Below are 55,614 nucleotides of genomic sequence, written 5' to 3'. Positions count from 1 at the left end.
GTGCCACGCAGCTGCGCGCCTGGCTCGACGAGCTCGGGCTCGAGGCCGAGGGCAACCACGGCTCGATCCCGTCGACCATCACGGACACGACGATCGCGCAGTTCGACGCGGCCTGCGAGATCGCCAACATCCTCGGCATGGGCCACGTCGGCACCGGGTCCGACCCGACCGGCTCGGCCTACGTCGCCGACTGGGAGGCCGCGGCCGCGCGCTGGAACTTCTTCGGGGAGAGGGCCGCCCAGCACGGACTCAAGCTCTACACGCACAACCACGACATCGCGTACAGCTTCCTGCTCGACAGCGGGCCGCTCGACGCACAGGGCCGCCCGACGCGCTCGTCCGGCATCCGCCGCCTCGAGCACTTCCTGGCCAACACGGACCCGAAGGCCGTCTACCTCGAGATGGACATCTACTGGGCCCACGTCGCGCAGTACAAGCACACGACGTACACCGCCCCGGACGGCTCGGTCGTGACCTCGATCTTCGACCCGGCCGCGGTCGTCGCCGCCCAGACGTCACGCTTCCCGCTCTTCCACGCCAAGGACGGCAAGATCGACACGACGCAGTCCAACGGCTACGTCATGGCCCCCTTCGGCCAGGGCGACATCGACTACTCGACGTTCCTGCGCCGGGTCGGTGCCAAGGGCTCGCACAACCCGATGTGGGAGATGGACACCGCACCGGGCAACGCCACGACGGCTCCGAACCAGTCGATGGAGCTCTCGAAGGTCAGCTACGACGCGATGGCCGCCCTTCGCGGCTGAGCCCCCTGCACACGCAGGCCGACCGCCCTCCGGGGGCGGCCGGCATACCGGAAAACACCGGGCCCCGGGGAGTGCAGAAGCCGTTGCAGCGGCGCACTCCCCGGGAACCGGCTTCGCCCGTCTCTGTCAAGAAGGACGTACCGATGAATGCTACTTCGCGATCCAGGGCGAGGAGGCTGGTTGCCACAACTGCGGCAGCCGTCCTCGCCTGCACGGCGCTCGGCGCCGTGGCCACCCTCCCGGCCCAGGCGCACGACGGGGTCGACCACGGCTCCGAGCCGGCGCTCGACTGGTCGAACTACGAGAAGATCACCCTCACCAAGGACACCGGTGAGCCGATCGACATGGCCGTGCTCCCCGACCGCCGCGTGCTGACGACCGCCCGCAACGGCGACGTCCGCCTCGTCGACCCCGACAGCGGCGTCACCAAGGTGATCAACACCCTGCCCGTCTACAACAACTCGGAGGACGGGCTCCAGACCGTCACCCTCGACCCCGACTTCCAGACGAACCAGTGGGTCTACCTCTACTACGCGCCGCGCACCATGACCGCGCCGTACGTGACGACGACCCCGACCGGGTCGGCGCCGAACAGCCTGCCCGCCGGCGCGGACGCCTCCTACTGGGACCAGTGGAAGGGCTACAACCAGCTCAGCCGCTTCAGGTGGGACGACGCCGCCGACAAGCTCGACCTCGCGAGCGAGCAGGTCATCCTCAAGGTGGAGACGCAGCGCGGCCAGTGCTGCCACGTCGCCGGTGACGTCGACTTCGACGCCGACGGCAACCTCTACCTCTCGACCGGCGACAACACGCCGGCGAGCGCGCCGGGGGCCAACGGCTTCGCGCCGAACAACAACGCGCCCGGCTTCAACCCCGGCTTCGACTCGCGTCGCGGCGCCGGCAACACCAACGACCTGCGCGGCAAGATCCTGCGCGTCCACCCCGAGGCCGACGGGTCCTACACGATCCCGGCGGGCAACCTCTTCGCACCGGGCACCGCCAAGACCCGTCCCGAGATCTTCGTCATGGGCGTGCGCAACCCGTTCCGCATGGACGTCGACCCGATCACGAACTCCGTCTCGTGGGGCGACTACGGCCCCGACGCCGGCGCGCCCGACGCCCAGCGCGGCCCGATGGGCTACGTCGAGTGGCAGACCACGGCCATCACCAAGCCGATCAACGGCGGGTGGCCCTACTGCCACGGGCCGAACGCGAACTACAACGAGTGGAACTTCGCCACGGCGACGCCCGGACCGTGGTTCGACTGCAACGCCGGCGCCACGAACAACTCGACGTGGAACACCGGGCTCGCCCAGGTGCCCCCGGCCACCGCGCCGACGCTCTACTACGGCGACAACAACACGCACCAGCCGTGGCCCGAGCTGACCGACTTCGACCCGCAGGGTGGTCAGGGCCCGATGGGCGGTCCCGTCTACCACTACGACGCGACCAACGCGTCGACGACGAAGTTCCCGGCGTACTGGGACAAGAAGGCGTTCTTCGCCGAGTTCTCGCAGGACTACCTCGCGGTGTTCGACGTGCAGTGGCCCAACGGACCCGTCAACCACATCCAGCACTTCCTGCCCAACCGCGACCTCGAGACGAACGGCCAGCCGATCACCGACAGCCCGATCGACATCGAGTTCGGCCCGGACGGGTCGCTCTACGTCCTCGACTACGGTGACGGCTTCTTCCGGGCCAACCCCGACGCCGGCCTCTACCGGATCGACTACGCGCCCGGGAACAAGGCGCCGCAGGCGAAGATCGCGGCGAACCCGATCAGCAGCAGCAGCGCCCCGCTGACGGTCCAGTTCGACGCGTCCGGCTCGGTCGACCCCGAGGGTGGGGCCCTGACCTACGAGTGGGACTTCGACGGCAACGGCACGTTCGACGCGACCGGCGCCACGGCAAGCTTCACCTACACCGAGCTCGGGAAGTACACGGCGCGCCTGCGCGTCACCGACCCGGAGGGCCGTCGCGGCCTGACGAGCACGTCGATCAGCGTCGGCAACGTCGCCCCGACGGTCACCGTCGCGACGCCTCCCAACGGCGGCTTCTTCGACTGGGGCCAGGCCGTGCCCTTCAACGTCACGACCTCCGACGCAGAGGACGGCACCGCAACGGTGTGCTCGCGCGTGACCTGGACCTTCGGGCTGGGGCACGACGCGCACGCCCACCCGCTGAGCCAGGGCACGGGCTGCCAGTTCGCGATCCCGACCCCGGCCGACGCGACCCAGCACGGCGAGACGGAGAACATCTTCGGCGTCGTCGTCATCACGTACACCGACAACGGGGCCAACGGTCTCCCCGGTGCGACCACCACCGAGCAGCTGATCCTCAACCCGAAGAAGCAGGAGGCCGAGTGGGCCGACGCGACACAGGGTGTCGAGATCACGAACGACGACGCGGCGAGCGGCCTGCGCAAGGTCACCTCGTTCGACGCCGGTGACTGGCTGGCCTGGGACCCGGCGAACCTCGTCGGCGTCACGGGCGTGACGGCCCGCGCCTCCGGCAGCGGCACCCTGTCGCTCCGGTGGAACTCGCCGACGGCGGCCCCCTTCGGCACCGTCGCGGTGAGCGGCTCCGGCTGGACCGACGCGGCAGCGAGCCTGTCGTCGAAGCCCACCGGCACCGGACGCCTCTACGTCACCTCCTCCGGCGGGGTCGTGCTCGACTCCCTGACGTTCGTGGGCAACGGCGTCGCCGACGTCACGCCCCCCGTCGTCTCGGCCACGCTGAACCCGGCGACGCCGAACGGCGCGATCGGCTGGTACACGAGCAACGTGACCGTCACGGTCAACGCGACCGACAACGGCACCGTCGCCTCGCGCCAGCGCTCCACCGACGGTGGGACCACGTGGGTCAACGCCAACACGGCGCTGACGATCTCGACCGAGGGCACGACGACCGTGCTCTACCGCGCCACCGACAACGGCGGCAACGTCTCGCAGGTCGGCTCCGTCACGGTCAAGCTCGACAAGACCCAGCCCGCGGTCGCGGTGTCCGGGGTGACCGACGGCGCCACCGTCGGCAACTCCGGCGACGTGACGTGGACGGCGACGGACGCGACGAGCGGCATCGACACCGTGACCGCCACGGTCGACGGCACGGCGGTCGCGGCCGCCACGCCGCTGGCCCTGTGGAAGCTCTCGCTGGGCAGCCACACCCTGGTCGTCACGGCGGTCGACAAGGCAGGCCTGGTGCGCACCACGACGGTGACGTTCACGACCCGCACGTCGCTGCTGACGCTCACCGCCCTGACGGAGCGACTGGCCCGCGAGGGTCTCGTCACCCCGGCGGGCGAGAAGGAGCTCGAGAAGCGTCTCCAGCAGGCCGAGAGGCACGTCGCCGCGGGTCGCACCGCGGCCGCGATCTCGCAGCTGCAGGGCTTCGTCGACGCTGCGACGTCGAGCACCAACGTCCGCGACGCGGCGGCCTCGGCCGCCCTGCAGCGTGACGCCAACGCGGTCATCGCCTCGCTGCGCTGACCCATCCCGGTGGCCCGGCGGCGGGCACACGCCCCCGCCGGCGGGCCACCGGCCCCACACCCGGCCCCCACCTCTCGAGGAGTAACGACCATGACGGACGAACGAACCGGGCTCTGGCTCGTCGGCGCACGCGGCTCGGTCGCGACGACCGTCGCCACCGGCCTTGCGCTCATCACCGCCGGCGGTGCCGGGCCCGACGGCCTCGTCACCGAGCAGCCCGACCTGGCCGCTGCCGGCCTCGTCCCGCTCGACCACCTCGTCGTCGGTGGCCACGACGTCACGGACGTGCCGCTCGTCAAGCGGGCGGCGCAGCTGGCCGACGCCGGGGTCATCCCGCACACGGCCCTGGCGCTCGTCGCCGACGAGCTCGACCGGACGTGCCGGCGGATCCGCCACGGCCACCGGGACGCCGAGGAGCGCCAGGTCGACGCCGTCGAGCGGCTGGCCGCCGACATCCGCGCCTTCGCGGAGACCGAGTCCCTGTCGCGGGTGGTCGTCGTCAACGTCAGCTCCACCGAGCCGGTCGTCACCGACGACCCGGCCCACGCATCCCTCGACGTCCTCGAGCAGGCCTGGGGCGCAGGCGAGTCCCCGCTGCCGCCGAGTGCCGTCTACGCAGCGGCCGCCTTCACGGCCGGCGCCGCGTTCATCGACTTCACGCCCTCGACCGGCGCGCGCCTGCCCGCGCTCGAGGAGCTCGCCGAGCGCCAGGGGGTTCCGTGGGGCGGCAGCGACGGCAAGACGGGCGAGACCCTCGTCAAGTCGGTCCTCGCACCGATGTTCGCCGCGCGGTCGCTCCGCGTCCGGTCGTGGGCCGGCACGAACCTGCTCGGCGGCGGGGACGGCGCCACGCTCGCCGACCCCGACGCGATGGAGAGCAAGGCGCGGAGCAAGGCCCGTGGCCTCGAGGCGATGCTCGGCCACCCCGTCGACGGCCCGGTCCACATCGACAACATCGCCGACCTCGGCGACTGGAAGACGGCGTGGGACCACCTGACCTTCTCCGGCTTCCTCGGCACGCGGATGTCGATGCAGTTCACGTGGCAGGGCTGCGACTCGAGCCTCGCCGCCCCGCTCGTCATCGACCTGGCGCGCCTCGCCGACCTGGCGCTGCGCCGCGGGGAGGTCGGCCCGCTGCCGGCCCTGGGCTTCTTCTTCAAGGACCCCGTCGGCTCGGACGAGCACCGCCTCTTCGAGCAGCACCGGGTGCTGACCGCGTGGGCGAACGAGCCGGCGACGGAGCAGGCGACGGCGTCGTGACGACCCTGCGCGACCTCGTCGAGCTGGTGCGGGCGCCGGCCGCCCTCACCGTGCCCGGCGACACCCTCGCGGGGGCGGCGAGCGCGGGCTGGCCGGCCGGTGCGCGCTCAGCGGCGCTGCCGGTCGCGTCGACGTGCCTCTACTGGGCGGGCATGGCGCTCAACGACTGGGCCGACCGCCGCACGGACGCGGTCGAGCGACCGGAGCGCCCGATCCCGTCCGGTCGTGTGCCGGCCCGGACGGCGCTCGCCGTCGCCACCGGCCTCACCGCCGCCGGCATCGCCGTCGCGGCGGCCGCCGGTGGGCGCCGCTCGGCCGCCACCGCCGCCGTGCTCGCCGCGGCGGTCTGGGCCTACGACCTGTCCCCCAAGCAGGGACCGCTGAGCGTGGCGACGATGGCCTCCACACGCGGTCTCGACGTGCTCCTCGGGGCGAGCGCGGGCGGCGTGCCCGGCCTGCGCGCCGCCGCCGTCCCGGCCACGCTCGTCGCCGTCCACACGGCAGGCGTCACGGCCCTCAGCCGCGGTGAGGTGCACGGCGGCTCGACCGGCATGGCCCGGGCGTGCATCGCCGCGACCACCCTCGTCGCCACAGCGTCGGCGCTGCGCACGGTCCCCACTGCCGGACGCGGACGTGCCGGCGGAGCGCTCGGCGCTGCCGTCTCCGTCGCCCTCACGGGGTCGTATGCCGTGAGCGTCCTCCGCGCCCAGCTGGCCGCCGCGCGCACGCCCGATGCCGGCACGGTCCGGAGGGCCACGGGCGCCGGCATCCGGGGCCTCGTGCCCCTCCAGGGCGCGGCGCTCGCGGCGACCGGCCACCACGCGGCCGCGCTGGGTCTCGCCGCCTCCGCGCCGGTCGGTGCGGCTGCCATGAGGCGGGTGTCGGCGACGTGAGCCTCCGCTTCGGCTACGGCCTCAACGGCTTCACCGACCACCGGCTCGAGGACGGGCTCGCGCTCCTCGCCGACCTCGGCTACGACGGGGTCGCCCTGACGCTCGACCACGCGCACCTCGACCCCTTCGCGCCCGACCTGGCCGGCCGGGCGGCCCGAGTCGGCGGCCTGCTGGCCCGGCACGGGCTCGGGGTCGTCGTCGAGACGGGCGCCCGCTACGTGCTCGACCCGCGCCGCAAGCACGAGCCCACCCTCGTGTCCGACTCCGGCCGTGAGCGCCGGATCGACCTGCTGGAGAGGGCGATCCGCGTCGCGGCAGAGGTCGGGTCGCCGGTGGTCTCGTGCTGGAGCGGCATCGCCCCGCGTGGTGCGAGCAGCGACGAGCTGTGGTCGCGCGTCGAGGCCGCCGTCGCAGCACTCCTGCCGGTGGCCGAGGCGCACGGCGTCGACCTCGCCCTCGAGCCGGAGCCCGGCATGTTCGTCGAACGCATCGCCGACGTGCTCGAGCTGCGCCGGCGCCTCGGCTCGCCCGATCGACTGCGCCTGACGATCGACGTCGGCCACCTGCGCTGCACCGAGGACGCCGACCCGGCGGCCTGCGTGCTCGGCGCCGGCGAGCTGCTCGCCAACGTGCAGATCGACGACATGCGCCGTGGCGTCCACGAGCACCTGCCGCTCGGCGAGGGCGAGGTGGACTTCCCACCCGTGCTCGCGGCACTCGAGGCCGTCGAGTTCACCGGACTCGTCGCCGTCGAGCTGCCCCGCCACTCCCACGCCGCGCCGTCGCTCGCGGCCTCGAGCCTCGAGTTCCTCCGCACCGCCGCACGACGACCCCAGGAGGTGGGCCGATGACCCCCACGAACCCCACGACCAGCACGGACGCGCTCGCCGAGGTCGCGAGCGACCCCGACACCATCGACCGGCACTTCCCTGCGGCGGCGCGCACCGCGGCCCGCGAGGGCCGTGACGGGGACGCCGCACGCGAGGCTCTGCTGCTCGCGGTCCCCGGCCCGGCGGCATACGTCGTCGACGTCGTGCGTCGCGTCTACGACCACGGGGACGCAGCCGAGCGCCGGGCGGTCCTGCTCGCGCTCCCGGCGCTCGACGACCCCGACCGCCCCGACCCCATCGGCGACACCGCCCTCCCGATCGTCCGAGATGCCCTGCGCACCAACGACACCCGCCTCGTGGCCGCTGCCCTGGGACCGTATGCCGCCGCGCACCTCGACGACGACGCCTGGCGCCAGGCGGTGCTCAAGGTGCTCTTCACCGGCATCCCGGTGGAGCAGGTCGCCGGCCTGGGCGACCGCGCCGACGACGAGCTGGCCCGCATGGTCCGCGACTACGCCGCCGAGCGCGAGGCCGCCGGCCGTGACGTGCCACCGGACGCCCGAACCGTCCTCGCCCTTGCCCACCGAGCCGACTGAGGAGCCACCGTGCGCATCTTCGACCCCCACATCCACATGACGTCCCGCACGACGGACGACTACCAGCGCATGCACGCCGCCGGCGTCCGCGCCGTCGTCGAGCCGTCGTTCTGGCTCGGCCAGCCGCGTACGAGCGTCGGCTCCTTCTGCGACTACTTCGACGCGCTCCTCGGCTGGGAGCCGTTCCGCGCGTCGCAGTACGGCATCGCCCACCACGCGACGATCGGCCTCAATCCCAAGGAGGCGAACGACGCCCGCTGCCGCGAGGTCCTCGACGTGCTGCCGCGCTACCTCGCCAAGGACCGCGTCGTGGCCGTGGGCGAGCTCGGCTACGACTCGATGACGCCCGAGGAGGACGACGTCTTCGCCGCGCAGCTCGCGCTCGCCGCCGAGCACGAGCTGCCCGCCCTCGTGCACACCCCGCACCGCGACAAGCTCGCGGGCACGAGGCGCACCCTCGACGTCGTGCGCGAGTCGGCGCTCGAACCCGGCGCCGTCCTCGTCGACCACCTCAACGAGATGACGGTGGACGTCGTGGCCGAGTCCGGTTGCTGGATGGGCTTCTCCGTCTACCCGGACACGAAGATGGACGAGCACCGGATGGTCGAGATCCTGCGCGGCCACGGCCTCGACCGGATGATCGTCAACTCGGCCGCCGACTGGGGCAACAGCGACCCCCTCAAGACGCGCCGCGTCGCCGAGACGATGCTCGCCGCGGGCTACACGCCCGACGACGTCGACCGGGTGCTGTGGCGCAACCCCGTCGAGTTCTACGGACAGAGCGGGCGGCTCGAGCTCCCCGAGACGCAGGCGCCGGAGGCGTCCGAGGGTGAGCTCGTCGCAGCCGGCGCCACGTTCATGGGCAACTCCGTGCTCCGCGGCGCGAGGGAGTGAGCCGTGCGCCTGCTCCACGCCGACGGCCAGACCGTCCACGTCGCGTACTGCACCAACGTCCACCCGGGCGAGGACCTCGACACGATCATCGGGCAGCTCGACCGCTTCGCACTGCCCGTACGCCGTCACCTCGGCAGCGATGTCCTCGGCCTCGGTCTGTGGCTGAGCGCTCCCGTCGCCCGCGGCCTCGCCGGTGACCCGCGACAGACCGACCGCCTCCGCGCCGCGCTCGACGGGCGCGGCCTCGAGGTCGTCACCCTCAACGGGTTCCCCTACCGCGGCTTCCAGGACGATGTGGTCAAGCACCGCGTCTACCACCCCGACTGGACCGAGCCGGCCCGCCTGGCCTACACGACCGACCTCACCGAGGTGCTGGCCCGGCTGCTGCCCGACGACGCCGCCCGCGGCAGCATCTCCACCCTCCCGCTGGGGTGGCGGCACCCGTGGTTCGGCGACCGGCAGGTTCTCGCCGCCGAGCAGTTCGACCGGCTCGCCGACCACCTGCACGCCCTGCGGGAGCGCACCGGCCGCGAGATCCGGGTCGGCCTCGAGCCCGAGCCCGGCTGCGTCATCGAGACGACGACCGAGCTCGTCGACCGGATGGCGGGCTGGGACGAGGACGTCCTGGGCGTCTGCCTCGACCTGTGCCATCTCGCCGTCGGCTTCGAGGACGCCGCCGTCGCGGTCCCGCGGCTCTCCGCCGCCGGTCGGCGGGTCGTCAAGGCCCAGGTGTCGGCCGCGCTGCACGTCGAGCACCCCGGCGACCCGGCCACCCGCGCGGCGCTCGCGGCCTTCGACGAGGACCGCTTCCTCCACCAGACCCGGGCCCGTGGCGACGCCGGCCAGCTGCGGGCGCGCGACGACCTCGGCGACGCCCTCGGGGGCACGCGACCCCTCGACCCGTGCCCCGGTGGGGTCGAGCAGCCGTGGCGGGTCCACTTCCACGTGCCGCTCGACCACGCCCCCGAGCCGCCGCTCGCCGCCACGACCGCAGACCTGCGGCACTCGCTCGACGTCCTCGTCGGCGGAGACACCGCCCTGACCGACCATCTCGAGGTCGAGACCTACACGTGGACGGTCGTCCCGCAGGCGGTGCGCCCGACCGACGACGCGGCCCTGGCCGTGAGCATCGCCGGCGAGCTCGCCTGGCTGCGCGACACCCTCATCGACCTCGGCCTCAAGGAGCCCGCATGAACACCCCGAGCACCCGGCCCACGAAGGTCCTGCTCCTCGATGTCGTCGGCCTGACGCCGCGCGCCCTCGCCGACATGCCACGGCTGCGCCACCTCGCCGAGTCGGGCTGGCAGGCGCCGCTCGAGACCGTGCTGCCGGCCGTCACGTGCTCGGTGCAGTCGACGATGCTCACCGGGCGACCGGTCGCCGAGCACGGCGCGGTGGGCAACGGGTGGTACTTCCGCGACCTCGGCGAGGTCTTCCTGTGGCGCCAGCACAACGCGCTCGTCGCGGGGGAGAAGGTCTGGGACGCCCTGCGCCGCAGTCACCCCGGAGCCCGCGTGGCCAACGTGTGCTGGTGGTACGCGATGGGCATGGACGTCGACTCGATCGTCACGCCGCGCCCGGTCTACCACGCCGACGGCCGCAAGTCGCCTGACTGCTACACGCGCCCGGCGGCGCTGCACGACCGGCTCACCGAGCGGCTCGGGGCCTTCCCGCTCTTCCACTACTGGGGGCCCACCGCGTCCATCGCGTCGTCGCGCTGGATCATCGAGGCGACCCGCATCCTGCTCCCGGAGCACGACCTGACGCTCTCCTACGTGCCGCACCTCGACTACGACCTCCAGCGCTTCGGCCCGGAGTCGCCCGAGGCCCGGGCCGCCGCCCGAGAGCTCGACGCGGCCCTCGCGCCCCTGCTCGACGACGCCGAGCGCCTCGGCGTCAGTGTCGTCGTCGTCAGCGAGTACGGCATCACGGCCGTCGACGAGCCCGTCGACGTCAACCGGGTGCTGCGCCGGGCGGGCCTGCTCGACGTGCACACGCAGGCCGGGATGGAGTACCTCGACCCGTGGGCGTCGGAGGCGTTCGCCGTCGCCGACCACCAGGTCGCCCACGTCTACGTCCGCGACGAGGCCCGTCTCGACGAGGTGCGGGCCCTGCTCGCCGCCACCCCGGGCGTCGACCACGTGCTCGACCGGGCCGGCCAGGCGGCCTACGGCCTCGACCACGAGCGCAGCGGCGACCTCGTCCTCGTCGCGGAGCCGCGCGCGTGGTTCACGTACTACTACTGGCTCGACGACGAGCGGGCGCCCGACTTCGCGCGCGGCGTCGAGATCCACCGCAAGCCCGGCTACGACCCCGCCGAGCTCTTCTTCGACCCCGCCGACCGCTCCGCCAGGGCCCGCGCCGGGCTCGGGCTCGTGCGCAAGAAGCTCGGCCTCCGGTATGCCATGAAGGTCGTCCCGCTCGACCCGCGGTGGGTGCGGGGCAGCCACGGACGGCTGCCCGACGACCCCACGGACGGACCCGTCGTCATCACCTCCGACGCGGCCCTGCGCCGTGAGACGGTGGCGGCAGCGGACGTCCACGACCTCGTCCTCGAGGCCGCGGGCGCCACCGTCGCCGCACCGAGCTCCCACTGACCCGTCACCCAGCAACCCACATCAGCAACAAGGAGATCCACGATGGCCCGACCGATCACCCTCTTCACCGGACAGTGGGCCGACCTGCCCTTCGAGGAGGTGTGCCGCCTCGCGGGGGAGTGGGGCTACGACGGCCTCGAGATCGCCTGCTGGGGCGACCACTTCGAGGTCGACCGGGCCCTGTCTGAGGACAGCTACATCGAGTCCCGGCGCGAGATCCTCGAGCGGCACGGCCTCAAGGTCTGGGCCATCTCGAACCACCTCGTCGGACAGGCCGTCTGCGACGACCCCATCGACCAGCGCCACCGGGACATCCTTCCCGCCGCCCTGTGGGGCGACGGCGACCCCGAGGGGGTGCGGCAGCGCGCGGCCGAGCGGATGGCCGACACGGCCCGCGCCGCGGCGAGGCTCGGCGTCGACACCGTCATCGGCTTCACCGGGTCGGCGATCTGGAAGTACGTCGCGATGTTCCCGCCGGTCGGGGACGACGTCATCCAGGAGGGCTACGCCGACTTCGCCCGCCGCTGGCACCCGATCCTCGACGTCTTCGACGAGGTGGGGGTGCGGTTCGCGCACGAGGTCCACCCGAGCGAGATCGCCTACGACTACTGGAGCACCGTCGCGACGCTCGAGGCGATCGGCCACCGCGAGGCGTTCGGCCTCAACTGGGACCCGAGCCACATGGTGTGGCAGGACCTCGACCCGGCCGGCTTCATCTGGGACTTCAAGGACCGGATCTACCACGTCGACTGCAAGGACACCCGCAAGCGGATCGGCAACGGCCGCAACGGTCGTCTCGGCTCGCACCTGCCGTGGGGCGACCCGCGGCGCGGCTGGGACTTCGTCTCGACCGGCCACGGGGACGTGCCGTGGGAGGACTGCTTCCGCACGCTGAACGCCATCGGCTACGACGGCCCGATCTCGATCGAGTGGGAGGACGCCGGCATGGACCGCCTCGTCGGTGCCCCGGGCGCGCTCGAGTACGTCCGCGCCCTCAACTTCGAGCGACCCACCGCCTCGTTCGACGCCGCCTTCAGCAGCAGCAAGGACTGACGCCCGTCGCCCCGGCGGTCTACCGTCGGGGCATGGGACTCGTCCAGATCGCCCAGCACGCCGACGACCTCGAGCGGGCCACCGCCTTCTACCGTCGCCTGCTCGGCGCCGAACCGCTCGCGACGTACGTCCCGCCGGGTCTCGTCTTCTTCGACCTCGGCGGCGTGCGGCTGCTGCTCGACCGGGGCGCGCCGACCGCCCTGCACTACCTGCGGGTCGACGACATCGACGCCACGGTCGAGCGGCTGCGCTCCGCCGGTGTCGAGGTGCGCAGCGAGCCGCACGTCATCTTCGGCCACGACGACGACACGCTGGGGCCGGCCGGGACCGACGAGTGGATGGCGTTCGTCGTCGACTCCGAGGGCAACCTCGTCGGGCTCGTCGAGCAGCGACCGCGTGGCTGAGCCGCGCGATCTGTCGATTCCGCGGGACGGCGTTCGTGTAGAGGGTGCAGGGCGCACACCAGGGGCGCCCCGGACCCGCCGGCAGCGCCGGTAGGAGGAGTTCACCGTGAAGACCTACCTCATCAGCCTCTTCTCGCCCGACGGCCCGCCGCCGGAGGACCTCGACCTGACGAAGGTCATGGCCGACCTCGAGCTCGTCAACGCCGACATCCGCGCAGCCGGTGGCTGGGTCTTCGCGGGTGGCCTCGCCGACCAGGGGAGTGCGACGACGATCCGCCGCCCGCGCGACGCCGTCGCCGACGCCGTGCTCACCGACGGGCCCTTCGCCGAGGCCAAGGAGCATCTCGGGGGCCTGACGATCCTGCGTTCCGACGACTACGACGTCGTGCTCGGCTGGGCCGAGCGGATCGCCGGAGCGACCGGCCTGCCCGTCGAGGTCCGCCCGTTCCAGGGCGAGGGCGACCCCGGCCAGGCACCGACCGACCGGTGACGGCTCGGGCGACATGACGGTCTCAGGCGCGGACATCGCGCGGGTCTTCCGGGCCGAGCACGGCCGCGCGGTGTCGGTGCTCATCCGGGCGCTGGGCGACATCGACCTCGCCGAGGAGGCCGTGCAGGACGCCTTCACCGTCGCCGTCGAGCGCTGGCCCCGAGAGGGTATGCCGCCGAGTCCCGCCGGCTGGATCATCACGACCGCGCGCCGCCGGGCCATCGACCGGCTGCGCCGGGAGTCGACGCGGGAGGCCCGCCAGGCGGAGGCGGTCGCGCTGCACGCGCCGGACGAGGGCTCCGGACTCCCGGAGGAGGGACCCGTGAGGGACGAACGACTGCGGCTCGTCTTCACCTGCTGCCACCCGGCGCTCTCGCGGGAGGCGCAGGTCGCGCTGACGCTCCGGCTGCTGGGGGGCCTGACCACGCCGGAGATCGCGCACGCCTTCCTCGTGCCCGAGGCGACGATGGCGCAGCGGATCGTGCGGGCCAAGAGCAAGATCCGCTCGGCCGGTATCCCCTACCGGGTGCCACGCGACGAGGACCTCCCGGCCCGGCTCGCCTCCGTGCTCGCCGTGCTCTACCTCGTGTACACCGAGGGGCACACCGCCACGGCCGGCGACGACCTCGGCCGACCCGACCTCGCCGCCGAGGCGATCCGGCTCGGGCGCGTGCTCGTCGAGCTGATGCCCGACGAGCCGGAGGCCATGGGACTGCTGGCCCTCATGCTGCTGACGGAGGCCCGGCGCCCGGCGCGCACCGACGCCGCGGGGGACCTCGTCCTGCTCGCCGACCAGGACCGCTCGCTCTGGGACGCCGCCCTCGTCGCCGAGGGCCACGCGCTCGTACGCCGGTGCCTGCGCCGGGGCGCCCCCGGCCCCTACCAGCTGCAGGCCGCGGTCAACGCCGTGCACACGAGCGCGGCGACCGCCGCCGACACCGACTGGTCGCAGGTCGTCGCGCTCTACGACCACCAGCTGCGCATCGCCCCGACCGACGTCGTCCGGCTCAACCGGGCCGTCGCCGTGGCCGAGCTCGACGGACCACAGGCTGCCCTCGCCCTGCTCGACGGCATCGACCTCGAGGGCTACGTCGCCTTCCACGTCGTGCGGGCCGAGCTGCTCGGCCGCCTGGAGCGGTGGCCCGAGTCGGCCGCCGAGTGGGAACGCGCCGCCGGGCTCAGCGACAACGCCCCCGAGTCGCGGCACCTGCGGGCCCGTGCCGCCGGAGCTGCCGCGCGGGCAGGTGACCGGCGGTAACCTGCGGTCATGACGACCCCGCCGTCCACCGCACCGACCGACATCGCGTCCCCCTGGGGAGGGGTCGGTCGCACCCTCGACCTCGACGGCCCCGTGCACTGGGTCGACTTCGGCGGTCCGGACACCGAGACGGGCGCGACCGAGCCGGCCCCGGTCGCCCTCGTGCACGGCCTCGGCGGTTCGCACCTCAACTGGGTCGGCATCGCACCGGCGCTCGCTGCACGTCGCCGGGTCGTCGCGATCGACCTGCCCGGCTTCGGGCTGACCCCGGCCCTCGGACGCGCGACGAGCGTCAACCACAACGCCGCCCTGCTCAGCCGATTCATCCACGAGGTGCTCGGGCGCCCGGTCGTCCTCGTCGGCAACTCGATGGGCGGCATGGTGAGCCTCCTGCTCGCCGACCGCCGCCCCGAGCAGGTCGCGGGCCTCGCCCTCGTCGACCCCGCGCTGCCCAACCCCGGCGCGCGGCCCGACCCCCAGGTCGCCGCGACCTTCGCGATGTATGCCGTGCCGCGGGTCGGCGAGCTCGTGCTGACCCGCTACAACAAGAGCGTCTCGGACCGCCAGCGCGTGCTCGGCACCGTGGCGCTCTGCTTCGCCGACCCGTCCCGCGCCGACGTCGACGTCGTCGAGGCCGGCGTGGAGCTCGCAGCCTGGCGCCGGTCGCTCCCGGACCCCGAGGGCGAGTTCCTCGGTGCCGCGCGGTCGCTGCTGCGTGTGCTCCGCGGACGGCGCGAGTACGACCGGATCATGCGGGACCTCGACCGGCCGGTGCTGCTCATCCACGGGACCCGGGACCGCCTCGTGCCCGTCTCGGCCGCCCGCCGCGCGGCGCGGCTCAACCCGGCGTGGCGCACGGCCTACCTCGAAGGGATGGGGCACACGCCGCAGCTCGAGTCGCCGGAGGACGTGCTCGGGCACCTCGAGCCGTGGCTGGAGTCGCTCGACTGAGCGAGCCCCCGCGTCAGGCGACGCCGTGGCTGACCCGGGAAGCCAGCTCCGCGCCCCACGCGTGCGCCCGTTCGAGCTCGCCGGCCTCGACGGGGCCCGGCGTGCCCTCCACCCAGAAGGTCTCGCCGCGCTCGGCGCGGTCGAACCCGTGGTGGCGCAGGGCCTTTGCGGCCGCGCTCGCCGCCGAGCCGGGCAGCATCTTGACGTGCACCCGGGTGTCGAAGGTGACGACGGGCAGCCCGGGCCGCGGCGTCACGGCCTGGATCCACTCGCGCACACCCTCGCGGGCCGGCGTGGCGCCCTTCGTCGTCGCGTCCTCACGCGTCTTGGGCCGGGACATGCCGAGCGCGTGCGTGGGGCCGCCGACGAGGAGCAGGTCGACGTCGTCCGGGATGACCGTCGGGGCGTCGTCGACGTGGACGAGACGCACGTCGCCGTCGCCGGGTGATCTGCCCTGGCGCAACCCGTCGGCGATGGCGGAGGCGATCTCGTGAGTGTTGCCGAACATGGACTCGTGGACGATGAGGACGTTCATGATGCTGCCTTTCCACCGTCCACGCTACGCGCGGGCCGTGGCCAGGCGTCCGATTCGTGACGCACGAGACGTGCCGGGCCACAATGGGATTCGCGACGTCGAACACGGCGCCGACGACGACGAGGAGAGACATCGTGGACGCCAAGGCCTGGGACGAGCGGTATGCCGCCCACGAGCTCGTGTGGTCGGTCGAGCCGAACCGCTTCGTCGCCGAGATCATCGGCCCGCTGACGCCGGGTCATGCCGTCGACCTCGCGGCGGGCGAAGGGCGCAACGCCATCTGGATGGTCGAGCAGGGCTGGGTCGTCACCGCCTCGGACTACTCCCAGGTCGCCGTGGAGCGGATGCGGTCCCTGGCGGCCGACCGCCTCGGCGACGACCTGAGCCGGTTGACCGCGGTCGTCGCCGACGCCACGCAGACGACGCCCGGCGGGCCCGCGGCGTACGACCTCGCGCTACTCTGCTACCTCCAGCTGCCCGCCGACGAGTGGCGCCGGGCGCTGCGGTCGGCCGTCGAGGCGGTGCGGCCGGGCGGGCTCGTCGTCGTCATCGGTCACGCCGGCCGCAACCTCGCCGAGGGCTGGGGCGGCCCGAGCGAGCGCGACGTGCTCTACGACCCCGAGGAGGTGCTCGACCGGGCCGACGGGCTGCCGGTCACCACGCTGCAGTCGGGCATCCGGGAGCGGCCCGTCCCCACCGACGACGGTGAGCGCGTCGCGCTCGACACGGTGGTCGTGCTGCGCCGCGAGGGCTGAGAGCCGCCCGACTAGCGGCGGCCGTACCTCTTGTGGACGGCCTGCCGGGTGACGCCGAGCTGCTCGGCGATCTCGGCCCAGGGGAGGCCCTGGTTGCGCGCCCGGCGCACGACGGCGGCCTCGGTGCGGTCGGCTGCACGCCGCAGCTCGCGGGCCGCCGCGAGCGCTGCGCGTGGGTCGTCGTCACCGGTGGCCAGTGCCAGCTCGCGCATGTCGTCGACCTCCTTCGTCATCGCGGTCACCTCTCGTGCCGTGTCAACCTGCGTTGACAGGGTATGCCGACCGGCGGCGTTCGTCAACCGAGGTTGACACTGCGGGTGGGTCGGGAGCAAGACGGTCCGCAATGCAGTGGCCCGGCCTCGCCCGGGCCCAGCAGGATGTCCCCATGGCACTGGAGCTCTCGCACACGACCGTCAACGCCCTCGACGCCCACGCGCAGTCCGTCTGGTGGGCCGACCTGCTCGGCTACCACGAGGACCCGGACGACACGAACGAGCCGGGGCACGAGGAGTGCATGATCTTCTCCCCTGACGAGTCGCACCGGCTGCTCTTCATCGAGGTCGAGGATGCCAAGCAGCTGCGCAACCGCGTGCACCTCGACCTGCGCCCCACCGACCGCCCGCGCGACGAGGAGGTCGAGCGCGTCACGGGCCTGGGCGCGACCGTCGTGCAGGACTGCCGCACGGAGGACGGCCGCGGCTGGGTCGTCATGGGCGACCCGGAGGGCAACGAGTTCTGCATCCTGCGCAGCGACGACGAGCGGCGCGCGGCCGGGGACATCTGAGCGTGACCGTCACCCGCTCGATCCTGCTCTTCGTGCTCGCCGCCCTCGCCGAGATCGGTGGCGCCTGGCTCATCTGGCAAGGGGTGCGCGAGCAGCGCGGCTGGGTGTGGGCCGGGGCGGGGGTCGTCGCGCTCGGACTCTACGGCTTCGTCGCCACGCTCCAGCCCGACGCGAGCTTCGGCCGCATCCTCGCCGCCTACGGTGGCGTGTTCGTCGCGGGCTCGCTCGTGTGGGGCATGGTGGCCGACGGCTTCCGGCCCGACCGGTGGGACGTCGCGGGCGCGCTCGTCTGCCTCGTCGGCGTCGCGCTCATCATGTACGCGCCCCGCTCGGGCTGAGGGCCGCCCCTCGAAGGCTCCGGAAGGCATACGGCCGGGGGTATCATGGGGCGTTCCCGCAACGACCTCAGGAGGATGCCGTGGAGCTCGACCTCGACGAGATGCAGGCGGTCATCCGTCGCCTCAACCGCGCGCGCGGCCAGATCGGCGGCATCGTCAAGATGATCGAGGAGGGGCGCGACTGCCAGGACATCGTCACGCAGCTCGCCGCCGTCTCCAAGGCGCTCGACCGCGCCGGCTTCGCCGTCATCGCGACCGGCCTGCGCGCGTGCATCGCCAACCCGGACGGCGAGACGATGGACGTCGCCCAGATGGAGAAGCTCTTCCTGTCGCTGGCCTGAGACGGGGGTGGGTCAGCCGGCCGGCGGATCAGCGGGTCAGCGCCGGCTCGCGGATGCTCGTGCCGGCGAGCCACGTGCGGTAGCCGCCGTCGAGGTTGCGCACCTCGCGCCCGGCGTGGGCCAGCACCTGCGCCGCCGTGTGGCCGCGCTGCCCGACCGCGCAGTGCACGACGACCGGGCCGGGCGGGATCTCGTCCAGGCGCCGGCGCAGCTCGTCGACCGGGACGAGCAGGGCGCCGGGGATCGCGCCCTCGTCGTGCTCCCGCTGCGTGCGGACGTCGACGAGGACCGCACCCCCCGCCAGGGCGTTCGCCAGCTCGTGCCACTGGATCGAGCGGGTCACGCCGGTGCGCAGGTTGTCGGCGACGTAGCCGAGCATGTTGACGGGGTCCTTGGCCGAGGCGAACTGCGGCGCGTAGGCCAGCTCGAGGTCGGCGAGGGTGCTCGCCGTGAGGCCGCCCGCGATGGCGGTGGCGATGACGTCGATGCGCTTGTCGACCCCGTCGCGGCCGACGCCCTGAGCGCCGAGGATCGCGTCGGTGTCGGGGTCGACGAGGAGCTTGAGGCTCATGCCCTCGGCGCCGGGGTAGTACGTCGCGTGCGAGGCCGGGTGCGTGTGGATGACGCGGTGCGGGCGTCCGGCGGCGACGAGGCGCTTCTCGCTCCAGCCGGTCGTCGCGACCTGCAGCCCGAAGACGCCGACGATCGCCGTCCCGAGCACCGGGCGGTCGTGCGCCGGGAGCCCGGCCATGACGTCGGCCGCCATGCGGCCCTGGCGGTTCGCCGTGTTGGCGAGCGGCACGAGCACCTGCTCGCCGTCGAGGGCGTCGCGCTTCTCGACGGCGTCGCCGACGGCGAGGATCCGCGGGTCGCTCGTGCGGAAGCGGCTGTCGACGAGGATGCCGCCGAGACGGCCCGTCTCGAGACCGGCGTCGTCCGCGAGGCGCGTGTCGGGTCGCACGCCCACGGCCGAGACGACGAGGTCGGCGTCGACCTGCTCACCCGACCTGAGCGTCACCGCGTCGGGCCCGATGGAGGTGACCGAGGTGCCGAGGCGCAGCGTGACGCCGGAGGCGCGGAGGTGGTCGTGGACCGGCCCGACCATCTCGGGGTCGAGGGGGGCCATCACCTGGTCGGCGGCCTCGACGACCGTCACGGCGATCTCGCGGCGGGTGAGGTTCTCGGCGAGCTCGAGCCCGATGAAGCCGCCACCGATGATCGCGGCGGTGCGGGCCGGGCGGCTCGCCGCCACGAGCGCGTCGGTGTCCTCGACGTCGCGCAGCGAGAGGGCGCGCTCGATGCCGGGGATCGGCGGCCGGACCGGCCGGGCTCCGGGGGCGAGGAGCACGTGGTCGTAGGGCAGCTCGGACACGGTGCCCGTGGCGAGCTCGTGCACGACGACGACCCGGCGTTCGCGGTCGATGCGGACGGCCTCGGTCCCGACGCGCACGTCGAGGCCGAAGCGCCGCCCGAGCGAGGCGGGCGTCTGGAGCAGCAGTGATGCGCGGTCCTCGATGACGCCGCCGACGTGGTACGGCAGCCCGCAGTTGGCGAAGGACACGTGGCCACTGCGCTCGATGACCGTGATGTGGGCGTCCTCGTCGAGCCGGCGCAGGCGCGTGGCCGCGCTCATGCCGCCCGCGACACCGCCGATGATGATGTGGTCCATGCTGCAATAATACCCCAGGGGGTATGGTGTGGCCCAATCGCGAGGTCCGCCGCTCTGGACGAACCGGGCACTGCGGAGCGACCATGGAGGGCACGGAGGTCGCGCCATGAACGTCCAGCCGAATGCCGCCATCCCGCCCATCGCCCCGGCGGGTCAGCTCGACGCGCACGGGTTCGACCGGGGCCGGGTCGAGACCGCCGCCGACCTCGCCGTCCACCTCGAACGCGTGCGCCGGCACCGGTCCGAGCTGCGTGACTCCGTGGCCGCCGTCGACCTCGCCCTCGAGGCGCCGATCGCGCGCGGCGGGATGTGGCGCGAGCGGGTGCGGGCGGCCCTCGCCGAGCTGGCGCACGACTTCGACGACCACGTCTCGCTCACCGAGAGTCCGGGCGGCATCTACGACCGGGCGAGGCGCAGCGCGCCGCGCCTCTCGGGGCGCGTCGACCGGCTGCTCGAGGAGCACCGCGACCTGCGCGAGGCCCTTCACGGCTACCTCGCGGTGCTCGAGCACGGCGGCACGATGGCCGACCTGCCCGTCTTCCGTGAGGAGCTGACGGTGCTCGTCGGACGGCTCGTGCGCCACCGACAGAAGGGCGGCGACCTCGTCTACGAGGCCTACGACGTCGACCTCGGCGGGTCGGGCTAGGGCTCGTAGCGCGGCCGTAGCGTGAAGCCCGACACCCCCTCGCCGCTCGTCCTCGACGCGAGCACCTGGTGCAGCTGGATCTCGTTGCGCTCGAAGGCGAGTCGCGACCCGGCGAGGTAGAGGCCCCACACCCGGGCGGTGCCGAGACCGGCGAGCTCGACGCAGTCCTCCCAGTGCTTGGCCAGGTTGGCGTTCCATGCGGCGCAGGTGCGGGCGTAGTGCTCGCGGAGGTTCTCGTGGTGACGCACCTCGAAGCCCTCGTCCTCCATGACGCGCACGATGTCGCCGCTCCCGGTCAGCTCGCCGTCGGGGAAGACGTAGCGGTTGATGAAGCCGCGGGGCGGCAGGCCGGGGTGCTGGTTGTCGGGGCGCGTGATGCAGTGGTTGAGCAGGCGTCCCTCGTCGCGCAGCCGCTCCCGCAGGAAACGGAAGTAGGACGGGTAGTTGCCGACCCCGATGTGCTCGGTGAGCCCGATCGAGCTGATCGCGTCGAAGCCGCGCTCCGTGACGTCGCGGTAGTCGCCGTGCCGGACCTCGGCCCGCTCGGCGAGCCCCTCGGCCTCGATGGCGGCCTGGGCCCAGGTGGCCTGCTCGCGCGAGAGCGTCACGCCGAGGGCGGTGACCCCGTAGTGCTTCACGGCGTGGCGCACCATGCCGCCCCAGCCGCAGCCGACGTCGAGCAGGCGCATGCCGGGGCGCAGGCCGAGCTTCCGCGCGACGAGGTCGTACTTGTAGGCCTGGGCGTCCTCGAGCGAGGCCTCGTCGGTGGGGAAGCACGCACACGTGTAGGTCATCGACGGGCCGAGGACCTTCTCGTAGAAGGCGTTCGACACGTCGTAGTGGTGGCTGATCGCGGCGGCGTCGCGCGCCTTGCCGTGCCTCAGCCCGTGCGCGAGCCGACGCAGCTGGCCGGGTGTCTCCTCCGGGGGCAGGGTCGGCGCATGGGGTCGGTGGTGGGCCACGAAGCGGGCCAGCTCCGCGGCGTCGTGCCGTCCCGGTCGGCGAGGGGTGAGCCCGTCACCGATGACGCGCAGCACGTCGTAGGGATCCGCCTCGTCCACCCCGTCGATGATGAGGTCCCCGAGGAGGTACGCGCGGGCGAGGCCGAGCTCTCCCGGCGCGGCGAGGAGGTGGTTGAGCGCCTCGGGCCCGGTCAGCCGGATCACGAGCCCGTCCGGACCACCCCCCTCCGAGCCGTCCCACGCGACGACCCGCACCGGGGCCTCGGGGCCGAACACGCGGTCGAATGCCTCTCCCACGGTCAATGTCATCGAGCCTGCACCGCCTTCTCGTAGAGCGTCGGGAACCGTCCCGCCGGGTCGTACCTGCGTTTGACGGGGACGTAGGCCGTGCCGCCGTAGAGGGCGGCGAAGGTCGCCTCGTCGTAGTACGCGTCGGAGTAGAGCGACTTGTGGCCGCCCAGCCGCGTTACCTCGTCCTCGATGCGGCGGTTGACGTCGCCGTCGGCCGCGCCGGGCTCGATGGCCACCGTCGACCAGAAGCCGACGTTGACGTAGCGCTCGTCGCGGCGCATCGGGTAGAGGGGCCACGGGGTCTCGTCGGGCTGCGCGCCCGGAGCGGGGCGCAGCTGGATCGGGCACAGCCAGACGGGTTCGATCGGCACCTCGTGCAGGAACCAGTCGACGAACTCGGCCGTGCGCGCGAGGGGGATCTCGACGTCCTGCACGACGCGCTCGCGGTCGGGCAGCCCTCGGAGCCGTTCGATCCGGCCCATGACGTGGTGCCGGTTCTCGAAGGCGACGATCTTCCAGTAGACGTCGCTGCGCAGCAGTCGGCTCGGCCAGAGCCGGCGGACGGTCGGGTGCTGGGCGCCGAACGCACGGCTGCACCAGAACCAGTCCGTGTCCCAGCGCCACAGGTAGTCGTGTGCCGTCAGCACGTCGGCGCGGCGCTGTTGGATGGAGCGGTAGAAGACCTGGTCGCCGGTGTAGTCGCTCGGCCGAGCCTGCCCCTCGAGGTGGTCGGTCCAGCGTCCGAGGCAGAGGTAGGCCTCGGTCGGGCCGAAGACGACGCCGTCGACGAAGTCGACCCGGTCGCCGTCCCAGGTCTGCGACGACATCACGTCGTCGACCGCGTCCGTCAGGGCCGCCACCGCGTCGAACCGCACGTGCCGCAGGGCGACGTAGGGCCGGGCGGGCTCCAGCTCGATGACGAGGTCGAGCGCGTAGCCGAGCGAGCCGTAGGAGTTGGGGAAGGTGCGGAAGAGGTCGGCGTGCTCGCCGACGGGCGTCGCGGTGACGACCTCGCCGTCCCCCGTGAGGATCCGCATCTGCAGGACCGACTCGTGGGGAAGGCCGTTGCGGAACGACGCCGCCTCGATGCCGAGCCCGGTCACGGCCCCGCCGATCGTGATGGTGCGCAGCTGCGGCACGACGAGCGGCACGAAGCCGTGCGGCAGCAGCTCGTCGACGAGCTGCTCGTACGTCGTCAGCCCGCCGACGAGCGCGGTCGCCGGCGCGCCGCCGGTCCCGGGGCGCACCTCGACGACGCCGCACAGCGCCGAGAGGTCGAGGCCCCGCGAGTCGGTCGCGGTGCGGTTGCGGAAGAGGTTGGACGTGCGCTTCGCGAGCCGGACGGGCCGGTCGGGCGGCAGGGCGGCATACGTCCTCCTCACCTGCTCGAGTGCACGCTCGTGGTCGCGGACCCGCTGGAGGGGGTCGTGCCGATCCGCAGGAGACGTGACCTGAGGGGTTGCCACCATTGCAGTCAAACAGATCTCGGGGCGCTGTGGGTACTACTCGCGTGCGAGCATCGTGGCGCCGAGCCCGACCATCATGACGCCGCCCGTCACCCCGAGCTTGTCGAGCCGGGCGGGCTTGCGGGCGAACCACTCCCGTGCCCGCGCGGCGAGCAGGGCCCACATGCTGTCGCTGCAGATCGCCATGAGGCCGAAGACCCCGCCGAGCACCGCCATCTGGACGCCGACGTGGCCCGCGCCGGTGTTGACGAACTGCGGGAGGAAGGCCACGAAGAAGAGGATCGTCTTCGGGTTGGTGAGGCCGACGACCGCGCCGATGCGCAGGGCGTGGCCGCGCTTGGCCGACACCTGCGCCTCCATGGCCTCGCGCGCCTCGTGGCGGTGGCGGATCGCCTGGATGCCGAGCCAGATGACGTAGGCGGCGCCGGCGACCTTGATGACGGTGTAGGCGGTGATGCTCGCCGCGACGACCGCACCGAGACCGACGGCGACGAAGACGGCCTGGGCCGTGACCCCGAGGGCGTTGCCGACGACCGACAGCAGCGCCTCGCGCCGCCCGACGGTCAGGGCGCGACCGATGGTGAAGAGCAGGCTGGGACCCGGGACCTGGATGAAGAGGATCGACGCGACGAGGAACGCGACCCACTGGCTTGATGACGGCACCGGACCAGTGTGCTCCCGGCCCCGGGTAAAGGGCAGGCGGTTTTCGAGGCGCGGACACTAACGTCGGGGCCATGACGACACCTGCTCAGACCGAGCGCACCGACCCGCCGCTCGCCGCCGACGAGGCGATGACCCTCGTCGCGTTCCTCGACTTCCACCGCGACACCCTGCGCCGCAAGACCGAGGGGCTGACGGCCGAGCAGCTGGCGCAGACCCTTCCGCCCTCGAGCCTGGCGCTCGGTGCCCTGCTCAAGCACGTCGCCCTCAACGAGGCGAGCTGGTTCGGCGAGGTGCTCCACGGCCGCCCGATGCCCGAGCCGTGGGCGAGCGCCGACTGGGACGCCGACCGGGACTGGGAGATGACGTCGGCCCGCGACGACAGCCCGGAGGAGCTGCGCCGGATCATGGACGTGTCGGTCGAGCAGGCCCGCCTGGACATCGAGGCGGCGCTCGCCGAGGGAGGACTCGAGTTCCGGTCGGCGACGCTGTCGCGCAAGGAGAACCAGACGTTCAGCCTCCGCTGGATCCTGCTGCACATGATCGAGGAGTACGCCCGCCACAACGGTCACGCGGACTTCCTGCGCGAGGCGGTCGACGGCGTCACGGGCGAGTGAGCCCCGCCCGCCGGAGGCAGAAGCGCCGGAGCGGCTCGGCCGGCATGACCTCGGCGAGGTCGCGGTAGCGCTCGGCCGCGTGCTCCCGCCGTCCCGTGCGCCACTCGAGGTCGGCGAGTGCGAGGCTCGCGTCACGGCTGGCGTATGCCGGGGCGCCCTTCTCGAGGGACGCGAGCTCGGCCTCGAGCTTGGCCAGTGACCGCTCGGCCGGTGACCCCTCGGGGTGGGCGGCGAGGAGGCCCTGAGCCGTGGCCACGAGGCGGGCGACCCGGACGGAGGGGGACGGCCAGCGGCGCTCGAGCGCGCCGTAGAGCGAGACGATGCGCGGCCAGTCGGTGCGCTCGAACGACGGCGCGCTCGAGTGCAGGCCGGCGATCGCCGCCTCGATGGCGAAGCGACCGTCGCCCGACGCGGCGACCGTCGCGTCGGCGAGCCCGGCCCGCAGCAGGGCGCCGTCCCAGCGGGTGCGGTCGACCTCGTCGAGCGCGAGCCCCGTCCCGGTGTCGTCGACGCGGCCCGGGCGACGGGCCAGGCCGAGGCGGATGACGGCACGCAGCCCCCGCACCTCCGTGTCGTCCGGGTGGGCGGCGACGAGCGCGTCGGCGATGGAGAGCGCCTGGCGTCCCGTGTCCGCCAAGGCGTCGGCGGGGTCGAGCACCGTGCGGTGCGCGACCGTGAACATGCCTGCGACGCAGGCGATGACGACCGGCAGGCGGCGGTCGCGCTCGGCCTCGCCCGGCACGTGGAAGGTGCCTCGGGCCTCGGCGAGGGCGCGCTTCGCCCGGGTGAGCCGGGCGGCGGCGGCGGTGTCCTGGACGCCGAGGTGTCCGGCGATCTCCGGGACCGTCAGGCCGCACACGACGCGCAGGGCCAGCACCATGCGGGACGCGGGCGAGATGGCCTCGTCGCACGCGACGAAGAGCAGGGCGAGGCGGTCGTCGAGCCCCTCATGTCCGTGCATGGACAGGTCGTCGGCATCCATGGCAGTGCGGTCCGCCTCGGGGCGGGCGAGCTCGGGGGCCAGCCGGCGCCAGGTGGTGCGCCGTCGGGCGTCGTCGAGCCACGCCCGCTTGGCCACCGAGGTGCACCACGCGGCATACGACTCGATCGGTGCTCCGCCGTCGCGCTCGTGCGCGGCGGCCCGTGCGACGGCCTCGGCGGCGTACTCCTCCGCGTCGTCGAGGCTCCCGGTGAAGGAGGCGAGGGCGCGCACGATGCGCGGCCACGCCTCCTCGAACTCACCCGTCCCGAGTGGCACTCACATCCCCGTCGGGAAGACCTTGCGCCACTCGATGTGTCTGCCCGTCGGCACGAGGGCGGCGATCCGGCGCGCGGTGTCCTCGTCGTCGGTCTCGACGAGATAGAAGCCGGTGATGACCTCGGACGTGTCGGTGAACGGGCCGTCGGTGTAGACGGCGTCCTCGACGGTGCGGTCACCCGCGCCGGGGGCGACGGTGCCGCCGTGGCGGGAGTTCTGCAGGGCCGCACCCCCGACGACGCGGGCGCCGAGGTCGGCGACGGCCTGCTGGAAGGCCTTGTGCTCGGGGAACGACGCGTCCATGTCGGAGGCCGGGGCGCTCGGGTCCTTGCCGGCGGGACCGGCGTCGGCGGCCGGCGCGCCACCGAGGTAGGCGTCGGAGTCCCAGTCGTTCTCGTGGATCAGGTAGACATACGTGTCGGCCATGGCCGGCTCCTTCTCGAAGAGGCGCGCGGTGCGCAGGTGGCGACCCTCGCCACATCATCCTGACGAACTCTCGGGCCGGGAATCGACACGCGGTCGAGATTTCTTCGGATCGGGCCGGTCAGCTCGCCCCGAGACGCTCGAGGCGCCCCTCGAGGGAGGCCCGACGGTGGGCGTTGCCCTCGAGGTCGAGGTAGCGCGTGCCGAACGTCGCGAGCAGGGCGTCGTCGAGCCGGCGCACCGCACCGGGTGGGTACTTGTAGCCCATTCGCTCGATGAGGGCGGCGCCGTCGACCGGGGCGATGACCTCGGCGAGGGCGTCGACCGACGTGATGCCGAGCTCGAGCAGCAGGCCGGAGACCCACGTGTAGTGGTCGGTGCGCGACCAGCCGGCGTCGGCGTACTTCGAGGCGAGGAACGTCGCGAGGTCCTGGGTGCTGATCCGGGAGTCCTGCTCCACTGCGTCGGGCGGGCTCGCCGGCAGGGCCTTCTGGAGGCGGTCGCGGATCGCCGAGAACTCGCGGTCGGCCAGCTCGATGAGCCCGGCCGCCAGGGTGAACCGGCGGTCGAGGTCGTGCGCGTGCTCCTCGGGGACGGTGCCCTTGTAGCGGATGTCGTGCTCGAACTCGGCCCAGGCGTGCTGCAGCACGGTCCGGATCTGCACCGAAGCGCTGCGCCGGCGGAGCGGCTCGTAGGCCGTCGGCACGGTGCGGCTCGCGTCGACCGCGACGAGCAGGTGGCGGCTCGCGTAGCCGAAGCGTCCCGAGCGCGCCGTCTCGAGGCCCATGTCGCGGTCGTCGAGGACGGCGAGCTCCTCGGCCAGCAGCTCGGCGACGGCGGCGACGTCGTCGTGGACGTAGGTGATGACCCGGACGCCGATCTGGTCGGTGATGTCGGCGAGCGGGTCGGGGTAGAGCAGCTCGCCGCCCCTGCGGCGCTCGGCCTTCGACGCGAAGGACGCCACGGACTTCGTGCGCCCGCCCACGCTGAGGTAGTTGATGCCCGCCTCGTCGAGGAGCCCGGTGACCATCTCGACGAAGAGCGCCGTCGCGGCCTCGACCTCGGGGCGCACCGCCGCGTACGCCTGTGCCGCCTCCCTGCTCTCGGTGGACGTGGTGCTCGCCTCGTCGGTCGCGCCTGCGCCATCGCTGTCGGACATGCCGCCATCCTGCCGTGCCCGCAGGACCGGCGGCGACCGGTAGTCGTGGAACCACCAGAGGTCCTCCCGGTCGGAGGCTCCCCAGCCGTGCCGCACACCCCACCACGTCGGCGCCTGCGTCCACACGGCCCCGTGGGCCGGGAACGCGCGCAGGGCCGCGTCGACGAGACCCACCGCGCCGTCGTCCTCCCAGTCATGGCACTGGGGCCGGACCTCATCGCTGCGCGGACAGGGGAAGAGGTGGTGCAGGCCGATGCTGAAACCCAGCGCGCGGTAGAGCGAGATCGCGGACTCCAGCGTGATGGCGTGGTGGCCGCTCTCGAGCCGGGAGATGCGGCTGTGCGGGACGTCGAGCCGGGCGGCGAGCGCGCGCTGGCTCAGCAGGTAGGTGCGGCGCACGTGCCTCAGCGCGTCGCCGAAGGCATCTGGTCCGTGGCCGAGGGGAACGGTCATGGCGCCAGCGTCCATGCCCGCCGCCTCACTGTCAGGCCCGGCGCAGGTCCTGTGGATCAGCCGCACTCAGGGAGGAAGGGGTGTGGACGGGGGCAGGGGACCCGCGCTTGCCCGCCGCTCCCTGTGCGTTGGGTCGCCCTGAGACTCAACCGCCGGCGAGGACGTCCGGTCGCTGTGCGTTGGGTCGCCCGGTGACTCAACTGCCGGCGGGGACGTCCTGTGCGCTGTNTCAACTGCCGGCGAGGACCTCGCTCTCTGCGCGTTGGGTCGCCCGGTGACTCAACTGCCGGCGCGGCCCTCTGAGTCACGTGATGACCCAATGCACAGGGCGCACACGCGGTGGGGAATGGCGTGGACGGGCGAGCGGGGAGGTGCGAGCGTGTCGCCATGCACCTCGAGACCGCCCGACTCACCATCCGTCCCTGGTCGCACGACGAGGCCGAACGGCTGCTCGACATCCAGAGCCGCCTCGAGGTCGTGAAGTGGCTCGGCGACGGCGAGCCCGTCCTCATGAAGGACCTCGACGAGGCCCACGCCCGCATCGACCGCTACCACGAGCGCAGCGAGGCGCCGCCGCTCGGCTTCTGGGCCGTCGAGGTGCGCGAGACGGGCGTCGTCGCCGGCTCCGTCATCCTGCTGGCCCTCCCGGACGCCGACGACGGTGAGGTCGAGGTGGGCTGGCACCTGCATCCCGACTCGTGTGGCCACGGCTACGCGACCGAGGCCGCGACGGCCGTGGTCCAGCACGGCTTCGACGGTGGGCTGCCCGAGATCTACGCCCTGACCCACACGACGAACGAGCCGTCGCAGGCCGTGTGCCGCCGCCTCGGTCTCGACGACCTCGGTGTCATGGAGAAGTGGTACGAGGGCGAGTCCCGCGTCTACCGCACCACGCCGGAGCGGTGGGCCAACCGAGCCTAGGTGTGCCGGGTGCCCGGCTCAGCCTCCGACGTGCACCTGTGGGCGCCGGTCCGCGTCGGGCTCGGCGCGCCGGATGATCTCGTGCGTCAGCGGGGGGATGTCGCCCTCGCCGGCGAGCAGGAAGCGCAGCACGTTCTGCCCCGGTGCCTTCTCGCTCCACTCGAAGTAGATGTGCGGCGGCTTGGTGACGCGGTCGCGCACGTCGAGCAGGACCGCGGCGAGGACGTTCGGCACCGACGGGCCGGTGGCGCGCAGGATGTAGTGGCCACCGACGACGGCCGACCCCACGTGGACGGTCGTCGCGAAGTCACTCGCGTCGCTGATCTGCACCTCGAGGAAGATCGCGCCCTGCCGGGCGTTGAGGTGGTTCGACATCCGGACCTCGAGCGACTTCGCGCGGTACTCGTCGCGGTCTCCGGCGTTGATCTTGTTGGCGATGAAGCGCAGCGGCTGGGGGCCGAGCGCCGCGTCGTCGAGGATCGCCCGGGCGCTGTCGTCGTAGACGACGCGCTGGACCCGCAGCTCGGTCGAGCGGACGATGCGGGACCAGACGCTGATGACGACGATGAGTGCGATGAACACGAGGGCGATGACGAGGCCCTCGGGGCGCTCCGCGATGGTGATCGTGATCGTGTAGACGAAGATCGCGCTGACGACGGCGAAGAAGGCCGCCGCCGCGCGGTGCCCGCGCCGCAGCTCGGTGAGGAAGACGGCGATCGCGGCGGACGTCATGAGCGCGAGCACGCCGGTGGCATACGCCCCCGCCTGCTCGTCGACGTTGGCCCCGAAGGCGAGCGTCACGACGGCGGCGATGAACGACAGCACGAGCACGAGCGGCCGCGTCGAGCGGGCCCAGTCCGGTGCCATGCCGTAGCGGGGCAGGTAGCGCGGCACGATGTTGAGCAGGCCCGCCATGGCAGACGCGCCGGCGAACCAGAGGATACCGATGGTCGAGATGTCGTAGACCGTGCCGAAGCCCTCGCCGAGCAGGTCGTGCGCAAGGTAGGCGAGGGCGCGTCCGTTGGCCGCGCCGCCCGGCTGGAAGGCGTCGGCCGGGATGAGCAGCGTCGTGACGAGCGAGGACCCGATGAGCAGCACGCTCATGATCAGGGCGGCGGTCGTCAGGAGCTTGCGGGCGTTGCGGATGCGGCCCTCGGGCTTCTCGGCCGTGTCGGTCGGGTCGCCCTTGACGAGCGGCATGACGACGACGCCGGTCTCGAAGCCGGAGAGGCCCAGCGCGAGGGCCGGGAAGACGAGAAGTGACGCCCCGATGATCCCGAACGGTGCGGAGTGGGCCGACGTCATGGCCGTGATCCAGTCGCTGAACGCGGTCGGGTGGTCGCCGATCTCGAGGATGCCACGCACGAGGACCACGGAGCTGAGGCCGAGGTAGGCGACGACGAGCACGACGGCGATGCCGATGGCCTCTTTGAAGCCCTTGAGGAAGATGCCCGCGAGGAACAGGAGCAGGGTCAGGGTGACGCCGACCTGGTGCCCGGTGAGCGTCGACTTGAGGTAGGGGTTCTCGATGAGGTGGGCGCTCGCGTCGGCGGCCGACAGGGTGATGGTGATGATGAAGCCGGTGGCGACGAAGCCGATGAGGCAGAGCACGAGGATCTTGCTCGGCCAGTAGGACAGGAGGCGCTCGAGCATCGAGAGGCTGCCGTCGCCGTGCGGGCTCTCGGCCGCGACGCGGCGGTACATCGGGAGCGCACCGAAGAGGGTGACGAGCACGAGCACGAGCGTCGCAACCGGTGAGAGGGCGCCGGCGGCGAGGGCCGCGATGCCGGGCTGGTAGCCGAGCGTCGAGAAGTAGTCGACGCCGGTCAGGCACATGACGCGCCACCACGGCTGGACGTGCGCCTGCTCCTTCGCCTCGCTCTCGCGCTCGTAGTAGCCGCCCGGGTCGGCCTCGTCGGCGTCGAGGAACCAGCGCATCAGGGGTGTGCGCTCCGCGCGCTGTGTCGTCACGGCGCCGAAGTCTAGGGGCTGGCACTGGAACCATCACCCTGTCGATGAGTCCAGGACCGGTAGGCGAGCGAGAGGAGCACGAGCCCCAGGGCCCACAGCGCATGGAGGCCGTTGACGACGAGCAGGGCGACCACCGACGCGTGGGCGACGAGTGCGGTCCACCAGGCGCGGCTGCCGCCGGGGAGCAGGCGCAGCGCCGCGGCGGTGCCGAGGACGTAGACGAGCGTGAAGCACCCCGTCGCGAGCAGCATGAGCGGGGTGAGGCCGAGGTCGAGCACGACGGCGACGACGAGCGAGAGCATCGAGCTGGTCGTGACGAGGGCGATGCTGCGCCGAGGCACCTGGCCGGCCTCGCCGCCCTTCGCCAGCCAGCGCGGCAGCGCGCCGTCCCGGGCGAGTGCGGCACCGAGCCTCGACCCGCCGGCGTAGTACGCGTTCATCGCCCCCACGGTGAGCAGCACCGCCACGACGGCGGTCACGACCCGGGCCTGCTCGCCGAGCGCGATGGCCATGAGGTCGGAGAGCGGCGCCTGGCTGCGACCGGTGGCGGGTCCGAGCACGAGGACGCTGGTCGTGGCGAGGCCGAGGTAGAGCACCCCGACGACCGCGACGGCGATGCCCGTGGCTCGGGGCACGTCCCGGCGGGGGTCGCGGTAGTCCGCCGCGAGCGACGCCACGGCCTCCCAGCCCGCGAAGCCCCAGACCAGGACGGCGGCCGCGGTGCCGACGGCGGCCCACCCGTTCGGGGCGAAGGGGGTCAGTGACGCCGTGCTCCCGTGCGGCAGGGCGACCGCCATCGTCGCCGTCATGAGCAGGGCGAGGGCGGTGGCGAGACCGAGCTGCACGCGACCGGAGAAGCGCAGCCCGGCCAGGTTCATCAGGCCGGTGCCGAGGATGAGAGTGGCCGCGACGACGACGGAGGTCGTGCGTCCCCCGCCGACGACGTCCGCGACGTAGCCGCCGGCCATCATCGACGTCGGCGGAGCCCCGACGGGCACCGCGAAGTAGAAGCACCACCCGACCGCCCCCGCGGCGCGGTCGCCGAAGGCCCGACGGACGTAGGTCGAGACCCCGCCGCCGTCGGGGTGCCGGGCTCCGAGCGCGGCGAACGTGCTCGCGAGCGGCACGGACAGGAGCACGAGCGCCGCCCACGCGAGCAGTGACGCCGGACCGGCCACCTCGGCGGCGAGGGCGGGCAGGGTGATGACGCCCGTGCCGAGCACGGCGCCCACCGAGAGGGCCGCGCCCTGCGCGACGGTGATCGTGCCCCCGGTCGCGGTCGGGGTGGCCCGGGTCATGCGTGCGGTCGTCGCCATGGCTCCAGACTCCCGCCGAAGCGGACCGGTCAGAAGTGCCACTTCTTGTCAGATGGTGTGGGCCAATCCAGACTGTCGAGATGGACCTGCACGTCTCCCTCACCGGCTCGGGCGACCTCACCGCCCAGATCTACGCCCAGCTGCGCGCCGCCGTCCTCGACGGTCGCCTCGCCGGGGGCGACCGCGTGCCCGCCTCCCGCGACCTCGCGGAGAGCCTCAGCGTCTCGCGCGGCACGGTCACCGCGGCCTACGACCGGCTCCTCGCCGAGGAGCTGCTCGAGACCCGCCGCGGCGCCGGGACCTTCGTCGCGAGGGGGTGCGTGCCTCCCGGCGGCGTGGCCCGGCGTCGCGCCCGAGCCGGGGCCGTCGTGCCGACGGCCCTGTGGGCGACCACTGCGGAGGCCGCGCCGGGCCCGGGCGGTGCGGTCCACGACTTCTCGGTCGGGGTGCCCGACGACTCGCTCTTCCCCCTCGCGACCTGGCGCCGGCTCGTCAGCGGCACGCTGCGCCGGGGCCGCCTGGCCGCCGGCACCTACGACGACCCGGGCGCGAACCGCGGAGGGAGCCGTCTCGAGGCCGAGATCGCGAGGTATGCCGGGGTGTCCCGGTCGGTCGTGGCCTCCGGCGCCGACGTGGTGACCACGGCCGGCGCGCAGCAGGCTCTCGACCTCGTCGCGCGGGTGCTCGTCGAGCCCGGTGGCACCGTCGCCGTCGAGGACCCCGGCTACACCGCCGCGGCACGGCTCTTCGCGACCCACCGGGCTGTCGTCCGCGGGGTGCCCGTCGACGGCGAGGGGATCGTCGTCGACGCCCTGCCCGACGCGGCCCGTCTCGTCTACGTCACCCCGTCGCACCAGCACCCGACCGGGGTGGCGATGTCCCGCGCGCGCCGGGTCGCGCTGCTGGAGTGGGCGGTCCGGCACGGGGCGGTCATCGTGGAGGACGACTACGACAGCGAGTTCCGGTTCGCCGACCGGCCGCTCGAGCCGCTCCAGAGCCTCGACCGCGACGGGCGCGTGGTCTACGTCGGGTCGTTCTCCAAGTCGCTGCTGCCGGGCCTCCGGGTCGGCTATGCCATCGCCCCCGCCACGCTCACACCGGCCCTGCGCGAGGCCAAGCGGGTCACCGTCTGGGACGGCGATGCCGTGACGCAGGGCGCCCTCGCCGACTTCCTCTCCGAGGGGCACCACGCGGCCCACGTCAGGCGCGCGACGAAGGTCTACCGTGCCCGTCGCGAGGCGCTGCTCGACGGCCTCACGCGCCCCGACGGCCTCGCCGACTGGCTCGAGGTCGTCCCCTCCGCGGCCGGGCTGCACCTGTGCACCCTGCTGCGTGACCCGGCCCTCGACGACGTCGCGATCGCCGAGCAGGCGCTGGCCGCAGGCGTGTTCGTCGAGCCCCTGTCGGTGCGACACCTGGAGCAGCCAGCCCGCCACGGGCTCGCCTTCGGCGTCGGCGGCATACCCCTGACGGGCATCGGCCCGGCACTCACCGCGCTGCGGGGTGTCCTCAGCTCGAGCCGGCCGGGACGCCGCGTCGACGGATGATGGCGAACTGCGTGGCGAGCGGGATGATCCCGAGGATCAGCACCATCGGCACGGCAAAGCCGAGGCGCAGGTTGTCCGACCCGACCGCACCGGTCAGCACCGCGCCGAGCAGTGCACCGACGTAGTTGAACTGGTTGAAGCGCGCCACGACCTGGTCGGTCTTGTCGATGCGCTCGCCGGCGGAGTCGGCGTCGCCGCCGGCGATGGCACCCGCCGCCGAGAAGCTGAGCGGCGCGATGGTCGCGACGGCGCCGCCGAGGATGGTGAAGCCGACGACGGCCACGACCCACGTCGGCGCGAAGACGATGACCGCGAGCGACAGGGCGGCGACGACGCCGCTGATGCGGAGCAGCCAGACGGCGCCGTGGCGGTCGACGAGGCGGTCGCCGACGGTGCGGGCGAGGAGGGTCGCGACGAGGTAGGGGAGCGTGGCGAGCGCGGTGAGCCCCGTCGGGGCGTCGAGCGTGCCGTCGAGGTAGACCGGTCCCCACGTCGTGGCCGCCGTGTCGACCATGTAGAAGAGCACCATCGCCACGCCGAGCAGGGCGATGCGCCGCCACGGGACGTCGACCTTCGCGTCGGTCTCGGCGAGGCGGTCGCGACGGACGTAGGGCGCAGCGAGTGCCGCGACGGGGAAGACGAGCAGCGGCAGCAGGGCCGGCCCGAGGTCGACCCCCGACGTCGCCAGCGTGACGAGCGTGCCGAGGATGCCGCCGGCGGTCCAGAAGGCGTGGAAGGACGGGAGGATCGGTCGCCGGTAGAGGTGCTCGACGGTGACGGCCTGCATGTTGGACGACGCGTCGACGAGCCCGAGCGCGAGCCCGTAGGCCGCGAGCCCCCCGACGAAGACCCCGAAGGCCGGCGCGACGAGCAGCACCGCGAAGCCGATCGTCGCGGTGACGAGCCCCATGCGGACGACCATGGCGCTCGACGAGCGCGCCGCGACGACCTCGGCGATGACCGAGCCGACCCCCGCGAGCAGCACGACCATGAGGAGCAGGCCGCTGACGGCGAGCTCGTCGAGCGACCACTTCTCCTGCACCTGCGGCAGGCGGGTCGTCAGCGAGATGAAGAGCAGGCCCTGGACGAAGAAGGCGGTGCCGGCCGCGAGGCGTGCCCGCAGCAGTGAGGAGGACTCGGCCCGAAGTGTCACGGTGGGTCACACTGTCGGTCGCCGGACCCGCCGTCAAGACTCATGCCGTGGTTCCGTGGGTCAGCAGCAGGCGTCGCCGCGCCAGTTCGAGCGTCCCTCGCGGACCGCGACGGCGGCGATGACGAGCGCCGCCACGGGGTCGAGCCACCACCAGCCCAGGAGGGCGTTGGCGAGCAGCCCGACGAGCAGGACGGCCGAGAGGTAGGTGCAGAGCAGCGTCTGGGTGCCGTCGGCGACCACCGCCCCCGACCCGAGCTCCCGGCCGGTGCGCCGCTGCCAGTGCGAGAGCAGTGGCATGACGGCGAGCGAGAGCGCGGCGAGCGCGATGCCGACGACCGAGGTGTCGGACTGCTCGCGGGTCACGACGGCGCGCACGGACTCGACGGTGACGTAGGCGGCCAGCGCGAAGAAGGAGACCGCGATGAGGCGGCGGGCCAGGTGCTCGCGCTCCTCCGGGACGGGGTGGCCGAACTGCCAGAGGATGACGAGCCCGCTCATCACCTCGACCGTCGAGTCGAGGCCGAAGCCGACGAGGGCGGTGGAGTCGGCGATGCGGCCGGAGCCGATGGCGACGACGGCCTCGACCACGTTGTAGGCGACCGACGCGCCGGCCAGCAGGCGGGCGCGGCGCACCAGGGCGGCCCGCCGGGACGGAGGCAGGAGCGTGAAGAGGGGGCGGGAGGGCGTGCTCACCAGTCGGCTCCTCGGCACTCGGAGCGGTCGGTCGTCTCGACCTGGAGCGTCGCGTGGGCGACGTGGAAGCGCTCGCGCAGCATCCGGCTGGCGGCGTCGAGCACCTCGGGCCCGGCGTCGGCACGGGACGTCACGAGGTGCGCCGTCGCGACGTCCATGCCGGACGTCAGGGTCCACACGTGCAGGTCGTGGACCTCGGTGACACCCGGCACGTCGCCGAGGGCGGTCAGCAGGTCGGTGGGCTCGAGTCCGGTCGGCGCGTGCTGGCCGAGGACGGCCACGACCTCGCGCCCGAGCCCGACGGCGCGGACGGCGACGAAGACCGCGATGGCGAGCGCGACGGCGGTGTCCCACCAGGCGCTGCCGGTCGCCCGCACGAGCACGGCGGCCGCGATGACCCCGACCGAGCCCACGGTGTCGGCGACGACCTCGAGGTAGGCGCCCCGGACGTTGAGGCTCTCGCCCGCACCGCCGCGGAGCATGAGGAGGGCCACGATGTTGACGACGAGGCCGGTGGCGCCGACGACGAGCATGGTGCCGGACGCGATCTCGGGGCTCGACCCGATGCGCCCGATCGCCTCGACGGTGATGTAGACCGAGACGCCGAGCATGAGCAGCACGGCGAGCCCGGAGGCGAAGACCTCGGCGCGGTAGGAGCCGAAGGTGCGGCGGCCGGTCGTGTCGGCGCGTGTCGCGATCCGGGTGGCCACGAGCGCGGCGCCGAGCGTCACGACGTCGGCGGCCATGTGCCCCGCGTCGGAGAGCAGAGCCAGCGAGCCGGACGCGAGGCCGGCCACGAGCTCGACGACGAAGAAGGCGGCGACGAGACCGAAGGCGACCGCGAGCCGCCAGCGGTGGCGGCCGCCGGCGTGGACCGCGGCGGCCCCGTGGTCGTGTCCGTGCGAGTGGCCGCCGCTCATGGGGCCCCGCCGTCGTGGAGGGCGTGCTCGCGCGTCACGTCGAGGAGCAGCCGGACGTGGGCGTCGGAGAGGCGGTAGTAGATGTTGCGTCCGTCGCGCCGACCGGTGACGACGCCCGACGCGCGGAGCAGTCGGAGGGCCTGGGAGACGGTGGTCTCGGCGGTGGTGGTCGCCGCTGCGAGGTCGCACACGCAGAGCTCGCCGGCCTCGAGGAGGGCATAGAGCAGTCGGGCGCGGGTCGGGTCGCCGAGCAGCTTGAAGACGCTCGTGACGCGTGCGAGCTCGTCGACGCCGGGCGCGTTCGCGGTGGCGAGGGCGACCTTGTCGGGGTGCACGCACGGGGCGGCGCACCCGTCGAGTCCGGTGACGGTGCTCATCACGACCCTCTCATCTGAATGGATGATCAGATGTCACTGTCGTGGCGGACAGGCCCACCTGTCAACCGGACGGCAGACTGTCCGACATGCTGAGACTGACGGTCACGATCCCGAGCGAGCTGACCGAGCGGGTCACCCAGGTGCTCGCCGACTCCACGGCCGTGAGCACCCTGTCGGTGCTCCGAGGCGCGGCCGTGCGTCCCGTCGGCGACGTCGTGCACGCCGACGTCGCCCGCGAGGGGGCCAACGTCCTCGTCGACCGGCTGCGCGAGCTCGGCGTCCACGAGGGCGGGACGCTCCAGATCGAGCCGGTCACGACGTGGGTCTCGCGGGCCGGCTTCGAGGCGGACGAGGAGACGCCCGGCAGCAGTGCCGACGCCGTCGTCTGGGCCCAGGTCGCGCAGCGGTCCTACGACGACAGCGAGCTGAACTGGACCTTCCTGTCGTTCATGTCGCTCGCGACCCTCATCGCGGGCATCGCGATCGTGCTCGACTCCCAGATCCTCGTCATCGGCGCCATGGTGCTCGGGCCCGAGTTCGGCGCCATCGCGGCCCTCGGCGTCGCGCTCGTGCGCCGCCGCACCCTGCTGCTCGGGGTCGCGGCCCGCGCCCTCGTCGTCGGCTTCGTCGTGGCCATCCTCGTCACGTGCGTGGCGGGACTGGTCGGCCGGGCCCTGGGCTGGGTCACACTCCACGACATCACCGGCGCGCGTCCGGCGACCGGCTTCATCTACTCGCCCGACAAGTGGTCGTTCATCGTCGCCGTCCTCGCAGCCGCGGCGGGCGTCCTGTCGCTGACGTCGGCCAAGCTCGGCGGCCTCAGCGGAGTCTTCATCTCCGTCACAACGATCCCGGCCGCGGGCAACGTCGGGCTCGGGCTCGCCTTCGGCGCCTGGTCAGAGGTGCGTGGCAGCGGCCTGCAGCTCGTCGTCAACATGATCGGGATGGCCCTGGCCGGCTGGCTCACGCTGGCCTTCCAGGACGCAGTCTGGTCGCGGGTGCCGGCGCCGCGGTCCCACTCGCGGCTCAGCCGCCGGATCCACGCCGAGCCGCCGCCACCCCGCTAGCGTCGACCTCGTGATGACGCCGTGATGACGCCACCCGCGGACTTCTCCACCGAGCTGCTCACCGCGGCCCTGCGCGAGATGTGGGGTCTCGAGGTGAGGGACATCGCTTACGCGCCAATGGGTTTCGGCAGCCACCACTGGCGGGTGGACGCGGGTGGCGACGGCCGCTGGTTCGTGACCCTCGACGACTACGTCGGGGCCGGGACAGACGTCGAGCGCGGCCCGGCGCTCAGTGCGGCGTTCCGCTCGGCCCGGGCGCTCGCCGACTCCGGGCTCGACGTCGTCGTCGCGCCGGTGCCGGCCCGGGACGGCTCGGTGCCGTTCGAGCTGAGGCGGCACCAGTGGGTGTCGGTGACCCCGTGGCTCGAGGCCCCGCGCCTGCCGTCGCCGGACGACCAGACCGCGGCCGACCGGCGCGCGGTGACCGAGGCCCTGGCGGGGCTGCACGCGGCCACACGCCACGTCGTCGGGATTGCCGGCACCGACGACCTGCGGCTGCCCGAGCGCGACCTCCTCGACCGCGCGCTCGCGGACGGGATCCCGCCCGGTGCGGGGCCCTACGGCGAGCGGGCGCGGGATGCCCTGGCCGAGCGGGCTGACGCGGTGCGCCGAGCCCTCGTGGTCTGGGACGCGACGGCGGACCGGGCGCGCGCCGAGCGTGACTCCTGGGTCATCACCCACGGCGAACCGCACTGGCGCAACGTCCTCGCCGATGGTGACGGCCTCCACCTCGTCGACTGGGACACCGCGCTGCTCGCACCACCGGCTCGGGACCTGTGGCACGTCGCGGGCGCCGAGGGCGAGGCCGTGGACGACGTCCTCGCCGCCTACGCGACTCTGACCGGACGGTCCGTGACGACCCACGACCTGCTCGTCCAGGCATCGCGATGGGACCTCACGGAGGTCGCGCTCTACGCCGCCCGGTTCAGCCGACCCCACGCCGACGACGCCGACGGCGAGATCGCGTGGGCTGGTTTCACGGAGTCGTTGTCGACGGTCGGGGCGCGGGAGTCGGCAGCGTGAACGTCGTCGTCAGAGCACCGTTGACGAGGGACAGCAGGATCCCGGTCTCCTGACGGATGACGGCGTAGCGGCTCTGTGCGACGGGCGAGTTCGCCGTGGCCTCGGCGGAGGCGGCCCGCGCGAAGAGGCCGAGCGACCCCAGGCGTCCGTAGTAGCTCGGGGCGTCGAGCCCCGGCGGCGGGCCGTTCGCCCCGAGCCGTCCGAGGTGCTGGGCCATGAGGTCGAGCTGGAGCGCGGCGGCGTTGCCGGACAGCGTCATCCGGTCGAGCAGCCGCACATCGACGACGAGGTTCGAGTAGTCGGCCAGCGCAGCGGGCCGGTTGAAGACGGTGCTCGTCGTCAGGCTCGGGCGGGGGAGTGCCGTGACCGTGACCGTCGGCGTGGCGACCACCGTCGCCGTCCTCACGACCGTCGTCGTCGCCGTGACGGTGCGCGTGTCGATCTCGGTGACCGTCACGGTCTCGGTCGGCACCGGGGTGCCCGTGGAGCCGGCCACCTGGCTCAGGTCGATGTCGGGCTTGTCGGACGTGCACCCACCGAGCGCGAGGGCAGCCGCCAGCGCCAGCGCTGCGGCGACCTCGGCTCGGCGCACGATCGACTCCGGTGCTCGACGTGAATGGTGGGTCGATTGTCATCGTTTCACCGTCCCCGTGGGAGCGAATGCGCGAATCGTGCGGTCAGATGCGAGCCGCCGCGAGCTGGGGACGGGTGAGGAAGAGCGCACCGTCGAGCCGCGCCCCCCGCAGGTCGGCGTCGCGCAGGTCGGCGCCGAGCAGGTCCGCCCAGCGCAGGTCGGCGTCGCGCAGGTCAGCCGCGATGAGCAGCGCCCCCCGGAGGTCCGCCGTGCGCAGGTCCCGGCCGTGCAGGTCGGCGGCGACGAGGTCGGCCCCGGCGCGCAGGCGCCGTGGGGGCGTGCGTATGCCGTCACGCCTCCTCCGCCGGTCGCGCGCGGTCTCGCTGGCACCCCGGAGCAGGCCCCCGACCCGGGACCGCACGGCGGCGAGGTCGACCGCGAGCAGGTCGTCGGGTGAGCCCGCCGTCGCCAGCCGGACCTCCTCGGCGGCGGCCATGAGGCCGGCGCGCGTGGGCTCGTCCGGGTCGAGCGCGAGGGCCTCCCCGAGGTGGGCGAGCATCTCGTGGAGCTGTCGCATGACGGGCAGGACGGCATACATCATCGGGGCTGTCGCGGGGGCCTCGCGCCACGAGACGCCGCCGAAGGTCACCTGCGAGACCTGCTGCCCCGCACCGAAGCAGTCGAACGTCACGCAACCGCGCCAGCCGCCCTCGAGGAGCCGGTCGTGGATGCCGCAGCGGTGGTCGGCGAGGAGGTTGCGACAGGGCTCTCCACCGACCTTGTCGACGGGGAAGTCCGCCGACCGGGCGAAGGGGAGGGCGACGCAGCAGAGGCCGAAGCACCGCGAGCAGTCGGCCTCGAGGGCGGGCGTCGCGTCGGGCGCTGGGGTCACGGCAGCACCAGGGTTTCGGGATGGATCGTCACGAGGGACTCGGGGAAGGAGGCGTGACCCTGGAGCTGGAGCCAGGTCGTGCGTGCCTCCTCGATCTCGCCGACGCGCTCGCCGTCGGGCCCGATCCGCCAGCGCTGCAGGGTCGCTCCGTCCGCGTCGGGTGCGACGAACCGGTTGACCCGCTGCCAGGACGGCCCGCCGGCGGGCTCGACGAGGAGCGTGATGGTGCGCTCGTCGGGGCACCCGGCGCGGATCTCGTGAGCCGTGAACGGGGTCGGTGCGGTGCCCGGTCCGAGCACGTGGGGATCGCTCATCCCGTCAGTATCACGGGCCGTCGGGGACACCGTCACCGTCGAGGTCCACGACGAGCTTGCCGAGCGTGCCCGCGGCGAAGTCGGCCAGTGCCGTCGGCGTGTCCGTGAGCGAGTAGGCGCGCTGGATCGTCACCGACGTCAGGCCGCCGGACTGGTTCGCGGCGAGCCGGCCGAGCAGCTCGGGCGTGGGGTTCGCCGCGATCGGGACGAAGACGTCGGGCACCTCGGGGAAGCCCTCGGTCGAGAAGACGAGGGTCGACACGAGGGTGCCGCCCTCGCGCAGGGTGGGCACGAGCGCGGCCGCGTCGCCGGCGAGGTGGATGGCGACGTCGACGCCCTCGGGGTGCGCGGTGCGCACGGCGGCGGCGACGTCCTGGTCGTAGGCGACGACCTCGGCCGCCCCGAGCCGCCGGACGAGCTGCTGCTCGGGCTCCGAGGATCCTGTGGCGATGACGTGCGCGCCGGCCTGCGAGGCGAGCTGCACGACCTGGTTGCCGACGCCCCCGGTCGCGCCGGTCACGAGGACCGTTCGGCCCGGTCCCGGTTCGGCGGCGTCGATGCACGCGATGGCGGCGGCTCCGGCGAGGCCCAGCGCGGCCCCGTGGACGAAGTCGACACCGTCCGGGAGCGGTGCCACCCCGACCGAGGTCGGCACCGTGACGTACTCGGCGAACGACCCGTCGCCGAGGAAGTCCTTCGTCACCACGCCGAAGACCCGGTCGCCCGCGGCGTAGCCGTCGACGCCCGGGCCGACCGCGTCGACGGTGCCCGCGAAGTCCTTGCCGAGGACGAGGGGGAAGCGGTGCTCGAAGTACCCCGTGAAGAAGCCGTGCACCTCGCCGAGGTCGAAGCCGTTGACCGCGGCCGCCCTGACCCGCACCCTCACCTCGCCCTCGCCGGGCTCGGGGACCTCGATCTCCTCGACGGTCGGGGTGGCGTGGAACTCGTTGAGGACGATGGCGCGCATGGCGGGCTCCCGGCGGACGCGGCGGCGGTGGAGGTGTGGCCCGGCCGGGCATCCCCGAGTCTTTCCCGACTCGAGCCACCTCGACGCTACGCCGGGCCCGCACCGGTGTTCACGGATCGGTGGAACCAGCCGTCAGAGCAGCGAGCTCGGGTCGTCGGGGACGTCGGCGGCATACGACTGGAGCAGCTGCAGCGGCACGACCTCGAGCGCCCGCGCGTGCGTGGCGGCGAGGAAGACCGGCGCGGCGGCGCCGTCCTGGTGGGCCTCGAGCCACCGGCTCGCGACGACGCACCACCGGTCGCCCGGCGTCAGGCCCGGGAAGCGCCACTCCGGACGTGGTGTCACGAGGTCGTTGCCGACGCTGCGCTGGTGCTCGAGGAACTCGGCCGTCACGACGACGCAGACGGTGTGGCTCCCCCGGTCCTCCGGTCCCGTCGTGCAGTAGCCGTCGCGGTAGAAGCCGGTCACCGGGTCGGTGCCACAGGCCTCGAGCTCGCCGCCGAGCACGTTCCGTTCCCGCGCTGCCATGACCCAAACCTAGTGGCGGAGCTGCTCGCTAGGCTGGGTCCATGCTGGGGATGAAGGAGTACGAGCAGGACTACATCGACGCCTGCCGGTCGCGGGTCGAGTCGCAGGTCGTGATGTTCCACGAGGTGGCGCAGGCGGCGCGCGACCACGGCGACGCCGACGTCTCCCACCTCGAGGGGGCCCTGGAGTCGCTGGAGTACGAGTACTTCAACAACATGCTCCTCGTCCTCGACGGCTACTTCGTCCACCGCCTGCGCGGCGTCGAGGGCAAGGACGGCAACGCGCTCAACGAGGTGCGGGTGCTCGCGCGCTCGCTCATGGAGAACGGCGGCACGGTCATGGCCGACCCGCAGATCCCGCTCGACCCGGCCCACAGCGTCCTGGGCCTCGAGGTCGGTGCTCCCATCACCCTGACGCTCCAGCAGTACCGTCGGATCTCCGACGCATTCCTCCGTGAGATCGAGAGCAAGTTCTCGCGCAACGAGTAGCCGGGCACCCGTCCTCACGCCCATCCGAGAAGCCCTGAGGTCAAAGGAGATCCGCAGTGCCCCGCGCCCCGATGCCCGCTGAGGTGCGGCGCGACGCCGTCGGTGTCCCGCACCTGCGCGCCGGTGACGTCATGGAGCTGGCCCGTCTCCAGGGGCGCATCGCGGCCCTCGACCGGGGGTGGCAGATCGAGCACCACCGCTGGCGGATGGAGGGGCGCACGGCCGAGTACGTCGGTGCCGACGGGCTGCACTGGGACCGGTTCGCCCGGCAGGTGCTGCTCGAGCCGACGGTGCGGCGCTGCTTCGAGCGCCTCGACCGGGAGACGCGGACGTGGCTGTCGGCCTACGTCGACGGCGTCAACGACACGCTCGCCCAGGGGCTCGCGGGCACGCCCGAGGTCGCGCTGCTCGGGCTCCAGTCGTATGCCGCCGCGCCGCGTCCGTGGGAGCCGTGGACGCCGCTCGGCATCTTCTGGGGGATCCACCTGCTCTTCGGGACCTTCCCGGCGAAGCTGTTCAACGCGCACGTCGCCGACCGTCTCGGCGCCGATGCCCTCGCGATGTTCCACGCCGAGGGCGTCGAGCGGGCGGAGGCCTCGGGGAGCAACGCCTGGGTCGTCGGCGGGGACCGCACGGCGAGCGGGCTGCCGCTCATCGCGGGCGACCCGCACCGCACGATCGAGCTGCCCGGCTGCTACCAGCAGGTGGGCCTGGCCTGCCCCGAGTTCGACGTCGTCGGCTTCACCTTCCCGGGGGTGCCCGGCGTGCAGCACTTCGCCCACACGGGCACCGTCGCATGGGGCATCACGAACGCGATGGCCGACTACCAGGACCTGACACTCGAGTCGCTCGGTCACGTCGGTCACGGGCCGGACGGGTCGCCGTTGCTCAAGGCGCGTGGCATCGACGGCTGGGAGCCGGTGCTTTCCACCACCGAGACGCTGCGCGTGCGCGGAAAGGCCGACGTGACCGTGCCCGTCGTCGTCACCTCGCGTGGCCCGATCGTCACGGGTCTGGAGGCGGAGATCGAGCGGCTCGTCGCGGAGGCCGAGGCGCCCCCGCAGTGGACCGACGAGAGCGTGCAGCCGCGCCGGGCGCACCCGGCCGCCCACAGCCTGCGCACACCGACCCACGTCGAGGAGGACCTCGGCTTCGGCGCCCTCCTGCCGCTGCTGCGTGCGCGGACGGTGGCCGACGTCGAGGAGGCGTTGTCGCGGTGGGTCGAGCCGGTCAACAGCGCGCTCGTCGCCGACGACACCGGTCGCATCCGTCATCTCGTCGTCGGTCGCGTGCCCGAGCGCGACGCGGTCGGCGCCGTGCTGCCGGTGCCGGCCTGGGACCCGAGACACGTGTGGCACGGCTACCGGCGCGGCCCCGCCCGCGACGTCGCCGACGTGATGGTCAGCGCCAACGACCGGGCCAGCGGTGGCGGGCTCGGGGTGGAGTACGCGACGCCGTTCCGGGCCGGCCGCATCCGGGCGCTCCTCGAGACGGGCGAGGGCGTGACCGTCGACGACTGCGCGGCGATCCACGTCGACACGCTCAACGGTCAGGCCGACCTCATGCGCGAGCTCGTCGGGGCCGCTGACGTCACCGGGGCTGCCGCCGACGTCCGGTCCGAGCTGCTCGGCTGGAACGGCCACAGCGACGCGGGCAGCCGCGGCGCCGCGCTCTTCGCCGCCTGGCGCACCGCGCTCGTGCGGTGGTTCTCCGAGCACCCGACCCTCGCGGCCCTGCACGAGCCGAGCGGTCACTCACGCATCTTCGCGGCGTGGACCGACGTCGTCACCCAGATCGGGGTCGGCTGGCACTCGATGGCGCACCTCGGCCCGCACTACGGCATCGAGGTCACCGAGGGCGTACGCGTGGCGCTCGAACGCGTTGCCGCACAGGGCGACTCGTCCACGACGTGGGGTGAGCGGCACTGGCTCGACCCCGTCCACGCGCTCGACGTGACCGGGCGTGCGCCGGGAGTCCCCCGTGACCCGGTCGGGGGCGACAAGGGCTGCGTCCTCGCGGCGGCGAGCGCGCCCGGTGTGACCGACCACTGCTACGGCGGCCCGGTGGCCCGATACGTCTGGGACCTCGCCGACCGTGGTGCGAGCCGGTGGGTCGTGCCGTTCGGGGCGAGCGGTGACGCGCGCGACCCGCACTTCGCCGACCAGACGGCGGCGTGGCTCGTCGGCGACCTGCACCCGGTTCAGCCGGCGGCGGGCACGAGGTAGCCCTCGGCATCGAGGGTCACCGCCATCGGGTCGCCGATCCAGAGCGATCCGTCGACGACGAGGCTGCGGAGCACCTCGAGCTGGCCGAAGCCGGCGCCCGGTGCGCACCGTGGCTCACCGACCTGCCACGACGAGAGGTCGCCGTCGGGGTCGTGCAGCACGAGGGGGTCGCGCCACGTCTCGCTGCCGCCCTCGAGGTCGGGTCCCTCGGTGGGACCGGGGTGCGAGGCGAGCGTCTTGTAGTGGTGCGCGTCGATGCGCAGGGCGGGCTGGTCCGAGGTGCGCGTCCAGTGGAGGGTAAAAGAGAACTTTGCCCGTCTTTTACTATTTACGGTACAAAACGAGACTTTGGGACGTACTGTTCTCGCGAAATGGCACCCTCCAAGCGGCGGTGCCCCGCATATCGCAGGAGTAGGGAGTCCGGTGACCATGAGCATGACGCCGACGCACGGCGACCCGGAGCGCTGGCTGCCCGACCCGTCCTGGCCCGTGCCGCCCCGCGGATGGCAGCTCTGGGCGGCCGCCGGCTCGGTCGCCCGTGCGGAGCGACCGGACGATGTCGGCGTCGGACACCTTCAGGACGGGTCGGAGCCCCACGCGGGGCCCCGGATCGACCACACTGGCGACGTGAAGTCCGAAATGCCCTGTTCGGCAGCTCTCGAGAACGCCTCGTTCACGTTGCCGACCCGGCCGAGCGCCATGGTGGACGACGGGCGGGTCGACCTGCTCGCCGACCGTCCAGCGCGCCGGATCCCGGAGGGGGCCCTCGCGGGCTTCGCCGTCCTCGGTGTGCTCGTCCTCTTCAGCTGCCTCTTCGGCGGGCTGACCGGCGGCCTCATCGTCATCGGGGTGTCCACCCTCCTGGCCGCGAGCGCCGCCCTCGTGCGCGGCCACCTCTCGCTCTCGCAGGTCGGTGGTCAGCGCGGAGCCGGGCTGCTCCTCGGCGCGGCCGTCACGGCCCTCATCGTCGGCTCGGTCGCCACGCACGACCGCCGCCCGGGCGTGGAGGTGCTTCCGAGCGCGCCGGTCCCGGTCAGCTCCGAGCACGTCACCGACACCAGCACGGCGTATGCCGCCGTCCCCCCGTCCCATGCGGCCGCCTCGGTCACGCCGCCGGTCGCGGCCACGACGGCGCCAGGGCCGGTCCGGACCCCGGCCGCGAGCGCTCCTGACGAGCCGGTGGTTCCCGTCGTCGACGCGACGCCCGCGGCCGCCCCTCGTGCCGACACCGCCGTGGCGGCGTCGGGCTCGACGGCCGGTGGCCAGGCCCTCACCCTCTCGCCCGACGCCTTGAGCCCCGCCGCCGCCCCCACCGGGGTCGCGGACCCGACGGCGTCCAAGAGCGCCAAGGGCGGCAAGAGCGGCAAGAGCGGCAAGGACCCGAGGACCTCCACGACCTCGAAGGACTCCAAGGGCACCAAGACCTCCAAGGGGTCGAAGACGTCGAAGGCCTCCAAGGGATCGACGACGTCGAGCGATCCGAGGCCCGCGTTGTCCGATGCCGGCATCGGCGGCTCCGGGGCGGCCAGCACGTCGATGACCGGCTTCTCCGTGACTCCGGGGGCGCGTGCCGACAAGTCCGGACGCCAGGGCGGCCCGACCGTCGTCGAGCTCGCACCGGCCTCGGCGTCGGCGTCCGCGACGTCGGCACGCCCCTGAACGAAACCTGTCGGACTCTGCCCCCGGGGGTATGGGCCCGCGCCACGGGCACCGCGCCCCTGTCGAGGTGCTCTCGGGTGGCGCGGACGTGTGCCACAGTGACCTCGTGGGGAATTCAATGACCCGGGCCACGATCATCTGGTTCGTCGGCGCCGCGGTCGTGGGGGCGGTCGCCGGCGGCCTGCACCTCCTCCGTTCCGAGATCGGCGGTGCCCACACCGGACTGCCGCTCGCGGTGTCGGCATTCGCGCTGACGGCCGTCGCGGCCGCCATGCTCTTCCACGGCGTCATGCTCGCGGCGCGCGAGCAGGACGCCGCGGCCGGGCCCGCGCCCCGGCTCGCGGCCGGGCCTGCCGACGTGCCGGCCGAGTCACGCGACGGCTTCGACGAGCCGTTCGGCGACCCGGCGCGGCACCGCGACGGCGACCTGGACGACGCGCAGTCGTCGTCCGACGGCCCGGCGGTCTACACCTTCCGCGGCGGCAAGCCCGTGGGTGACCGATCGCCCCGTCCCGACCGGCGCGACCGCTCCTCCCGGAGCTGACGCGCCGACACCGTCACACCCGCCGGGCACAATGGCGGGATGAGCGCGGGCCCGCCCCACTGGGTGCTGCACGTCGACCTCGACCAGTTCATCGCGGCGGTCGAGGTGCTGCGCCGACCCGAGCTGGCCGGCCGGCCGGTCATCGTGGGTGGTCGAGGTGACCCCACCGAGCGGGCCGTCGTGTCCACCGCGAGCTACGAGGCCCGTGAGTTCGGAGTCGGGTCCGGCATGCCGCTCCGTCTCGCCGCGCGCAAGGTGCCCGACGCGGTGATCCTGCCCGTCGACGCCCCGGCCTACACCGAGGCGTCCGAGCACGTGATGGACGCGCTGCGCGGCCTCGGCGTCGTCGTCGAGGTGCTCGGGTGGGACGAGGCTTTCCTCGGGGTAGAGACCGACGACCCGGAGGGTTTCGCCGAGCGGGCGCGTGCCGCCGTGCTCGACGCGACGGCGCTCCACTGCTCGGTCGGCATCGGTGACAACAAGGTCAGGGCCAAGATCGCGACCGGTTTCGGCAAGCCCCGCGGCGTCTTCCGGCTGACCCGCGAGACGTGGTTCGAGGTCATGGGCGACCGACCCACGATCGACCTGTGGGGCGTCGGGTCCAAGGTGTCCAAGCGCCTGTCCGGTCACGGCATCCACACCGTGCGCGAGCTGGCCGATGCCGACGAGGCCGTCCTCGTCGGCGAGTTCGGTCCGCGCATGGGCGTCTGGTACTCCCAGCTCGGGCGCGGCATCGGCTCGGCGGTCGTCGACGACTCGCCGTGGATCGCGCGCGGGCACAGCCGCGAGACCACCTACCAGCGCAACCTCACGACGCCCGACGAGGTGCGCGCTGCGGTCCGCGAGCTCGCCTCGCAGGTCTTCGACGACACGGTCAAGGAGGGGCGTCAGGTCTTCCGGGTGACCCTCAAGGTGCGCTACGCCCCGTTCTTCACCTCGACGAAGGCCCGCAAGCTCGCGGCGCCGACGAGCGAGCGCGGCGACGTCGTCGAGGCGGCCGTGGCCCTCGCGGAGTCGCTCGACGCGGAGCGGGAGGTGCGGCTGCTCGGCGTCCGCGCCGAGATGGTCATGCCCGACGAGGGCGACCCGGTCGAGCGCACACCGGTGCGCGGCAGGCTCTGAGTGTCCGTCGCTCTCATCTTCATCGCCTACGGTCGTCCGCATGCCTTCTCGAGATGACGGTGCTGTGGACGTGCGGCGACGGTTCGGCGGCGAGCCGGCCACCGGCGTCCTGTCGACGGTCGCGGTCGTCGTGGTCGTCGTCGCACTGCTCTTCGTCGTGCGCGACGCCGCCTACCGTGCGACGGCATCCGGTGCGGTGGCCCTGCCGTCGGTCGTCGGTGACGCGTTCGAGGTGGTCGGTGAGCTCGGGCTCGTCGTCCTGGCCGGCGTCGCCGTCGTGCTCATCTGGCGGGCGCGCTCCCAGGGCCTGGAGCACCTCTCCGTGGCGGTCGCGGCTGCGGTCTCCGTCGTCGTGGCCTACGTCCTGAGCGAGGTCGTCAAGGGGTTCGTACGAGAGGAGCGGCCGTGTCGCACGCTCTCCGTACGGACGGTCGCCTCGTGCCCGGCCGCGGGCGACTGGTCGTGGCCCAGCAACCACGCGACCATCGCCGGCGCCCTCGCCACCGCCGTGGTCGTCATGGCACCGGTGTGGTGGCGGCTCGTCGTCCCGCTCACCCTCGCAATCGGGGCCTCGCGCGTGCTCACCGGCGCGCACTACTGGCACGACGTCGTCGCCGGCCTCGCGGTCGGCGTGGTCGTCGTCTGGTTCGGCACGTGGGCGCTGGCGCCGGTGGCTCACCGCCTGCTCAGGCGGTCGGTGGCGTCCGGCCCGCCGGCGTGGCGTCGCCTCGTCGGGCAGCGGTACGTCCCGAGGTATGCCGCGACGGATCGTCCGGACGGCGACGCGGACGGTGACCCGGACGCTGACCTTGGCGATGACGCGGGCGATGACGCGGACCGAGAGCGGCCCCGGACCGACTGACCCCGGGTCAGACCCGGGGCGGGCTGGGCGCGGCGTGAGCCACCGCGCCGGCCCGAGGGTGCACGGTGCAGGAACTCGACGAGCGGTGCCAGCTCGGGCAGCTCGCCGGCGCTCTGGAGCGACTCCTCGAGCACCTCGGCGTGCGTGGGTGTCTTCGGCGGCATGTTCGGCGCCTTCATGTACGCCGAGCCGCTCCTGACCAGGGTGACCGGCTTCGACGAGTCGGCGGTGCCGTGGCTGCTCGTCCTCTTCGGTGTCGGCCTCTTCGCGGGCAACCTGCTGGGTGGTCACTGGGCCGACCGCGCCCTGACCCGCACGCTCGTCGTGCTGACGCTCGCCCTCGCGGTGTCGCTCGTCGCGTTCGCGCTGCTGTCGGGCAGCATGCTCGGCTCGGCGGCGATGCTGCTCGCGATGGGATTCTCGGCTTCGCGACGGTGCCAGGCCTGCAGATGCGGGTCCTCGCCCACGCCTCCGGGCCCCGACCATGGCGTCCTCGGCCAACATCGCCGCCTTCAACGTCGGCAACTTCCTCGGTGTCTGGGTCTCGGGCCTCGCCATCGGTGCCGGTCTCGGCTGGACCTCGCCGCTGTGGGTCGGCGCCGGCTTCACCACGCTCGGCCTCCTCGTCCTGCTCGCCGCCACCCGCACCGTCGGTCAGAGCGCCGCGGCCGCCGACCGGCCGGCGGTGCGGCCGCTGAAGAGGCAGCCGCCGAGGAAGGTGCCCTCGAGGGAGTTGTAGCCGTGCATGCCGCCGCCGCCGAAGCCGCTCACCTCGCCCGCGGCGTACACCCCCGGCAGCGGCTCGCCACCGGCACGCAGCACCCGCCCGGCGAGGTCGGTCTCGAGGCCGCCGAGCGTCTTGCGGGTGAGGATGTTGAGGCGCACCGCGATGAGGGGTCCCGCCTTGGGGTCGAGCAGCTTGTGCGGGCTCGCGACGCGGATCAGCTTGTCGCCGCGGTAGTTCCGCGCGCCGCGCATCGCGGTGACCTGCGCGTCCTTGGTGAAGTCGTTGTCCATCTCGTTGTCACGCGCGACGATCGTGCGCCGCAGTGACTCGAGGTCGATGAGGTCGTCACCGGTGAGCGCGTTCATGCCCCGGACGAGCTCGTCGAGGGTGTCGGCGACGACGAAGTCCTCGCCGTGGCGCTTGAACGCCTCGACCGGCGCCGGTGCGCCCTTGCGGGCCCGCCCGAGGACCTGTCTGACGTCCTTGCCGGTGAGGTCGGGGTTCTGCTCCGAGCCGGAGAGGGCGAACTCCTTCTCGATGATGCGCTGGGTCAGCACGAACCACGAGTAGTCGTGCCCGCTGCGCATGATGTGGCCCAGCGTGCCGAGCGTGTCGAAGCCGGGGAAGTAGGGCGCCGGGAAGCGTCTGCCGCGGGCGTCGACCCACAGGGACGAGGGCCCGGGCAGGATGCGGATGCCGTGGTTGTCCCACACGGGGTCCCAGTTGCGCAGGCCCTCGGTGTAGTGCCACATCCGGTCGGGGTTGATGACGTTGCCCCCCGCGGCCTGCGTGATGCCGAGCATCCGCCCGTCGACGTGCGCGGGGACACCGGCCACCATGCGCGCCGGCGGCGTGCCGAGCCGCTCGGGCCAGGCGCGGCGCACGAGCTCGTGGTCGCCGCCGATGCCCCCGCTCGTCACGATGACGGCCTGGGCCGTGATCTCGAAGTCGCCGACCTCCTCCCGGCTGCTCGGCCGACCACGGTCGACGCCGTCGGGCGCCAGGAGGCGACCGCGTACGCCCGTGACGGTGCCCGCGGTCGAGACGAGCTCGTCGACGCGGTGGCGGAAGGCGAAGGTGACGCGGCCGCTCGCCACGGCCGCGCGGACCCGTCGCTCGAAGGGCTCGACGAGCCCGGGCCCCGTGCCCCACGTGATGTGGAAGCGCGGCACCGAGTTGCCGTGGCCGTCGGCCCGGCCGTCGCCGCGCTCGGCCCAGCCGACGACGGGGAAGAGGCGGTGCCCCTGCTCGTGCAGCCACGACCGCTTCTCGCCGGCCGCGAAGTAGAGGTAGGCCTCGGCCCACTTGCGGGGCCAGAAGTCCTCGTCACGGTCGAACTGTGCCGAGCCCATCCAGTCCTGGGTCGCGAGCTCGAGGCTGTCCTTGATTCCCATCCGCCGCTGCTCGGGGCTGTCGACGAGGAAGAGCCCGCCGAAGCTCCAGAAGGCCTGGCCGCCGAGCGACTGCTCACCCTCCTGGTCGACGAGCACGACCCGCTTGCCGCGGTCGGCGAGCTCTGCGGTGGCGACGAGACCGGCCAGACCGGCTCCCACGACGACGACGTCGGCTTCCATGGTCAGAGCATGCCATCAGTCGTCCGAGTCGGGGTGCCGGCCGGGTCGGACCGCGTCAACGCCTCACTGTCCGGTGGCGCCGTCGATGCACTCCCGGAGCAGGTCCGCGTGGCCACAGTGCCGGGCGTACTCCTCGATGAGGTGGACGAGGACCTCGCGCAGGTTGATCGGGTTCCTCGGGTCGAGGCTGACGAGATCGAGGGACTCCGCGGCCGCCACGAAGGCGTCGCCGTTCGCCACCTCCTCGCGCCACCGCGCCCACGCCTCGTCGACGACCTCGTCGTCACCGGTCGCGTCCGTGAAGTCGGCGTCTCGGTCGTCGTCACGCCGGTACAGGAAGGACGTGGCCTCGCCGGCCATGACGCGCCGCCACCACGACTGCTCCACCTGGGCGAGGTGGCGCACCAACCCGAGGAGCGACATCGTCGACGGCGGCACCGACCGCGTCGCGAGCTGCTCCGCCGTCAGGCCCGAGCACTTCAGCTCCAGCGTGAGGCGGTAGTTGGAGAGGTAGTCGAGCAGGGTCGTGCGCTCGTCGCCGAGCAGCGCCTCCTGCGATCGGGGGTCGTCCTCGGGGTCGACCCACATGTCGGGATACGTCTTTCCGGCCATGCGCCCATCGTGGTGGCAGCGGACGGCGCGCGCCAACGGGATATCGCCCGGGCGGCATACGCTGTCGGCGAATCTGCCCGCGGCAGAGCGGGACTCCCTGTCGTGTGAACCGGGGTCACGCTGGGTGCATGACCGACTCACTCATGCCAGGACCGCTCGACGACCAGCTCTCGATGCAGCTGCTCCACCAGCGGATCATCGTCCTCGGGGCGGAGGTCGACGACCCGGTCGCCAACCGGATCACCGCCCAGCTGCTCCTGCTCTCGGCCCGGGACCCGCGCGCCGACATCAGCCTCTACGTCAACAGCCCCGGCGGCTCCGTCACCGCCGGGCTCGCGATCTACGACACGATGCGGGTCATCCCCAACGACGTCTCCACTCTCGCAGTGGGATTCGCGGCATCGATGGGCCAGTTCCTCCTCGGTGCCGGCACCCCCGGCAAGCGCTACGCGCTGCCCAACGCTCGGATCATGATGCACCAGCCGTCCGCCGGCATCCAGGGCACCGCGGCCGACGTCGAGGTCCAGGCCGCCAACCTCAAGGCGGTCAAGCGCCGGGTCAACGAGCTGCAGGCCGAGCACACGGGGCAGACCGTCGAGCAGATCACCCGCGACAGCGAGCGCGACCGCTGGTTCAGTGCGGAGGAGGCGGCGGCATACGGCATCGTCGACCACGTCGTCAGCGCCCTCGCGGACGTCCGTCCCGGCGGGGCCGAGCGCAAGGTGGGCCTGCGGTGAGCAGCTACACGATCCCCTACGTCATCGAGCGCACACCGGCGGGCGAGCGCAGCTTCGACATCTACAGCCGGCTGCTCCAGGAGCGGATCATCTTCGTGGGCACCGAGATCGACGACGGGGTCGCCAACGTCGTCATGGCCCAGCTGCTCCACCTCTCCTACGTCGCCCCCGACCGCGAGGTGTCCCTCTACGTCAACAGCCCCGGCGGTTCGTTCACCGCGCTCATGGCCGTCTACGACACGATGCAGCTCGTCCAGTCCCCCGTCGCGACCTTCTGCCTCGGGCAGGCGGCCTCGGCGGCCGCGGTGCTGCTCGCGGCCGGTGAGCCGGGCCGCCGCTTCGCCCTGCGCCACTCGCGGGTCCTGCTGCACCAGCCCTCCGCCGGCGGCCAGGGGACGGTGAGCGACCTCGCGCTCCAGGCCGACGAGCTGCTCCGGGTGCGTGCGCAGGTCGAGGAGGTGCTGAGTCACCACACCGGGCGCTCGATCGACCAGCTGCGCCTCGACACCGACCGCGACAAGGTGCTGACGGCCCAGCAGGCCGTGGAGTTCGGGATCGTCGACCACGTCATCGAGCGAGCCACGGAGGCGGTGCCGGTCGGGCGGTGAGGAGGACGGGTCGATTCCGTGGACAGGCCCCGGCGCGCGGTGCAAGAGTGCTCAGTGCAAGGCCGAGTGACCCGGCGCCGAGGGCCCTCAGGTGTTCTTTCTCCATCCCTCGCCCGCCCCCGGCCCGCCCACCGTCCGACAGCGACGGGTGATGCCCCGGACGGGCTCCACTTCCTCGAAGGGGAGCTCATGGCTGGTCCACGTAGGTCGCGCCTCATGCGCATCAGTTCCATCTCCGTCCCGATCCTCGCCCTCGCCGCCCTCGGGCTGCCGGCGACCCAGGCCCAGGCCGAGTCCGGCTCGAGCGCTCACCTCGTCGGCACGTCTGCCGCGGCGACCGGGGCCTTCACCCCGTCCGGCTCCGGCGACGTCACCGACGAGGAGTTCATGGGTGAGCCCGACGACGCCGACGGCGACGCCGGGCCCGACCCCTATCCCGGCACCATCACCGACCGCAGCCTGTCCGACGGGCACGGCAGCAGCCACTCCATCTCCGTCAAGAGCGGGCAGAAGGCCAAGTCCAACCCGCAGCTCGGGACGTCCTTCGAGGGCCTGAACCTCTTCCAGCAGAGGTACGCCCGCGGTGGCAACCAGTTCACCGTCGAGCCGCCCGACCAGGCTCTCTGCGTCGGCAACGGCTACGTCCTCGAGGCCGTCAACGACGTGCTCAACGTCTACGACAAGCACGGCACCTCGGTCCTGCCGGACAACACGGCGACGAACGTCGTCAGCGGCTTCCCGACCGACGTCGGCCACGCCGTCGACCTCAACTCGTTCTTCGGCTACGCCCCGGCGATCAACCGGTCCACCGGCGTCCGCGCCCAGAGCATCACCGACCCGGTCTGCCTCTTCGACGCCGCCACGCAGCGCTTCTTCGTCGCGGTCCTCACCCTGGAGACGACCCTGGCCGGCGCTCTCACCCTCCAGAACCACATCGACGTCGCCGTGAGCCGCACGGCCGACCCGCGGGGGACGTGGAACATCTTCACGTTCGACGTGACCGGCGACGGCACCAACACCGGCGGCGCCAACGCCGGCCCCTACCTCGGCGACTACCCCCACATCGGGGCCGACGCCAACGGCATCTACGTCACGACGAACGCCTACCCGTGGAACCACAACGGGTTCGCCGGAGCCCAGATCTACGCCCTGTCCAAGGCGCAGCTGGCCGCCGGTGCCCCGACGGTCTCGATGCAGCACATCGACACGTCCGGCTCGGTCCCTCTGCCCAGTGATGCGGGCTCGACACAGCCCGGCTTCACCGTCTGGCCGGCACAGTCGCCGGGGACGGGCTCCTACGAGCTCGGCGCGAACGGCACGGAGTACCTCCTCAGCTCCACCGCTGCGGACGAGGCGACGCACCCCGTCGCCGGCACCGGTGGCAGCTACGTGTCGAGCACCGTCGTGGTCTGGGCGCTGACCAACACGGCCTCGCTCGCCTCGGCGACGCCAGCGCTGTCGCTCAGCAACAAGGTCGTGCCGTCCGAGACGTACGCCATCCCGCCCAAGACGAAGCAGCCCGGGGCCGGGACCGCGCCGACCACGGCGACGCCGCAGGGCTACTGCATCAACGACACGACGACGTCGACCATCGCCGGCGTCGGGTGCTGGAGGCTCCTCTTCGGCGCCCAGCCGGCGCACAACGAGGTCGTCTCGACCCCGGACTCCAACGACACCCGCATGCAGCAGGTCACGTACGCCAACGGCAAGCTGTGGGGTGCCCTCGACACCGCGCTCAACCCCGAGGGCGGCGCCCAGCGCGCCGGCATCGCGTGGTTCGTCGTCAAGCCGTCGGTCGCCACGGGCTCCGTGTCGGCGAAGATGGCGCTGCAGGGCTACCTCGGCAGGGCCGGGGCCGACCTGACCTACCCGGCCATCGGCGTCACGCCGAGCGGTCGCGGTGTCATGGCGTTCAGCTACACGGACGCGACGACCTACCCGAGCGCCGGGTATGCCGCCATCGACGGTCTCGTGGGCACCGGACCCATCTCGGTCGCCGCCGAGGGCAAGGCCACCGACGACGGGTTCACCAGCTACAAGGCGCAGGTCGGCAACCCGCCGCGGACCCGCTGGGGTGACTACGGCGCGGCCGCGGTCGACGGCAGCTCCGTGTGGATCGCGAGCGAGTACGTCGCCAGCGCGTGCGACTACACGACGTGGGGCGGCCGCTTCTTCGGGGCCACCACCGGCGACAACAAGCTCGGCACCTGCGCCTCCGCTCCGGGGGCGGCGGGGTCGCGCACCGCGCTCGGCAACTGGTCGACGCGGATCAGCCAGGTGACGCCCTAGCGGCGTCCGCCAGGGAGGGGTGACGGTGGCGCAGGGAGGCGCCGCCGTCACCCGGACCTGAGCCCTGCC

At 73.0% G+C, this 55,614-nt stretch carries 58 protein-coding genes (1 of these 58 only partly in view); 34 read left to right on the top strand and 24 right to left on the bottom strand.

What is annotated here, in order from left to right; genetic code table 11:
- From ASG96_RS17640 to ASG96_RS17575, 14 genes are all read left to right on the top strand, one after another.
- On the top strand, positions 1–764 hold the 3' portion of the coding sequence (locus ASG96_RS17640; protein ID WP_056750971.1) for a sugar phosphate isomerase/epimerase. 349 nt of this gene lie to the left of the window's left edge; 764 of the gene's 1,113 nt are visible here — the last part of the coding sequence; its start codon lies beyond the left edge, outside the window; the stop codon is at positions 762–764.
- 227 nt (positions 765–991) lie between these two features.
- Positions 992–4,252, top strand: a complete 3,261-nt coding sequence (locus tag ASG96_RS17635) for a PQQ-dependent sugar dehydrogenase (protein WP_082591859.1) — start codon at positions 992–994, stop codon at positions 4,250–4,252.
- Positions 4,253–4,342: 90 nt separating this feature from the next.
- Entirely contained in the window at positions 4,343–5,512 is a 1,170-nt protein-coding gene (locus tag ASG96_RS17630) for an inositol-3-phosphate synthase (protein ID WP_057588771.1), read from the top strand.
- Complete coding sequence (locus ASG96_RS17625) at positions 5,509–6,405, top strand: SCO3242 family prenyltransferase (RefSeq protein WP_057588861.1); 897 nt, start codon at positions 5,509–5,511, stop codon at positions 6,403–6,405. The genes ASG96_RS17630 and ASG96_RS17625 overlap by 4 nt, the downstream gene beginning before the upstream one ends.
- A complete protein-coding gene (locus ASG96_RS17620) occupies positions 6,402–7,256 on the top strand; it encodes a sugar phosphate isomerase/epimerase (protein WP_057588770.1) in 855 nt (284 codons plus the stop codon). Before ASG96_RS17625 ends, ASG96_RS17620 begins: the two co-directional genes overlap by 4 nt.
- On the top strand, positions 7,253–7,831 hold the full coding sequence (locus ASG96_RS17615; RefSeq protein WP_057588769.1) for an EboA domain-containing protein: 579 nt from the start codon (positions 7,253–7,255) through the stop codon (positions 7,829–7,831). Before ASG96_RS17620 ends, ASG96_RS17615 begins: the two co-directional genes overlap by 4 nt.
- 9 nt (positions 7,832–7,840) lie before the next feature.
- Complete coding sequence (locus ASG96_RS17610; RefSeq protein ID WP_057588768.1) at positions 7,841–8,725, top strand: TatD family hydrolase; 885 nt, start codon at positions 7,841–7,843, stop codon at positions 8,723–8,725.
- A gap of 3 nt (positions 8,726–8,728) precedes the next feature.
- Positions 8,729–9,919, top strand: a complete 1,191-nt coding sequence (eboE, locus tag ASG96_RS17605) for a metabolite traffic protein EboE (RefSeq protein WP_057588767.1) — start codon at positions 8,729–8,731, stop codon at positions 9,917–9,919.
- Entirely contained in the window at positions 9,916–11,322 is a 1,407-nt protein-coding gene (locus ASG96_RS17600; RefSeq protein ID WP_057588766.1) for an alkaline phosphatase family protein, read from the top strand. Before eboE ends, ASG96_RS17600 begins: the two co-directional genes overlap by 4 nt.
- Positions 11,323–11,364: 42 nt before the next feature.
- Positions 11,365–12,375, top strand: a complete 1,011-nt coding sequence (locus ASG96_RS17595) for a sugar phosphate isomerase/epimerase (RefSeq protein ID WP_056750997.1) — start codon at positions 11,365–11,367, stop codon at positions 12,373–12,375.
- Positions 12,376–12,407: 32 nt separating this feature from the next.
- Positions 12,408–12,779, top strand: coding sequence for a VOC family protein (locus tag ASG96_RS17590; protein ID WP_057588765.1), 372 nt, complete (start codon positions 12,408–12,410; stop codon positions 12,777–12,779).
- A 106-nt stretch (positions 12,780–12,885) separates the two neighbouring features.
- A complete protein-coding gene (locus tag ASG96_RS17585) occupies positions 12,886–13,269 on the top strand; it encodes a YciI family protein (protein ID WP_057588764.1) in 384 nt (127 codons plus the stop codon).
- A 13-nt stretch (positions 13,270–13,282) separates the two neighbouring features.
- Positions 13,283–14,527 (top strand): RNA polymerase sigma factor, encoded by a 1,245-nt coding sequence (locus ASG96_RS17580; protein WP_057588763.1) that lies wholly within the window; start codon positions 13,283–13,285, stop codon positions 14,525–14,527.
- Between the two features lie 9 nt (positions 14,528–14,536).
- Positions 14,537–15,478, top strand: a complete 942-nt coding sequence (locus tag ASG96_RS17575; RefSeq protein WP_057588762.1) for an alpha/beta fold hydrolase — start codon at positions 14,537–14,539, stop codon at positions 15,476–15,478.
- A 13-nt stretch (positions 15,479–15,491) separates the two neighbouring features.
- Here ASG96_RS17575 and ASG96_RS17570 read toward each other — a convergent pair whose 3' ends face one another.
- Entirely contained in the window at positions 15,492–16,013 is a 522-nt protein-coding gene (locus tag ASG96_RS17570; RefSeq protein WP_056751011.1) for a hypothetical protein, read from the bottom strand.
- 134 nt (positions 16,014–16,147) lie between these two features.
- Between ASG96_RS17570 and ASG96_RS17565 the strand changes: the two genes are divergently transcribed.
- Positions 16,148–16,768, top strand: a complete 621-nt coding sequence (locus ASG96_RS17565; protein WP_057588860.1) for a bifunctional 2-polyprenyl-6-hydroxyphenol methylase/3-demethylubiquinol 3-O-methyltransferase UbiG — start codon at positions 16,148–16,150, stop codon at positions 16,766–16,768.
- Positions 16,769–16,779: 11 nt separating this feature from the next.
- On the opposite strand, the gene ASG96_RS17560 is transcribed toward ASG96_RS17565, so the two are convergent.
- Positions 16,780–17,001 (bottom strand): helix-turn-helix domain-containing protein, encoded by a 222-nt coding sequence (locus ASG96_RS17560; RefSeq protein WP_057588859.1) that lies wholly within the window; start codon positions 16,999–17,001, stop codon positions 16,780–16,782.
- Positions 17,002–17,153: 152 nt separating this feature from the next.
- Between ASG96_RS17560 and ASG96_RS17555 the strand changes: the two genes are divergently transcribed.
- The 3 genes from ASG96_RS17555 to ASG96_RS17545 all read left to right on the top strand — a co-directional run bounded on the left by ASG96_RS17555 (position 17,154) and on the right by ASG96_RS17545 (position 18,231).
- Positions 17,154–17,552 carry a VOC family protein gene (locus ASG96_RS17555; protein WP_057588761.1) on the top strand — a complete coding sequence of 133 codons (399 nt, stop codon included), beginning with the start codon at positions 17,154–17,156 and terminating at the stop codon, positions 17,550–17,552.
- A gap of 2 nt (positions 17,553–17,554) precedes the next feature.
- Complete coding sequence (locus tag ASG96_RS17550; protein ID WP_057588760.1) at positions 17,555–17,890, top strand: YnfA family protein; 336 nt, start codon at positions 17,555–17,557, stop codon at positions 17,888–17,890.
- Between the two features lie 80 nt (positions 17,891–17,970).
- Entirely contained in the window at positions 17,971–18,231 is a 261-nt protein-coding gene (locus ASG96_RS17545) for a metal-sensitive transcriptional regulator (protein ID WP_057588759.1), read from the top strand.
- Between the two features lie 28 nt (positions 18,232–18,259).
- Here the strand turns inward: ASG96_RS17545 and ASG96_RS17540 are convergent, their stop codons facing one another.
- Positions 18,260–19,900: an FAD-dependent oxidoreductase gene (locus tag ASG96_RS17540; RefSeq protein ID WP_057588758.1), complete on the bottom strand. Its 1,641-nt coding sequence runs from the start codon at positions 19,898–19,900 to the stop codon at positions 18,260–18,262.
- A gap of 106 nt (positions 19,901–20,006) precedes the next feature.
- On the opposite strand from ASG96_RS17540, the gene ASG96_RS17535 reads away from it, so the two are divergent.
- A complete protein-coding gene (locus ASG96_RS17535; protein ID WP_056751028.1) occupies positions 20,007–20,546 on the top strand; it encodes a hemerythrin domain-containing protein in 540 nt (179 codons plus the stop codon).
- On the opposite strand, the gene ASG96_RS17530 is transcribed toward ASG96_RS17535, so the two are convergent.
- The 3 genes from ASG96_RS17530 to ASG96_RS17520 are packed head-to-tail and all read right to left on the bottom strand — an operon-like array spanning position 20,543 to position 23,928.
- Entirely contained in the window at positions 20,543–21,805 is a 1,263-nt protein-coding gene (locus ASG96_RS17530) for a cyclopropane-fatty-acyl-phospholipid synthase family protein (protein ID WP_082591877.1), read from the bottom strand. The genes ASG96_RS17535 and ASG96_RS17530 overlap by 4 nt on opposite strands.
- Positions 21,806–21,813: 8 nt before the next feature.
- Positions 21,814–23,265 carry an FAD-binding oxidoreductase gene (locus ASG96_RS17525; protein WP_235509215.1) on the bottom strand — a complete coding sequence of 484 codons (1,452 nt, stop codon included), beginning with the start codon at positions 23,263–23,265 and terminating at the stop codon, positions 21,814–21,816.
- A gap of 36 nt (positions 23,266–23,301) precedes the next feature.
- Positions 23,302–23,928, bottom strand: a complete 627-nt coding sequence (locus ASG96_RS17520) for a LysE family translocator (protein WP_056751039.1) — start codon at positions 23,926–23,928, stop codon at positions 23,302–23,304.
- Between the two features lie 71 nt (positions 23,929–23,999).
- Between ASG96_RS17520 and ASG96_RS17515 the strand changes: the two genes are divergently transcribed.
- Positions 24,000–24,542 (top strand): DinB family protein, encoded by a 543-nt coding sequence (locus ASG96_RS17515; protein WP_057588755.1) that lies wholly within the window; start codon positions 24,000–24,002, stop codon positions 24,540–24,542.
- Here the strand turns inward: ASG96_RS17515 and ASG96_RS17510 are convergent.
- From ASG96_RS17510 to ASG96_RS24555, 3 genes are all read right to left on the bottom strand, one after another.
- Positions 24,529–25,800 carry a DUF6596 domain-containing protein gene (locus tag ASG96_RS17510; RefSeq protein WP_057588754.1) on the bottom strand — a complete coding sequence of 424 codons (1,272 nt, stop codon included), beginning with the start codon at positions 25,798–25,800 and terminating at the stop codon, positions 24,529–24,531. The two genes, ASG96_RS17515 and ASG96_RS17510, sit on opposite strands and share 14 nt — an antisense overlap.
- A complete protein-coding gene (locus ASG96_RS17505) occupies positions 25,801–26,226 on the bottom strand; it encodes a YciI family protein (RefSeq protein WP_056751049.1) in 426 nt (141 codons plus the stop codon).
- 118 nt (positions 26,227–26,344) lie between these two features.
- Positions 26,345–27,835, bottom strand: a complete 1,491-nt coding sequence (locus ASG96_RS24555; RefSeq protein WP_162262050.1) for a helix-turn-helix domain-containing protein — start codon at positions 27,833–27,835, stop codon at positions 26,345–26,347.
- A 387-nt stretch (positions 27,836–28,222) separates the two neighbouring features.
- Between ASG96_RS24555 and ASG96_RS17495 the strand changes: the two genes are divergently transcribed.
- Positions 28,223–28,756 (top strand): GNAT family N-acetyltransferase, encoded by a 534-nt coding sequence (locus tag ASG96_RS17495; protein ID WP_057588753.1) that lies wholly within the window; start codon positions 28,223–28,225, stop codon positions 28,754–28,756.
- Between the two features lie 18 nt (positions 28,757–28,774).
- Here ASG96_RS17495 and ASG96_RS17490 read toward each other — a convergent pair whose 3' ends face one another.
- Together ASG96_RS17490 and ASG96_RS17485 are read right to left on the bottom strand one after the other, a co-directional pair.
- Complete coding sequence (locus ASG96_RS17490) at positions 28,775–30,694, bottom strand: APC family permease (RefSeq protein WP_057588752.1); 1,920 nt, start codon at positions 30,692–30,694, stop codon at positions 28,775–28,777.
- 44 nt (positions 30,695–30,738) lie between these two features.
- Positions 30,739–32,043 carry an APC family permease gene (locus ASG96_RS17485; protein ID WP_057588751.1) on the bottom strand — a complete coding sequence of 435 codons (1,305 nt, stop codon included), beginning with the start codon at positions 32,041–32,043 and terminating at the stop codon, positions 30,739–30,741.
- An 80-nt stretch (positions 32,044–32,123) separates the two neighbouring features.
- Here ASG96_RS17485 and ASG96_RS17480 point away from each other — a divergent pair, with 80 nt between their 5' ends.
- Positions 32,124–33,590: a PLP-dependent aminotransferase family protein gene (locus ASG96_RS17480; protein ID WP_056751061.1), complete on the top strand. Its 1,467-nt coding sequence runs from the start codon at positions 32,124–32,126 to the stop codon at positions 33,588–33,590.
- Here ASG96_RS17480 and ASG96_RS17475 read toward each other — a convergent pair.
- Genes ASG96_RS17475 through ASG96_RS17460 form a run of 4 tightly spaced genes read right to left on the bottom strand, consistent with a single transcriptional unit; the run spans position 33,553 to position 36,733 of the window.
- Positions 33,553–34,743 (bottom strand): MFS transporter, encoded by a 1,191-nt coding sequence (locus ASG96_RS17475; RefSeq protein WP_057588750.1) that lies wholly within the window; start codon positions 34,741–34,743, stop codon positions 33,553–33,555. The two genes, ASG96_RS17480 and ASG96_RS17475, sit on opposite strands and share 38 nt — an antisense overlap.
- Before the next feature lie 60 nt (positions 34,744–34,803).
- A complete protein-coding gene (locus ASG96_RS17470; RefSeq protein ID WP_235506352.1) occupies positions 34,804–35,436 on the bottom strand; it encodes a cation transporter in 633 nt (210 codons plus the stop codon).
- Positions 35,433–36,356: a cation diffusion facilitator family transporter gene (locus ASG96_RS17465; RefSeq protein WP_056751065.1), complete on the bottom strand. Its 924-nt coding sequence runs from the start codon at positions 36,354–36,356 to the stop codon at positions 35,433–35,435. The genes ASG96_RS17470 and ASG96_RS17465 overlap by 4 nt, the downstream gene beginning before the upstream one ends.
- A complete protein-coding gene (locus tag ASG96_RS17460; RefSeq protein ID WP_056754252.1) occupies positions 36,353–36,733 on the bottom strand; it encodes a helix-turn-helix transcriptional regulator in 381 nt (126 codons plus the stop codon). Before ASG96_RS17460 ends, ASG96_RS17465 begins: the two co-directional genes overlap by 4 nt.
- 86 nt (positions 36,734–36,819) lie before the next feature.
- Between ASG96_RS17460 and ASG96_RS17455 the strand changes: the two genes are divergently transcribed.
- Both ASG96_RS17455 and ASG96_RS17450 read left to right on the top strand, forming a co-directional pair.
- Positions 36,820–37,800 carry a DUF389 domain-containing protein gene (locus tag ASG96_RS17455; protein ID WP_056751069.1) on the top strand — a complete coding sequence of 327 codons (981 nt, stop codon included), beginning with the start codon at positions 36,820–36,822 and terminating at the stop codon, positions 37,798–37,800.
- A gap of 24 nt (positions 37,801–37,824) precedes the next feature.
- Positions 37,825–38,823, top strand: coding sequence for a phosphotransferase (locus tag ASG96_RS17450; protein WP_056751071.1), 999 nt, complete (start codon positions 37,825–37,827; stop codon positions 38,821–38,823).
- On the opposite strand, the gene ASG96_RS17445 is transcribed toward ASG96_RS17450, so the two are convergent.
- The 5 genes from ASG96_RS17445 to ASG96_RS17425 all read right to left on the bottom strand — a co-directional run bounded on the left by ASG96_RS17445 (position 38,777) and on the right by ASG96_RS17425 (position 42,098).
- Positions 38,777–39,415 carry a hypothetical protein gene (locus ASG96_RS17445; protein WP_056751074.1) on the bottom strand — a complete coding sequence of 213 codons (639 nt, stop codon included), beginning with the start codon at positions 39,413–39,415 and terminating at the stop codon, positions 38,777–38,779. The two genes, ASG96_RS17450 and ASG96_RS17445, sit on opposite strands and share 47 nt — an antisense overlap.
- An 85-nt stretch (positions 39,416–39,500) precedes the next feature.
- Positions 39,501–40,289, bottom strand: coding sequence for a pentapeptide repeat-containing protein (locus ASG96_RS17440; protein WP_056751077.1), 789 nt, complete (start codon positions 40,287–40,289; stop codon positions 39,501–39,503).
- Positions 40,286–40,603: a hypothetical protein gene (locus tag ASG96_RS17435; protein WP_157610978.1), complete on the bottom strand. Its 318-nt coding sequence runs from the start codon at positions 40,601–40,603 to the stop codon at positions 40,286–40,288. Before ASG96_RS17435 ends, ASG96_RS17440 begins: the two co-directional genes overlap by 4 nt.
- Positions 40,604–40,613: 10 nt before the next feature.
- Positions 40,614–41,570, bottom strand: a complete 957-nt coding sequence (locus tag ASG96_RS17430; protein ID WP_056751083.1) for an NADP-dependent oxidoreductase — start codon at positions 41,568–41,570, stop codon at positions 40,614–40,616.
- A gap of 132 nt (positions 41,571–41,702) precedes the next feature.
- Entirely contained in the window at positions 41,703–42,098 is a 396-nt protein-coding gene (locus tag ASG96_RS17425) for a DUF2237 family protein (RefSeq protein WP_056751086.1), read from the bottom strand.
- Positions 42,099–42,139: 41 nt separating this feature from the next.
- Here ASG96_RS17425 and ASG96_RS17420 point away from each other — a divergent pair, with 41 nt between their 5' ends.
- Together ASG96_RS17420 and ASG96_RS17415 are read left to right on the top strand one after the other, a co-directional pair.
- A complete protein-coding gene (locus ASG96_RS17420) occupies positions 42,140–42,586 on the top strand; it encodes a hypothetical protein (RefSeq protein ID WP_157610976.1) in 447 nt (148 codons plus the stop codon).
- 56 nt (positions 42,587–42,642) lie between these two features.
- Positions 42,643–44,811, top strand: a complete 2,169-nt coding sequence (locus ASG96_RS17415; protein ID WP_235506353.1) for a penicillin acylase family protein — start codon at positions 42,643–42,645, stop codon at positions 44,809–44,811.
- On the opposite strand, the gene ASG96_RS17410 is transcribed toward ASG96_RS17415, so the two are convergent.
- The gene (locus ASG96_RS17410; protein ID WP_056751095.1) at positions 44,787–44,972 is read right to left on the bottom strand and encodes a hypothetical protein; all 186 of its coding nucleotides are present in this window, start codon (positions 44,970–44,972) and stop codon (positions 44,787–44,789) included. The two genes, ASG96_RS17415 and ASG96_RS17410, sit on opposite strands and share 25 nt — an antisense overlap.
- Before the next feature lie 262 nt (positions 44,973–45,234).
- Here ASG96_RS17410 and ASG96_RS17405 point away from each other — a divergent pair, with 262 nt between their 5' ends.
- From ASG96_RS17405 to ASG96_RS17390, 4 genes are all read left to right on the top strand, one after another.
- A complete protein-coding gene (locus ASG96_RS17405; RefSeq protein WP_057588749.1) occupies positions 45,235–46,470 on the top strand; it encodes a hypothetical protein in 1,236 nt (411 codons plus the stop codon).
- A gap of 106 nt (positions 46,471–46,576) precedes the next feature.
- A complete protein-coding gene (locus ASG96_RS17400) occupies positions 46,577–47,014 on the top strand; it encodes a hypothetical protein (RefSeq protein ID WP_157610972.1) in 438 nt (145 codons plus the stop codon).
- A 39-nt stretch (positions 47,015–47,053) separates the two neighbouring features.
- Positions 47,054–48,136 carry a DNA polymerase IV gene (locus ASG96_RS17395; RefSeq protein ID WP_200958517.1) on the top strand — a complete coding sequence of 361 codons (1,083 nt, stop codon included), beginning with the start codon at positions 47,054–47,056 and terminating at the stop codon, positions 48,134–48,136.
- 40 nt (positions 48,137–48,176) lie between these two features.
- Positions 48,177–48,998 carry a phosphatase PAP2 family protein gene (locus ASG96_RS17390; protein ID WP_082588431.1) on the top strand — a complete coding sequence of 274 codons (822 nt, stop codon included), beginning with the start codon at positions 48,177–48,179 and terminating at the stop codon, positions 48,996–48,998.
- A gap of 287 nt (positions 48,999–49,285) precedes the next feature.
- Here ASG96_RS17390 and ASG96_RS24720 read toward each other — a convergent pair whose 3' ends face one another.
- On the bottom strand, positions 49,286–49,465 hold the full coding sequence (locus ASG96_RS24720; RefSeq protein WP_056751107.1) for a hypothetical protein: 180 nt from the start codon (positions 49,463–49,465) through the stop codon (positions 49,286–49,288).
- A 17-nt stretch (positions 49,466–49,482) separates the two neighbouring features.
- Between ASG96_RS24720 and ASG96_RS24715 the strand changes: the two genes are divergently transcribed.
- Positions 49,483–49,737, top strand: a complete 255-nt coding sequence (locus ASG96_RS24715) for an MFS transporter (protein WP_056751110.1) — start codon at positions 49,483–49,485, stop codon at positions 49,735–49,737.
- Here ASG96_RS24715 and ASG96_RS17375 read toward each other — a convergent pair.
- Together ASG96_RS17375 and ASG96_RS17370 are read right to left on the bottom strand one after the other, a co-directional pair.
- Positions 49,653–51,299: an FAD-binding dehydrogenase gene (locus ASG96_RS17375; RefSeq protein ID WP_056751113.1), complete on the bottom strand. Its 1,647-nt coding sequence runs from the start codon at positions 51,297–51,299 to the stop codon at positions 49,653–49,655. The two genes, ASG96_RS24715 and ASG96_RS17375, sit on opposite strands and share 85 nt — an antisense overlap.
- Before the next feature lie 63 nt (positions 51,300–51,362).
- Positions 51,363–51,911 (bottom strand): DinB family protein, encoded by a 549-nt coding sequence (locus ASG96_RS17370; protein ID WP_056751115.1) that lies wholly within the window; start codon positions 51,909–51,911, stop codon positions 51,363–51,365.
- Positions 51,912–52,039: 128 nt separating this feature from the next.
- Here ASG96_RS17370 and ASG96_RS17365 point away from each other — a divergent pair, with 128 nt between their 5' ends.
- The 3 genes from ASG96_RS17365 (at position 52,040) to ASG96_RS17355 (ending at position 55,545) form a co-directional block, all read left to right on the top strand.
- Positions 52,040–52,648: an ATP-dependent Clp protease proteolytic subunit gene (locus tag ASG96_RS17365; RefSeq protein WP_056751119.1), complete on the top strand. Its 609-nt coding sequence runs from the start codon at positions 52,040–52,042 to the stop codon at positions 52,646–52,648.
- Positions 52,645–53,256 (top strand): ClpP family protease, encoded by a 612-nt coding sequence (locus tag ASG96_RS17360; RefSeq protein WP_056751122.1) that lies wholly within the window; start codon positions 52,645–52,647, stop codon positions 53,254–53,256. Before ASG96_RS17365 ends, ASG96_RS17360 begins: the two co-directional genes overlap by 4 nt.
- 216 nt (positions 53,257–53,472) lie before the next feature.
- Positions 53,473–55,545 carry a hypothetical protein gene (locus ASG96_RS17355; RefSeq protein ID WP_057588748.1) on the top strand — a complete coding sequence of 691 codons (2,073 nt, stop codon included), beginning with the start codon at positions 53,473–53,475 and terminating at the stop codon, positions 55,543–55,545.
- Positions 55,546–55,614 lie beyond the last annotated feature (69 nt).

This window comes from Terrabacter sp. Soil810 (assembly GCF_001429645.1).
Taxonomy (GTDB): domain Bacteria; phylum Actinomycetota; class Actinomycetes; order Actinomycetales; family Dermatophilaceae; genus Terrabacter.
The sequence above is the reverse complement of the archived record's forward strand: the minus strand, read 5'-3'. Positions and strand labels throughout refer to the sequence as shown.

What these genes read in the sequence shown, in the direction of transcription:
- ASG96_RS17505 (WP_056751049.1), bottom strand. Translation starts at nt 26,226, where the DNA reads ATGGCCGACACGTATGTCTACCTGATCCACGAGAACGACTGGGACTCC.
- ASG96_RS17595 (WP_056750997.1), top strand. Translation starts at nt 11,365, where the DNA reads ATGGCCCGACCGATCACCCTCTTCACCGGACAGTGGGCCGACCTGCCC.
- ASG96_RS17455 (WP_056751069.1), top strand. Translation starts at nt 36,820, where the DNA reads ATGCTGAGACTGACGGTCACGATCCCGAGCGAGCTGACCGAGCGGGTC.
- ASG96_RS17570 (WP_056751011.1), bottom strand. Translation starts at nt 16,013, where the DNA reads ATGAACGTCCTCATCGTCCACGAGTCCATGTTCGGCAACACTCACGAG.
- ASG96_RS17365 (WP_056751119.1), top strand. Translation starts at nt 52,040, where the DNA reads ATGACCGACTCACTCATGCCAGGACCGCTCGACGACCAGCTCTCGATG.
- ASG96_RS17480 (WP_056751061.1), top strand. Translation starts at nt 32,124, where the DNA reads ATGGACCTGCACGTCTCCCTCACCGGCTCGGGCGACCTCACCGCCCAG.
- ASG96_RS17630 (WP_057588771.1), top strand. Translation starts at nt 4,343, where the DNA reads ATGACGGACGAACGAACCGGGCTCTGGCTCGTCGGCGCACGCGGCTCG.
- ASG96_RS17375 (WP_056751113.1), bottom strand. Translation starts at nt 51,299, where the DNA reads ATGGAAGCCGACGTCGTCGTCGTGGGAGCCGGTCTGGCCGGTCTCGTC.
- ASG96_RS17465 (WP_056751065.1), bottom strand. Translation starts at nt 36,356, where the DNA reads ATGAGCGGCGGCCACTCGCACGGACACGACCACGGGGCCGCCGCGGTC.
- ASG96_RS17370 (WP_056751115.1), bottom strand. Translation starts at nt 51,911, where the DNA reads ATGGCCGGAAAGACGTATCCCGACATGTGGGTCGACCCCGAGGACGAC.
- ASG96_RS17535 (WP_056751028.1), top strand. Translation starts at nt 20,007, where the DNA reads ATGAACGTCCAGCCGAATGCCGCCATCCCGCCCATCGCCCCGGCGGGT.
- ASG96_RS17460 (WP_056754252.1), bottom strand. Translation starts at nt 36,733, where the DNA reads ATGAGCACCGTCACCGGACTCGACGGGTGCGCCGCCCCGTGCGTGCAC.
- ASG96_RS24555 (WP_162262050.1), bottom strand. Translation starts at nt 27,835, where the DNA reads ATGACCGTTCCCCTCGGCCACGGACCAGATGCCTTCGGCGACGCGCTG.
- ASG96_RS17485 (WP_057588751.1), bottom strand. Translation starts at nt 32,043, where the DNA reads ATGGCGACGACCGCACGCATGACCCGGGCCACCCCGACCGCGACCGGG.
- ASG96_RS17420 (WP_157610976.1), top strand. Translation starts at nt 42,140, where the DNA reads ATGCTGGGGATGAAGGAGTACGAGCAGGACTACATCGACGCCTGCCGG.
- ASG96_RS17615 (WP_057588769.1), top strand. Translation starts at nt 7,253, where the DNA reads ATGACCCCCACGAACCCCACGACCAGCACGGACGCGCTCGCCGAGGTC.
- ASG96_RS17490 (WP_057588752.1), bottom strand. Translation starts at nt 30,694, where the DNA reads ATGCGCTGGTTCCTCGACGCCGACGAGGCCGACCCGGGCGGCTACTAC.
- ASG96_RS17495 (WP_057588753.1), top strand. Translation starts at nt 28,223, where the DNA reads ATGCACCTCGAGACCGCCCGACTCACCATCCGTCCCTGGTCGCACGAC.
- ASG96_RS17395 (WP_200958517.1), top strand. Translation starts at nt 47,054, where the DNA reads ATGAGCGCGGGCCCGCCCCACTGGGTGCTGCACGTCGACCTCGACCAG.
- ASG96_RS17430 (WP_056751083.1), bottom strand. Translation starts at nt 41,570, where the DNA reads ATGCGCGCCATCGTCCTCAACGAGTTCCACGCCACCCCGACCGTCGAG.
- ASG96_RS17540 (WP_057588758.1), bottom strand. Translation starts at nt 19,900, where the DNA reads ATGGACCACATCATCATCGGCGGTGTCGCGGGCGGCATGAGCGCGGCC.
- ASG96_RS17560 (WP_057588859.1), bottom strand. Translation starts at nt 17,001, where the DNA reads ATGACGAAGGAGGTCGACGACATGCGCGAGCTGGCACTGGCCACCGGT.
- ASG96_RS17575 (WP_057588762.1), top strand. Translation starts at nt 14,537, where the DNA reads ATGACGACCCCGCCGTCCACCGCACCGACCGACATCGCGTCCCCCTGG.
- ASG96_RS17425 (WP_056751086.1), bottom strand. Translation starts at nt 42,098, where the DNA reads ATGGCAGCGCGGGAACGGAACGTGCTCGGCGGCGAGCTCGAGGCCTGT.
- ASG96_RS17450 (WP_056751071.1), top strand. Translation starts at nt 37,825, where the DNA reads ATGACGCCACCCGCGGACTTCTCCACCGAGCTGCTCACCGCGGCCCTG.
- ASG96_RS17435 (WP_157610978.1), bottom strand. Translation starts at nt 40,603, where the DNA reads ATGAGCGATCCCCACGTGCTCGGACCGGGCACCGCACCGACCCCGTTC.
- ASG96_RS17515 (WP_057588755.1), top strand. Translation starts at nt 24,000, where the DNA reads ATGACGACACCTGCTCAGACCGAGCGCACCGACCCGCCGCTCGCCGCC.
- ASG96_RS17355 (WP_057588748.1), top strand. Translation starts at nt 53,473, where the DNA reads ATGCGCATCAGTTCCATCTCCGTCCCGATCCTCGCCCTCGCCGCCCTC.
- ASG96_RS17555 (WP_057588761.1), top strand. Translation starts at nt 17,154, where the DNA reads ATGGCACTGGAGCTCTCGCACACGACCGTCAACGCCCTCGACGCCCAC.
- ASG96_RS17390 (WP_082588431.1), top strand. Translation starts at nt 48,177, where the DNA reads ATGCCTTCTCGAGATGACGGTGCTGTGGACGTGCGGCGACGGTTCGGC.
- ASG96_RS17600 (WP_057588766.1), top strand. Translation starts at nt 9,916, where the DNA reads ATGAACACCCCGAGCACCCGGCCCACGAAGGTCCTGCTCCTCGATGTC.
- ASG96_RS17590 (WP_057588765.1), top strand. Translation starts at nt 12,408, where the DNA reads ATGGGACTCGTCCAGATCGCCCAGCACGCCGACGACCTCGAGCGGGCC.
- ASG96_RS24715 (WP_056751110.1), top strand. Translation starts at nt 49,483, where the DNA reads ATGGCGTCCTCGGCCAACATCGCCGCCTTCAACGTCGGCAACTTCCTC.
- ASG96_RS17580 (WP_057588763.1), top strand. Translation starts at nt 13,283, where the DNA reads ATGACGGTCTCAGGCGCGGACATCGCGCGGGTCTTCCGGGCCGAGCAC.